The sequence below is a fragment of the Nonomuraea sp. NPDC059194 genome (genome assembly GCF_042754765.1).
Lineage (GTDB): Bacteria > Actinomycetota > Actinomycetes > Streptosporangiales > Streptosporangiaceae > Nonomuraea.
Genome location: NZ_JBHZBH010000035.1, coordinates 1 through 57,492, shown reverse-complemented (window position 1 = coordinate 57,492; position 57,492 = coordinate 1). Strand labels below are relative to the sequence as shown.

49 protein-coding genes, 2 tRNA genes, 1 pseudogene and 1 riboswitch (1 of these 53 only partly in view) are annotated in these 57,492 nt (G+C 70.5%); of the genes and pseudogenes, 17 read left to right on the top strand and 35 right to left on the bottom strand.

Annotation, left to right across the window (positions count from 1 at the left end; translation table 11 throughout):
* Both ACFXJ8_RS33195 and ACFXJ8_RS33190 read left to right on the top strand, forming a co-directional pair.
* Nucleotides 1–57 carry the 3' portion of a hypothetical protein gene (locus ACFXJ8_RS33195; protein WP_379647938.1) on the top strand. It extends 177 nt beyond the left edge of the window, so only the last 57 of its 234 coding nucleotides appear in the window; the start codon falls outside the window, past its left edge; its stop codon occupies nt 55–57.
* Complete coding sequence (locus ACFXJ8_RS33190; protein ID WP_379647937.1) at nt 54–458, top strand: type II toxin-antitoxin system VapC family toxin; 405 nt, start codon at nt 54–56, stop codon at nt 456–458. Before ACFXJ8_RS33195 ends, ACFXJ8_RS33190 begins: the two co-directional genes overlap by 4 nt.
* A 505-nt stretch (nt 459–963) precedes the next feature.
* A riboswitch (TPP riboswitch) is annotated at nt 964–1,105 on the top strand.
* Between the two features lie 152 nt (nt 1,106–1,257).
* On the opposite strand, the pseudogene ACFXJ8_RS33185 reads toward ACFXJ8_RS33190, so the two are convergent.
* The 3 genes and pseudogenes from ACFXJ8_RS33185 to ACFXJ8_RS33175 all read right to left on the bottom strand — a co-directional run.
* Nucleotides 1,258–1,458, bottom strand: a pseudogene (locus ACFXJ8_RS33185) (S24 family peptidase); the annotation flags it as partial.
* Complete coding sequence (locus ACFXJ8_RS33180) at nt 1,455–1,757, bottom strand: hypothetical protein (protein WP_379647936.1); 303 nt, start codon at nt 1,755–1,757, stop codon at nt 1,455–1,457. The gene ACFXJ8_RS33180 and the pseudogene ACFXJ8_RS33185, both read right to left, overlap by 4 nt.
* A 369-nt stretch (nt 1,758–2,126) precedes the next feature.
* Nucleotides 2,127–2,202 (bottom strand) — tRNA-Ala (locus tag ACFXJ8_RS33175).
* A 304-nt stretch (nt 2,203–2,506) separates the two neighbouring features.
* Between ACFXJ8_RS33175 and ACFXJ8_RS33170 the strand changes: the two genes are divergently transcribed.
* Nucleotides 2,507–2,938, top strand: coding sequence for a recombinase family protein (locus tag ACFXJ8_RS33170; RefSeq protein WP_379647935.1), 432 nt, complete (start codon nt 2,507–2,509; stop codon nt 2,936–2,938).
* 451 nt (nt 2,939–3,389) lie between these two features.
* Nucleotides 3,390–4,283, top strand: coding sequence for an RNA polymerase sigma-70 factor (locus ACFXJ8_RS33165; RefSeq protein ID WP_379647972.1), 894 nt, complete (start codon nt 3,390–3,392; stop codon nt 4,281–4,283).
* A gap of 10 nt (nt 4,284–4,293) precedes the next feature.
* Here ACFXJ8_RS33165 and ACFXJ8_RS33160 read toward each other — a convergent pair whose 3' ends face one another.
* The 8 genes from ACFXJ8_RS33160 to ACFXJ8_RS33125 form a co-directional block, all read right to left on the bottom strand.
* Nucleotides 4,294–4,824, bottom strand: a complete 531-nt coding sequence (locus ACFXJ8_RS33160; RefSeq protein WP_379647934.1) for a Clp protease N-terminal domain-containing protein — start codon at nt 4,822–4,824, stop codon at nt 4,294–4,296.
* 2 nt (nt 4,825–4,826) lie between these two features.
* On the bottom strand, nt 4,827–5,042 hold the full coding sequence (locus ACFXJ8_RS33155; RefSeq protein WP_379647933.1) for a helix-turn-helix domain-containing protein: 216 nt from the start codon (nt 5,040–5,042) through the stop codon (nt 4,827–4,829).
* Nucleotides 5,043–5,382: 340 nt separating this feature from the next.
* Nucleotides 5,383–6,558: an amidohydrolase gene (locus ACFXJ8_RS33150; RefSeq protein ID WP_379647932.1), complete on the bottom strand. Its 1,176-nt coding sequence runs from the start codon at nt 6,556–6,558 to the stop codon at nt 5,383–5,385.
* 116 nt (nt 6,559–6,674) lie between these two features.
* The gene (locus ACFXJ8_RS33145; RefSeq protein ID WP_379647931.1) at nt 6,675–7,514 is read right to left on the bottom strand and encodes a metal-dependent hydrolase; all 840 of its coding nucleotides are present in this window, start codon (nt 7,512–7,514) and stop codon (nt 6,675–6,677) included.
* Nucleotides 7,511–8,710: a CynX/NimT family MFS transporter gene (locus tag ACFXJ8_RS33140; RefSeq protein ID WP_379647930.1), complete on the bottom strand. Its 1,200-nt coding sequence runs from the start codon at nt 8,708–8,710 to the stop codon at nt 7,511–7,513. Before ACFXJ8_RS33140 ends, ACFXJ8_RS33145 begins: the two co-directional genes overlap by 4 nt.
* A gap of 508 nt (nt 8,711–9,218) precedes the next feature.
* Nucleotides 9,219–9,845 carry an SRPBCC family protein gene (locus ACFXJ8_RS33135; RefSeq protein WP_379647929.1) on the bottom strand — a complete coding sequence of 209 codons (627 nt, stop codon included), beginning with the start codon at nt 9,843–9,845 and terminating at the stop codon, nt 9,219–9,221.
* Between the two features lie 31 nt (nt 9,846–9,876).
* Complete coding sequence (locus ACFXJ8_RS33130; RefSeq protein WP_379647928.1) at nt 9,877–10,260, bottom strand: hypothetical protein; 384 nt, start codon at nt 10,258–10,260, stop codon at nt 9,877–9,879.
* Nucleotides 10,257–10,619, bottom strand: a complete 363-nt coding sequence (locus ACFXJ8_RS33125; RefSeq protein WP_379647927.1) for a hypothetical protein — start codon at nt 10,617–10,619, stop codon at nt 10,257–10,259. The genes ACFXJ8_RS33130 and ACFXJ8_RS33125 overlap by 4 nt, the downstream gene beginning before the upstream one ends.
* Nucleotides 10,620–10,725: 106 nt before the next feature.
* Here ACFXJ8_RS33125 and ACFXJ8_RS33120 point away from each other — a divergent pair, with 106 nt between their 5' ends.
* The 6 genes from ACFXJ8_RS33120 (at nt 10,726) to ACFXJ8_RS33095 (ending at nt 16,103) form a co-directional block, all read left to right on the top strand.
* Entirely contained in the window at nt 10,726–11,220 is a 495-nt protein-coding gene (locus tag ACFXJ8_RS33120; protein ID WP_379647926.1) for a DUF523 domain-containing protein, read from the top strand.
* A 149-nt stretch (nt 11,221–11,369) separates the two neighbouring features.
* The gene (locus ACFXJ8_RS33115; protein ID WP_379647925.1) at nt 11,370–12,362 is read left to right on the top strand and encodes a serine hydrolase domain-containing protein; all 993 of its coding nucleotides are present in this window, start codon (nt 11,370–11,372) and stop codon (nt 12,360–12,362) included.
* 140 nt (nt 12,363–12,502) lie between these two features.
* Nucleotides 12,503–13,738, top strand: coding sequence for a phosphoribosyltransferase family protein (locus ACFXJ8_RS33110; protein ID WP_379647924.1), 1,236 nt, complete (start codon nt 12,503–12,505; stop codon nt 13,736–13,738).
* An 88-nt stretch (nt 13,739–13,826) separates the two neighbouring features.
* Complete coding sequence (locus ACFXJ8_RS33105; protein ID WP_379647923.1) at nt 13,827–15,200, top strand: Dyp-type peroxidase; 1,374 nt, start codon at nt 13,827–13,829, stop codon at nt 15,198–15,200.
* Between the two features lie 77 nt (nt 15,201–15,277).
* Entirely contained in the window at nt 15,278–15,673 is a 396-nt protein-coding gene (locus ACFXJ8_RS33100; protein ID WP_379647922.1) for a hypothetical protein, read from the top strand.
* Nucleotides 15,674–15,824: 151 nt separating this feature from the next.
* Nucleotides 15,825–16,103 carry a hypothetical protein gene (locus ACFXJ8_RS33095; RefSeq protein ID WP_379647921.1) on the top strand — a complete coding sequence of 93 codons (279 nt, stop codon included), beginning with the start codon at nt 15,825–15,827 and terminating at the stop codon, nt 16,101–16,103.
* On the opposite strand, the gene ACFXJ8_RS33090 is transcribed toward ACFXJ8_RS33095, so the two are convergent.
* Nucleotides 16,098–16,553 carry a MarR family winged helix-turn-helix transcriptional regulator gene (locus tag ACFXJ8_RS33090; RefSeq protein WP_379647920.1) on the bottom strand — a complete coding sequence of 152 codons (456 nt, stop codon included), beginning with the start codon at nt 16,551–16,553 and terminating at the stop codon, nt 16,098–16,100. The genes ACFXJ8_RS33095 and ACFXJ8_RS33090 overlap by 6 nt on opposite strands.
* Before the next feature lie 64 nt (nt 16,554–16,617).
* On the opposite strand from ACFXJ8_RS33090, the gene ACFXJ8_RS33085 reads away from it, so the two are divergent.
* The 3 genes from ACFXJ8_RS33085 (at nt 16,618) to ACFXJ8_RS33075 (ending at nt 27,231) form a co-directional block, all read left to right on the top strand.
* Nucleotides 16,618–16,992 (top strand): cupin domain-containing protein, encoded by a 375-nt coding sequence (locus tag ACFXJ8_RS33085; RefSeq protein ID WP_379647919.1) that lies wholly within the window; start codon nt 16,618–16,620, stop codon nt 16,990–16,992.
* Between the two features lie 259 nt (nt 16,993–17,251).
* The gene (locus ACFXJ8_RS33080) at nt 17,252–21,985 is read left to right on the top strand and encodes an amino acid adenylation domain-containing protein (RefSeq protein WP_379647918.1); all 4,734 of its coding nucleotides are present in this window, start codon (nt 17,252–17,254) and stop codon (nt 21,983–21,985) included.
* Nucleotides 21,982–27,231 (top strand): amino acid adenylation domain-containing protein, encoded by a 5,250-nt coding sequence (locus ACFXJ8_RS33075; RefSeq protein ID WP_379647917.1) that lies wholly within the window; start codon nt 21,982–21,984, stop codon nt 27,229–27,231. The genes ACFXJ8_RS33080 and ACFXJ8_RS33075 overlap by 4 nt, the downstream gene beginning before the upstream one ends.
* A 48-nt stretch (nt 27,232–27,279) precedes the next feature.
* On the opposite strand, the gene ACFXJ8_RS33070 is transcribed toward ACFXJ8_RS33075, so the two are convergent.
* From ACFXJ8_RS33070 to nadD, 4 genes are all read right to left on the bottom strand, one after another.
* Nucleotides 27,280–27,355, bottom strand: a tRNA-Ala gene (locus ACFXJ8_RS33070).
* 127 nt (nt 27,356–27,482) lie between these two features.
* Nucleotides 27,483–28,112, bottom strand: a complete 630-nt coding sequence (locus tag ACFXJ8_RS33065; RefSeq protein WP_379647916.1) for a histidine phosphatase family protein — start codon at nt 28,110–28,112, stop codon at nt 27,483–27,485.
* Nucleotides 28,109–28,504, bottom strand: a complete 396-nt coding sequence (rsfS, locus tag ACFXJ8_RS33060) for a ribosome silencing factor (RefSeq protein ID WP_379647915.1) — start codon at nt 28,502–28,504, stop codon at nt 28,109–28,111. Before rsfS ends, ACFXJ8_RS33065 begins: the two co-directional genes overlap by 4 nt.
* A 113-nt stretch (nt 28,505–28,617) precedes the next feature.
* Entirely contained in the window at nt 28,618–29,232 is a 615-nt protein-coding gene (gene nadD / locus ACFXJ8_RS33055) for a nicotinate-nucleotide adenylyltransferase (protein ID WP_379647914.1), read from the bottom strand.
* A gap of 86 nt (nt 29,233–29,318) precedes the next feature.
* Here nadD and ACFXJ8_RS33050 point away from each other — a divergent pair, with 86 nt between their 5' ends.
* The 3 genes from ACFXJ8_RS33050 to ACFXJ8_RS33040 all read left to right on the top strand — a co-directional run bounded on the left by ACFXJ8_RS33050 (nt 29,319) and on the right by ACFXJ8_RS33040 (nt 32,764).
* Complete coding sequence (locus ACFXJ8_RS33050; RefSeq protein WP_379647913.1) at nt 29,319–30,344, top strand: M48 family metallopeptidase; 1,026 nt, start codon at nt 29,319–29,321, stop codon at nt 30,342–30,344.
* Between the two features lie 460 nt (nt 30,345–30,804).
* Nucleotides 30,805–31,488 carry a hypothetical protein gene (locus tag ACFXJ8_RS33045; protein ID WP_379647912.1) on the top strand — a complete coding sequence of 228 codons (684 nt, stop codon included), beginning with the start codon at nt 30,805–30,807 and terminating at the stop codon, nt 31,486–31,488.
* Nucleotides 31,489–32,062: 574 nt separating this feature from the next.
* Nucleotides 32,063–32,764 carry a hypothetical protein gene (locus ACFXJ8_RS33040; RefSeq protein ID WP_379647911.1) on the top strand — a complete coding sequence of 234 codons (702 nt, stop codon included), beginning with the start codon at nt 32,063–32,065 and terminating at the stop codon, nt 32,762–32,764.
* A gap of 212 nt (nt 32,765–32,976) precedes the next feature.
* Here the strand turns inward: ACFXJ8_RS33040 and ACFXJ8_RS33035 are convergent, their stop codons facing one another.
* The 19 genes from ACFXJ8_RS33035 to ACFXJ8_RS32945 form a co-directional block, all read right to left on the bottom strand.
* Nucleotides 32,977–34,995, bottom strand: coding sequence for a protein kinase (locus tag ACFXJ8_RS33035; protein WP_379647910.1), 2,019 nt, complete (start codon nt 34,993–34,995; stop codon nt 32,977–32,979).
* Nucleotides 34,996–35,073: 78 nt separating this feature from the next.
* Entirely contained in the window at nt 35,074–35,250 is a 177-nt protein-coding gene (locus ACFXJ8_RS33030) for a hypothetical protein (protein WP_379647909.1), read from the bottom strand.
* Nucleotides 35,251–35,301: 51 nt separating this feature from the next.
* Entirely contained in the window at nt 35,302–36,582 is a 1,281-nt protein-coding gene (locus tag ACFXJ8_RS33025; RefSeq protein WP_379647908.1) for a glutamate-5-semialdehyde dehydrogenase, read from the bottom strand.
* An 18-nt stretch (nt 36,583–36,600) separates the two neighbouring features.
* Entirely contained in the window at nt 36,601–37,719 is a 1,119-nt protein-coding gene (proB, locus tag ACFXJ8_RS33020; protein WP_379647907.1) for a glutamate 5-kinase, read from the bottom strand.
* 62 nt (nt 37,720–37,781) lie between these two features.
* Nucleotides 37,782–39,134: a GTPase ObgE gene (obgE, locus tag ACFXJ8_RS33015; protein WP_379647906.1), complete on the bottom strand. Its 1,353-nt coding sequence runs from the start codon at nt 39,132–39,134 to the stop codon at nt 37,782–37,784.
* A gap of 278 nt (nt 39,135–39,412) precedes the next feature.
* Nucleotides 39,413–39,670 carry a 50S ribosomal protein L27 gene (gene rpmA, locus ACFXJ8_RS33010; protein ID WP_012893687.1) on the bottom strand — a complete coding sequence of 86 codons (258 nt, stop codon included), beginning with the start codon at nt 39,668–39,670 and terminating at the stop codon, nt 39,413–39,415.
* A 15-nt stretch (nt 39,671–39,685) separates the two neighbouring features.
* Entirely contained in the window at nt 39,686–39,988 is a 303-nt protein-coding gene (rplU, locus tag ACFXJ8_RS33005) for a 50S ribosomal protein L21 (RefSeq protein ID WP_270159450.1), read from the bottom strand.
* A 274-nt stretch (nt 39,989–40,262) separates the two neighbouring features.
* Nucleotides 40,263–43,064: an Rne/Rng family ribonuclease gene (locus ACFXJ8_RS33000; protein ID WP_379647905.1), complete on the bottom strand. Its 2,802-nt coding sequence runs from the start codon at nt 43,062–43,064 to the stop codon at nt 40,263–40,265.
* A 221-nt stretch (nt 43,065–43,285) separates the two neighbouring features.
* Nucleotides 43,286–44,029, bottom strand: coding sequence for a TIGR03936 family radical SAM-associated protein (locus ACFXJ8_RS32995; RefSeq protein WP_379647904.1), 744 nt, complete (start codon nt 44,027–44,029; stop codon nt 43,286–43,288).
* A gap of 111 nt (nt 44,030–44,140) precedes the next feature.
* A complete protein-coding gene (locus ACFXJ8_RS32990; RefSeq protein ID WP_379647903.1) occupies nt 44,141–46,051 on the bottom strand; it encodes a TIGR03960 family B12-binding radical SAM protein in 1,911 nt (636 codons plus the stop codon).
* A gap of 43 nt (nt 46,052–46,094) precedes the next feature.
* A complete protein-coding gene (gene rodA, locus ACFXJ8_RS32985) occupies nt 46,095–47,258 on the bottom strand; it encodes a rod shape-determining protein RodA (protein ID WP_379647902.1) in 1,164 nt (387 codons plus the stop codon).
* A complete protein-coding gene (gene mrdA / locus ACFXJ8_RS32980) occupies nt 47,255–49,351 on the bottom strand; it encodes a penicillin-binding protein 2 (RefSeq protein WP_379647901.1) in 2,097 nt (698 codons plus the stop codon). The genes rodA and mrdA overlap by 4 nt, the downstream gene beginning before the upstream one ends.
* Entirely contained in the window at nt 49,348–49,812 is a 465-nt protein-coding gene (gene mreD / locus ACFXJ8_RS32975; protein ID WP_379647900.1) for a rod shape-determining protein MreD, read from the bottom strand. Before mreD ends, mrdA begins: the two co-directional genes overlap by 4 nt.
* Entirely contained in the window at nt 49,809–50,687 is an 879-nt protein-coding gene (mreC, locus tag ACFXJ8_RS32970) for a rod shape-determining protein MreC (RefSeq protein ID WP_379647899.1), read from the bottom strand. Before mreC ends, mreD begins: the two co-directional genes overlap by 4 nt.
* Nucleotide 50,688: 1 nt before the next feature.
* A complete protein-coding gene (locus ACFXJ8_RS32965) occupies nt 50,689–51,720 on the bottom strand; it encodes a rod shape-determining protein (RefSeq protein WP_379581637.1) in 1,032 nt (343 codons plus the stop codon).
* A gap of 682 nt (nt 51,721–52,402) precedes the next feature.
* The gene (gene ndk, locus ACFXJ8_RS32960; RefSeq protein WP_379647898.1) at nt 52,403–52,813 is read right to left on the bottom strand and encodes a nucleoside-diphosphate kinase; all 411 of its coding nucleotides are present in this window, start codon (nt 52,811–52,813) and stop codon (nt 52,403–52,405) included.
* Between the two features lie 100 nt (nt 52,814–52,913).
* On the bottom strand, nt 52,914–54,743 hold the full coding sequence (locus ACFXJ8_RS32955; RefSeq protein WP_379647897.1) for a hypothetical protein: 1,830 nt from the start codon (nt 54,741–54,743) through the stop codon (nt 52,914–52,916).
* Between the two features lie 11 nt (nt 54,744–54,754).
* Nucleotides 54,755–55,096 carry a DUF4233 domain-containing protein gene (locus ACFXJ8_RS32950; RefSeq protein ID WP_379647896.1) on the bottom strand — a complete coding sequence of 114 codons (342 nt, stop codon included), beginning with the start codon at nt 55,094–55,096 and terminating at the stop codon, nt 54,755–54,757.
* Nucleotides 55,093–56,382: a bifunctional folylpolyglutamate synthase/dihydrofolate synthase gene (locus tag ACFXJ8_RS32945; protein WP_379647971.1), complete on the bottom strand. Its 1,290-nt coding sequence runs from the start codon at nt 56,380–56,382 to the stop codon at nt 55,093–55,095. Before ACFXJ8_RS32945 ends, ACFXJ8_RS32950 begins: the two co-directional genes overlap by 4 nt.
* A 131-nt stretch (nt 56,383–56,513) precedes the next feature.
* Between ACFXJ8_RS32945 and ACFXJ8_RS32940 the strand changes: the two genes are divergently transcribed.
* Nucleotides 56,514–57,281, top strand: coding sequence for a carbohydrate-binding protein (locus ACFXJ8_RS32940; RefSeq protein ID WP_379647895.1), 768 nt, complete (start codon nt 56,514–56,516; stop codon nt 57,279–57,281).
* The last annotated feature ends 211 nt before the right edge of the window (nt 57,282–57,492 follow it).

The following is a 57,492-nucleotide window of genomic DNA, read 5'->3' as shown; positions in this document are numbered from 1 at the left end:
ATCGAGGTCAGCCTCGACGAGATCCGCTCCTACATTGAGAAGGACCGTAGCTGGTGACCGTCGTCGATACCTCGATCATCGTGCGCCTGCTGCTGGCCGCCAAAGGTGACGACCTGCTCCGCCAGCGCCTCATCGGATCGGGTCGCACCCTCCACGCGCCCGCTCACCTCGACACCGAGGTCTTGTCGGCCATCCGTGGCCTGCTTGCCGGAGGAAAGATTCACGAGGACCGCGCCCGGCGCATGGTCGGACAGCTCAACGCCCTACGGATCACCCGTCATGAGGTCGCCCCGTTCGGCGCACGCGTCCTGGCCATGCGGCACAACTTCACCGCCTACGACGCCGCCTACGTGGCGCTCGCCGAAGCCCTCGGCCAACCGCTTCTCACGTGCGACGCCAAGTTCGCCCGCGCCCCCGAGGGAGCCCATCAAGCCGAGATCCACACCTATCCGGCATAGAACAACTCGACCACGAGCAGGCAGCTTCGAGTGGATTCTGCCTTTCAAGACAAAGAGAGCGCATCCGATTGCCCGCGTTCCGCAGATCAGATGCGCTCTTTTCGGTGGAGGTAATGACCGCTCACTCGCACACCGCACAGCAGGTGGAGGATGTGTGCCGAGAGTTTCAGAGCTCCTGAAACGACCTGTCGAACGCCCTGGCCACGGCGACCGAGGCCTAGGAACTCATCTCCGCCTCCACCTGACCATGGCCGATCTGGCGGCCGGGCCCCAGACCGGGGCGGCACTCAAGGCCGTCGCTCTGCATCAGCTGACCTTCGAACACCGCACAGGCCAGTGGACCTGCAGGGTGACGCTGGACGTGTGACGCCAGGAGCGATCGATCTCTCGACCGACACGGACGAGGAACGAAGCACGTGAGCACGGCTTGGGCTATTTGTCCCGGAATAGAGGGGCGTTATCCCTGGTAGCACGACTCTGGCGGCGGTATATTGGTGCTAGGCCTGTGAGACGACGAGGGAGCCTGATCCGAGAGCCTCCAAGGGGGACAACGGAAAGGCTGAGAGGCCAGAGCCGAAAGGCGGCTGGCGACCCCTAGTCACCTGATCCGGACAATACCGGCGAAGGGAGAGCGCCTCACAGGTCTTATGTTGCCCGCAAACGAGCACATCCAGTGAGCGCGGTTGTCACGGCCCACCCCACCTTTATCCATGGGATGCCCGCTGACCGCGGGAGTGGCCCCGCAGCCGTCACCCGGGCGGTGGTCAGAGCGGCGGCTCGGCTCGTACAGCATGGGAGGATCAGGAATCCGGACAACCACGACCTGGCCGGCGCGGACCCGCCTGGGCCTGCGTACGAGTAGCCTGTCGCCGGAGCGGAATGAGGGCTCCATGCTCGGCCCCTCGACGGTGGCAACCAAATAGCTCCGGCGGATCCACCACAGCGAGGCCCCCAGCGCCAGCGCGCCGCACGCCGGGAGCAGTAGCCTGCCCCGCTTCACCGCGTCTCCTGGTATCCCGCGGCCTGGAGCCGGAACAGGCGGGCGTAGTGACCGTCCGCCTCGAGCAGTGCCTCGTGGGGTCCATGCTCGGCGATCCGCCCGTCGTGCAGCACGGCGATGAGGTCGGCGTCCCGTACGGCACTGAGCCTGTGGGAGATGAGCAGGCTCGTACGGCCAGCGCGATGCTCCCTGATGCGGGTATGGACCTCGTGCGCGGCCTCCGGGTCGAGGCCGGAGTTGGGCTCGTCGAGGATCACCAGGTCCCTGCCGTCGCAGACGAGGGCCCTGGCCAGCCGCAAGACGCTCCCACTGCCCGCCGGACACTACGCCCGTCTCCGCGTCGCCCTTGTCGGCCTCGGAGAAGAACATGCGCCTGAGCAGCGTGTCGTACCCGCGCGGAAGCGCGGAGAGCGTCTCGTGTACGCCGGCTGACGGAGCACGTCCGGCCCCTCGACGCGTCAGAGACCGTGCGGCGGCGCCTCGACAGAGGCGAGGGGCGGACTCTACGCGCCAGGCCGCTCGCTGTTCCCACGGAAACCGTGAGCGGCATCGCCTGCCCGCTGTCGGCGGTTGCGGAACCGGCGCAGGTTCTGCGTGCCCCATGTGGACCCACAAACGCGAAACCGCCTCTTGCCCACGGTGTTCCGCAGGTAAGAGGCGGTCGGAAGTGGTGGAGCTAAGGAGATTCGAACTCCTGACCCCCTCCATGCCATGGAGGTGCGCTACCAGCTGCGCTATAGCCCCTTGCGACGTTGGATAGTGTAGCCGAATCCGCCGCCGATCACGAATCAGCGACCGTGCCAGGCCGAGCAACTTCATTAGTTACTCCTAGTGTTGTGCATGCATCGTTGCGTGCATGGAGTTGCTGCGTGTGTCCAAGGCCGCAAAGCGTCTGGATGTTCCCCGATGACGCTTCGCCAGCGGGCTGTCGACGGCAAAAACCCGTTCTCCTGGGTCGGTCGTGAGCGCCGGTTCTCCTCGGTCGATGTGGAGAACATCAAGCCCGGCGACTCAGCAGCCTCCCGTCCCCGGCGGGAGGCTGCTCCGCGTGCGCGCCTCGGGCTCTTCGGAGCAGGAGTCTTCCCTGGCTGCGCAGAAGGAGGAGTTGCGGTCCACCGCGACCGTCGAGGTCGTGAAGGTCGTCAAGGACCGTGGGTCTGGTCTGAGGGAAAACCGGCCCGGCCTGAACCGGGCGCTCGCGATGGCCTTCGATGGGACAGTAACGGTGGTACGGGTGACGCATGAGGGCCGCCTGGCCCGGTTCGGCGTGGGCCTGCTCAAGCGCTTGTTCGACGTGGACGGCATCACCCTCGAAGTTCTCCACCCGACCAAGTCCGGCGGCCGGGACGAACTCCTCAAAGATTGTGCGTCTGTGGTCACCACTTTCGCAGGAGGCCTGTACGGCAAGTGGTCGGCTGAGGCTCGCAAGCGGCTGCTGGCAGAATCCGGCCAGTGCCCCGGCGAGCGTGATGCCGCGTGAGTCGGAAACTGCCGCTCGCCGAGGGCGAGACGTCTCGTACCGCCTGCGCCCGCGCTGTCTTGCGCACCGGGGTCGATGAGAAGACCGGCGAACTCCTGTCCACTGCTGTGCTGGCGGAGCGCTTGGGCTGGGCCGTCGCCGCGCCCGAGGGAATCCGTGTCAACGACCGCATCGTCCGCAGCACCCTCCCCCGTCAGGCTCCTCGGCCCAGCGGGCAAGCGTCCGGAGGGACACGCGCCAACGGGCCGGAGGACGCTGCCCCGCGCAGCCCATCGGCACCAGAACGTGACAACGATCAGTACACCCACCACCAACCGGCACAAGCCGCGAGGAGCAGCACTGGGCGCGGGCTTCCACCTGCACGCGCACGCTACCCTCCACGGTGGGAGATCCCATCGCCAGACACCCCCTCGGACACGGGATCACCAAGCTGATCAGAGACGATCTGATCATGTCGACGGAGATCTTCCAAGAGCATCGCGGCCTCCTCACCGGGGTGGCCTACCGGATCCTGGGCAGCGTCGCCGACGCCGAGGACGTGGTCCAGGAGGCGTGGCTGCGGTGGGCGGGCGTCGACCACGCGACGGTCGAGGACGCCAAGGCGTACCTCATCCGCGTCACCTCCCGCCTGGCCGTCGACCGGCTCAGGTGGGCGCGGTCGCGACGCGAGTCGTACGTCGGGCCGTGGCTGCCCGAGCCGATCGGCACCACACCTGACGCGGCCGAGCGCGCCGAGCTGACGGACACGGTGGAGCTGGCGCTGCTGGTCGTGATGGAGACGCTGTCGCCGCTCGAACGGGCGGTGTTCGTGTTGCGCGAGGCGTTCGACCTGCCGTTCGCCGAGATCGCCGAGGTGGTCGGCAGGAGCGAGGCGGCCACCAGGCAGCTGGCCAGGCGCGCCCGCGATCACGTGAGCGACAGGCGGCCCAGGTTCGACACCGACAGGGCGCGGCGGCGGGACATCACCGAACGGTTCGTCAGCGCCTCGACCAGCGGCGACCTCGACGGGCTGATCGCGCTGCTGTCGCAGGACGTCACGCTGGTCGGCGACGGCGGCGGTAGGGCCCGCTCGCCGTTCAGGGTGCTGGCGGGACGGGAGAAGGTGTCCCGCTTCCTCACCGCGGTCACCACGGCGGAGGAGATGGGCAAGTTCATGGTGTCGGCCGGGGTGGAGGAGCGGGCGCACCTCGAGATCGCGGTCACCGAGCTGAACGGGGCTCCCGGCGTGATGTTCGTCGCCGCGGGCCGGGTGGTCGCGGCGGTGTCGCTGGTGATCTCGGACGGGAAGGTCGACACCGTCTACGTCATGGTGAACCCCGACAAGCTCGGCCACCTCACCGCCTGACGGGATGTGCTCATGCCGTACGGCGGGGCCGGTGGACGGGGATTCCGGCGGCCCGCACCAGCGCGCGCACGTCGGCGCCGGAGCGGTGCAGGAGGCCCGCCATGCCGTTGGCCCCGTCGGCCAGCAGCCCCCACAGCAGCCGCTCCCCCGTCACCGGGCCGGGCTTCCACATCGCGACCTCGACGACCTTTCGCGTATGCGGCTCCAGGGGAAGGATGCCGAGCGGGCCCGACAGCGTCACCCGCAACGGGTTGACGCGGGAGCGGCCGAGCCGCCAGAGGGCGGGGTCGTCGACGCCGTGGCGGGTGCGCCGCCGTACCTCGTCGACGTCGATGCCGATCGCGGCGAGCAGCTCGCGCGTGCGACCGGTGTCGAGATGAGGACGCAGCGCGTCGGGGACCGGCAGGTGCGGCAGCGGGTGCTCCTCGGCGAGGCCGAGCAGCACCAGGTCGGGAGCGAGCGTGGTACGGCCCGCGTCCATGGACAGCAGCCCCGCGCGCATCATGGCGCGCCGGGTGGGGTCGGTGAATCTGGCGAACACGGCTACCTCCCGATCCTGCGGGCGTGCTTGCGGTGCGCGGACTGCCGCCTGACGCCCAGCGCGTCGGCGATCTGCTCCCACGACCAGCCCTGTGCCCGCGCATTGGTGACGTGGACGGCCTCAAGCTCTTCCAGCAGGCCACGAAGCGCCGCCACCGCGGCGAGCCCCACGCCGGGGTCTCTGTCTCCGGCCGCCTCGGCCAGTTCGGTGACGTTCATGGTGTCAGCATGAGCTGACAAGCGGGTGCTTGTCAACATAAGCTGACACTCGGATGCGGGTTGTGCCGGGTGGGGCGTGTCTACCGGACGGGGCGCGCCTTTCGGACGGGGGGTGTTTACCGGATTGGGCGCGTCTCCGGGACGGGGGCGCGCCTAGCGAACGGGGCATGCGGAGGCCGGGATGTGCGCTGGAGGGGCGCGGGGTTGCGGGGTGCGGTTTTGGGGTGTGGCGCTCGCCTGCACTCGCGCCCCTGTCGCGCGACGGTGAGCGCCACAGGGTGCGGGTGCTGCGATGGAAGGCGTCGGGGCGGGTGGCCGCCCGCCCCGACCTCCGGTGCTCCTAGACGAGGGAACCGTCGCGGGCCACGACGCGGCCCGCCTTCAGCACCAGCGACCTGGCGGGCCGGACGCAGACCGCCTCGGCGGCGTTGCGGGCGTCGACCACCACCAGGTCGGCCACGCTCCCCACGTCGAGACCGTAGTCGGCGAGCCCGGTCACGCGCGCGCCGCCGTACGTCGCCGCGTCGAGCGCCAGCTCGATGTCCTCGTCCAGCGGCCCGGTCTGCTGAGCCTGCAGCAGCGCGCGGTCGAGCATGCACCCGGTGCCGAACGGGCTCCACAGGTCGCGCACGCCGTCGTTGCCCAGCGTCATCGCCACGCCTGCCGCCGTCAGCTCCTTCAGCGGCATCGCGCGCCCGGGCGGCGCGATGGAGGCGATGGTGATGCCCGCCTCGGCCAGCCCGGCGAGCAGTTCGGCTCGTACGGCGGGCGCCGCGCTGCTGAGCGCGAACCCGTGGCTGACGGTGACCTTGCCGTGGAGCCCGAGCGCCTTGGTGCGCTCGATGATGAGGCGGTACTGCCACTCGCCCAGCGAGCCACCGTCGTGCAGGTGGATGTCGACGCCGACGCCGTACTTGTCGGCCAGCCCGAACACGATGTCCAGGTGCTTGATCGCGTCGTCCTCGAGCCCGGCGGGGTCGAGGCCGCCGATCAGGTCGACGCCCTGCTTGAGCGACTCCTCAAGGAGCTGTTCCGTGCCGGGCGCGATGAGCAGGCCCGCCTGGGGGAAGGCGACGAGCTGCCCGGTGATGCGGCCCTCGTGGCGCTTGAACGCCTCGCGGACGGCGTCCACGGCGTCGAGGCCCATGACGGTGTCGACGTCGACATGCGTGCGGACGTGCGTGGTGCCGAGCGCGATCATGTTCTCCAAGAGGGCGGAGATGTAGTCGGCGCTGGGAATGCCGAGCTCGGGACGGCGCTCCTGGCCGCCGCGGATCTTGCCCATGAGACCCGGCGCCGAGTTGTGGGACACCCAGGGGCCGCCCCACAGCGTCTTGTCGATGTGGGCGTGGCCGTCGATGAGGCCGGGAATGACGAGCTTGCCACCCAGGTCCTCGACGGTGCCCGCGCTCTGGAGCCCGGACCCTGTCGCGACGATGCGTCCGTCCCTGATCAGCACGTCGGTGGGGCCCTTGCGCCAGAGGTTGGCGTTGCGCAGCAGCAGCTCAGTCGTCATGAACTTAATGGTATACCGTTATTTGCCGCAACGCGCATCCGAGCCCCGCTGTCACGCCAGACGGTCGGCCCGCCCACGGGCCTCCGGTAGCCGCCGTTGTCCCCTCGGGTGTTACGTCAGGCCCAGCGGGGATCGACCGTCGTGTGCATCGCGAGCGCGCTCCCGTCCTCCGACAGCGTGAGCGCCACGGTCACCGACCCGAGCTGCGACGTCCGTTCCAGGTGCGTGCCGCCGCATGGGATGAAGACCTCCCCTTCGGGCAGCGCGCAGTGCCAGGTGCGCCGGGCGGTGAGCCCCGGGCCGGGAACGTCGATCCAGACCGGCGCGTCGGCGCCCACCCACGTCTTGAGCGTGTCGTTGGCCTGTCCGGCGACCTCGTCGAGGTCGAGCCCCTCGGCGGAGAAGCCCTTCTTGCGCAGCGACTTGCCGAGCCGGTAGTCGTCCAGGCTGCCGTTCGGCGTGATCCTGGAGGAGGTGATCGCGCTCTGGTCGAAGTCGGGGTGACCGAGGGCGTCGAGCCTGGTCTCCTTGCGCCAGTGTCCGGCCAGCGCGGCGTTGAGGGCGAGCGCGGCCAGATGGCAGGCGGTGTGCCCGGCCGACAGCGACCGGCGGTATCCGGCGTCGACCACGAGCTCGACCTCGGTCCCGACCTCGATCGGCTCCTCGGCCACGTGCACGACCAGCCACTCCCAGTCGTCGGTGCCCCGCCGTACGGGGATGTCCTCGCCGAGGAAGACCTCGCCGTCGGCGGACATAGCGCCCGTCACACAGTCGACGACAGAAAGCCCGCCGATCGTGCCCAGATCGGCGGGCTGGTCAGGCCAGGTGTGGTCGAGCGGGTGGAAGGGCGTCACCGCGGTGACGAGGCCGTGCCGTACCCCCACCGGCACGGACCCGACGATCTCCGAGCGCCCGCTGACCTGGCCTTCTGGAAAAGTGACAACAGTGGATCTCACACCGCTATCTTGTCAGTCCTGTCCTGCTCGGCCTGCGCGGGGCGGCGGGCGCCCTCGTCCTCCAGGAAGCGGTTGCCTCCGGCGTACCAGCCCGTCACCAGCTGCACGCCGACGACGACGAGCATCATCAGGTACGGCATCTGCCAGCCGCCGGTCGCCTGATACAGCACACCGACCAGCAGCGGACCGGCGCCGGCGATCAGGTAGCCGACGCTCTGCCCGAAGGCCGACAGCGCGGCGGTGGCGGCGGCGGTCCTGGTGCGCAGCGCGAGCATGGTCAGCGCCAGCGGGAAGGAGCCCATGCCGATCCCGACGAACAGCACCCACACCCACGCGGTCGACGACGGCGCGAACCACAGGCCGAGGAAGCCGACCACGTAGAAGCCCACGAGACCTGCGACGACGGGGCGCTGGTCGCGGAAGCGGGTGGCCAGCGAAGGCAGCACCAGCGAGACGGGGATGCTCAGGGCGGTGAAGACGCCGAGGATCATCCCGGCCTGGCTGGTGGTGTAGCCGCCGTCGGTGAGGATCTTGGCGAGCCAGCCGAACATGATGTAGGCGATCATCGACTGGGTGCCGAAGTACACGGCCACCGCCCACGCCAGCTTGCTGCGCACGAGGCGGGCCGGGCTCGCCTCCGTCCCGCTGCTGTCCCGCTCCGGCTCACTGCGCAACAGCGCAAGCCACGGAATGGCGGCGACAACCGCGAGGGCCGCCCAGACGCCGAGCGCGATGTGCCAGTTGCCATCGGTGGCGCGCTCGATCGGGACGGTGGCGGAGGCTGCGAGCATGGTGCCCACCGCGAGAGCGGTGGTGTAGACGGTGGTCATGACGCCCGCGCGGGCGGGGAAGTGGCGCTTGATCAGGGTCGGGATCAGCACGTTGCCGACCGCGCCGCCGGACAGCGCGACCGCGCTGCTCACCAGGAACACTGGCGCGGAGTCGACCGACGCCCTGACCACGAGGCCGACGCCGAGGGTGATCAGCGCCAGCAGCAGGAGGCGGTGTTCGCCGATCTTCCGGGACAGCGAAGGGGTGATCGCGCCGACCGTCGCGAAGGCGAGCACGGGTAGGGTGGTGAGCAGGCCCGTACCGACGCTCGACATGCCCAGACCTGCGGCGAGCTGGTCGAGCAGGGGGCCGACGCTGGTGACGGCGGTGCGGAGGTTGAGCGCCGCGAGGACGATTCCCAGCACGAGGAGCCAGGCCAATGAGCCGGTTCGGTGGCCTCTGGACTCTTGGGTGAGCACGCTCATGCCGGACCAATTCCTCCAGTCGTTGAATCATGGGATGACTTGATGAGTCATCAGCCTAACAGGAATGAAACAGCTGTTTATTCCTGACGCATGAGAGAAACCCCACCACGGGGCGGCTTCGCACTCACCCACCCCACTACGGGCACGCCCCCGGACCGCCTGCCTTCGATCGATCCCCCGGAATCCCACCCGACAGCCCGCCCACACGTGGGCCCAGCCCACCGACCGGACCGTCTGTCCCGGTTGATCCCCCGGAGTCAAGCCACACAGACAGAGCCCCCATCCCGGGGGTGGGATGGGGGCTGGGTGCCCGCTCTTCTCGCCCGCGTGTCCACGGGTTCGCGTGACGACGCCACGGGGGCCTTGTGCGCGACGTCTCACACGCTCCGACCGACAACGCGATGCCGGCGAAGAGCGATGTCATACGGTCACGCCGTACGACGAGCGGTCAGAGGATCGGACCGGGGGCGGGCGGCGGCTCTTCACCGGGACGACGCCCAGCGGGCGGGACCGGGCCGGGGCCGGGCGGGGGAAGCGGCACCTGCGGCGGATAGTCGTTGCCGATCGTGCCGGGGGGCATCGGCTCGCCGTACCCTGTGCCGGAACCGGAGCCGCGCTGATGCTTGCCCGGCACGTCGCCGCGCCATCCGCTGGTCTCGCCGCCGCGTGACTCGATGTAGTCCTTGAACCGGTCGAGGTCGCCGCGCACCCGGACGCGTACGAGCTGCAGCCAGTCGCCGACGGTCTCGACGAAGCCCTCAGGGTCGTACTCCATCTGGAGCGTGACCCTGGTGGTCGTGTCGTCGAGCCGGTGGAAGGTCACCACACCGGCCTGGTGCGGCGTGTCGACCGAGCGCCACGCTATCCGCTCGTCCGGGTGCTGTTCGGTGATGTCGGCCTCGAACTCCCTGGTGACCCCCGCGATGTCGACCAGCCACTGGGTTCGGGTGTCGGTCAGCTGTTTGACCGACTCCACTCCCTCCATGAACTCGGGGAAGCTCTCGAACTGCGTCCACTGGTTGTAGGCGACGGATACGGGGACCCTGACGTCAACTGAATGCTCGATGGTGCTCATGGAATCATGAGCTGCCCATCCGGACGGGACGTTAACGCCTGCGCAGCAACCAGTACAGGCCGACGACCGGGAGCACCAGGGGAATGAACAGGTAGCCCCTGCCGTACCCGGACCAGACCGTGTCATGCGGGAAGGCGGACGGCGCGAGCAGGCTCGCCGTACCGATGACCAGGACGCCGGCCAGCTCGATGCCGAGCGCCCACAGGGCCAGGCGGCGCGCGCCGCGGGCAAGGGCCACGGTCAGCAGAATGTAGACGGCGGCGGCGAAGGCCGACAGCGAGTACGCCAGCGGGGCCTCGCCGAACTTGGTGAAAATCTGCACAGCCGCCCGCGACCCCGCGGCCAGCGCGAACAGCCCGTAGAGGGCGAGCAGCGCCCGTCCGGGACCGGTTCCGATGCCGACGCGATCGTTCACGCGACGCCCTGCCAGATCTGCAGGAGCCGTCCCGTCATCACCGCGATCGCGAACCCGGTGACGACCAGGATCGCCGATCCCCACCTGCTGCGTTCGGCCAGCGCGAGGAACACACCCGCGGGCGGGATGAGCGCGGTGCCCGCGAGGTAGCCGAAGAGAGTCGCCTTGTCCTGCGGCCCCTGGCCGCCCACGACGGCGGCGATCGCCACTCCCGCCTGCACCAGGACAGCCACTTCCAGTACGGCGAAGCCGACCAGCAGCACCATGCCCATCGCGCGGTTGCGGATCGCGACGATCAGGCTCACCAGGGCCAGCAGCAGGGCGGCGACGATCACACAGGTCGCCAGGGTGGTGTTCATCGCGGGACAGGCTACCGCGCGCCCAGGTCGGTCTCGATACCGTCCAGCCCACGCACGACACCATGAGCCATGCATGACGCCGCGAGCCCGCGCATACGATTGACGGGTGGAGCGAATTCTGGTCAGCGCCTGCCTGATGGGCCGCCGTGTGCGTTACGACGGGGGCGCCAAGACCAGCACCGACGCCCTGCTCGCCGAGTGGCGGGAGCAGGGCAGGCTGGTGCCCTTCTGCCCCGAGGTCGAGGGCGGGCTGCCGACGCCGCGTCCGGCCGCCGAGATCGAGGGCGGTGCGGGCGGCGCCGCGGTCCTGGCGGGAGCGGCCCGCGTGCTGGCCACCGACGGCCAGAACGTCACGGGCGCCTTCCTCGCCGGAGCGCAGGCCGCGCTCGCGGTCGCGGGCTCGTTCGACATCAAGATGGCGATCCTCAAGGAGGGCAGCCCGTCCTGTGGCGCGCTGGCCATCTATGACGGCACCTTCCGCGGCCACAGGCTTCCGGGTCAGGGGGTCACCACGAGCCTGCTGGAACTGCACGGCATCAAGGTCTTCACCGAGGACCACATCGCCGAGGCGGGCGACTATCTGCGCGCCCTCGAGGCGTAGCGGGATCCCGCCAGGCTCAGCACGAGCAGCGTTCGGCGGGGTGGACTCGCCTCCTGCGAACGCGATGGCGACGATCCCGAGCAGCACGCCGCCGAGCGCGACGGCACGGGCTTGACCCTCACGCCGTGTCAGACGGTATCCATATGGACATGGAGCTGAAGCGCATCACACCCCGCGAAGCGGGATTCTGGCCCGACCTGGAGGAGCGGCTGGCGAGCAGGTTCGGCGACCTGCATGGGCTGGTGGTGCTGAAGGACGGCGCGCTGCTGTTCGAGCGGTACGGCAAGGGCGAGGACCACTCGTGGGGCGTCTCCCACGGCGTCGTCACCTTCGGCCCCGCCACGCCGCACGACCTCAGATCGGTGACCAAGAGCGTCGTGGGTCTCCTGTACGGCATCGCCCTGGCCGACGGCCTGGTGCCCCCGCCGGAGGAGCCGCTGCTCGCGCACTTCCCCGAGTATCCCGACCTGGCCGCCGACCCGGCCAGGGCGGCGTTGAAGGTCGAGCACGCGCTGACCATGACGTTGGGCGTGGAGTGGCGTGAGGACCTGCCGTACACCACGCCGGAAAACAGCGAGATCGCGATGGAACTGGCGCCCGACAGGCACCGTTTCATCCTGGAGCGGCCGGTGGTCGAGGAGCCGGGACGCACCTGGCACTACTGCGGCGGCGCTGCGGCGATCGCGGCGAGGCTCATCGTCAAGGGTGCGGGCGAGCCGCTGACCGAGTTCGCGCGTAAGCGGCTGTTCGAGCCGCTCGGCGTCGGCTCGTTCGAGTGGTTGGCCGGTGACGACGGGGTGCACTCCGCGGCGTCGGGCCTGAGGCTGACGCCGCGCGACCTGGCCAGGATCGGTCAGGCGGTGCTCGACGGCGGCGCGGGGGTCGTTCCCTCGTGGTGGCTCGACAGGGCGCTGCGTCCTCGGGTGGAGATCGGCGAGGGGGCCGCCTATGGCTATCAGTGGTGGGTGGGCACGGGACAGCCGCCGTTCGCGGCGGGCTATGGCAACGGCGGGCAGCGCCTGGTCGTCTATCCCGATCTCGCGCTCGTCGTGGCCATCACCGCGGGCCGCTACGACGCACCCGACGCGGGAGAGACCCCGCAGGCCGTCGTGGACGAACTGCTCGCCGCCCGGCTCGCGTGAAAGACCGGCGCGAGGCGCGCGCGTGAAGGACCGGCGCGAGGCGCGGGTGAAGGACCGGCTCGCGCGCAGGATCGGCCCCCCAGCACCCACGTCACCAGGGCGTTCGGTGTCAAAGCCGGGCGGCGGGGAAGCTCCACCCTATGTTCATCGATCGCGCGGACGCCGGGCGGCGGCTGGCCGTACAGCTGCGCCACCTGGCGAAGGAGAATCCCGTCGTGCTCGGACTGCCGCGCGGCGGCGTGGCGGTCGCCTTCGAGGTCGCCAAGGCGCTCGACGCGCCGCTGGACGTCGCGATCGTGCGCAAGCTGGGCGTGCCGGGCCGGCCCGAGGTGGGGTTCGGGGCGCTGGGCGAGGACGGCGTGCGCGTCCTGCACGAGTCGGTGATGCGGTCCGCGGGTGTGTCGCCCGAGGAGGCCGAGCGGGTGGCGGCGCGGGAGCTGCCGGTGATGGAGGCGCAGGCCGCGCGCATCAGGGCGGGACGGGCGAGGGTGCCGCTGGCCGGCCGTACGGTCATCGTGGTCGACGACGGCATCGCGACGGGGGCGACGATGCGGGCGGCGTGCGCGGTGGCCAGGGCGCACCGGGCGGCGAAGGTGGTCGTGGCGGCGGCGGTGCGCGCGCCCGGCACGGTGCTGCCCGAGGCCGACGAGGTGGTCTGCCTGAGCGAGCCGCAGGGGCTGCGGTCGATCTCGGAGTGGTACCAGCGTTTCGACCAGGTCGACGACGACGAGGTCATCGCGCTGCTGGAGCATTCGGCCGTGGCCGTACCGCACGAGACGGTGTCGGGCACCGACGCCTTCGAGGGCGAGGTCGAGCTGACCATGCCGCAGGGCGCGGGCGGGATGGTGGTGTTCGCGCACGGCAGCGGCAGCGGCAGGCACAGCCCGCGCAACCAGCGGGTGGCGGCCACGCTGAACCATGCGCGGCTGGGCACGCTGCTGTTCGACCTGACCCGCCCGGGTGAGGACGTCTTCGACATTCCGCTGCTGGCCGAACGGCTGCGCAGGGGCACCATGTGGGTACATGAGCGGGTGCCGGCGGCGCGGATCGGCTTCTTCGGCGCCAGCACGGGCGCGGCGGCGGCGCTGTGGGCGGCCGCCGAGCTGGGTGACGAGATCGCCGCCGTCGTCTCGCGCGGGGGGCGCCCGGATCTGGCGGGCGGCCGCCTGTCGGGGGTGACCGCGCCGACGCTGCTGATCGTGGGTGAGCGCGATCAGCAGGTGCTCGCCTTGAACAGGGCGGCGCAGCAGCAGTTGCACTGCCCGAACAAGCTGGAGATCGTGCCGCGCGCGACCCACCTGTTCGAGGAGCCCGGCACATTGCAGGTGGTGGCCGAGCTGGCCAGCGCGTGGTTCGTGCGACATCTCAACCGCTGAACCCAAAAAATGAACCTTTCCCCGCATTCCTGTGTCAAATGGTCACAGGGGCCCGGTCACACATCGCAGCGGGGAAGGGAATCGGCACATGCCTGTCGACCTCAACAACGAACGACCCCTGGCCTGGGATTCGGCCACGCTCGACGCGGACACCAAGGAGATGCTCGACAATCTCCAGCCGAACATTCTGCGCGCCCACGTCCGCGAGCATCTTTCTCTCCTTTTCCTCAGATTCAACGACATTTCGGATGGCAAGCGCTTTTTGCGGACGATTGCCACCAGCCACATGAAGTCCGCCCGCAAGCACCTCGAAGAGGTCAAGGGTTTCTCCAGGGAGCAGAGGCCCGGCACGCCGTACGTGGGGCTCGGCATCAGCAAGGCCGGCTACCGCGACCTCGGCCACAGCGTCGAGGACCTGCGCAGGTTCGGCGACCGCACCTTCCGCGACGGGATGAAGCGCAGGGTCGCCGAGGTCAACGACCCCGCCGTCACCGAGTGGGAGGCGACCTACCAGCGCGAGATCCACGCCGTCGTCCTCATCGGCGACGCGAGCCCCGAGCCGGTCGCCAGGGTGCGGGAGGAGATCCTGAACCTGCTGCCCGGCACCGCCCGCGTGCTCGGCGAGGAGACCGGCCAGGGCATGCGCAACCCGGCGGGCGACGGCATCGAGCACTTCGGCTACGTCGACGGCCGCAGCCAGCCGCTGTTCGTCGCCGACGAGGTCGCCAAGGAGCCGCGCGAGCACTGGAACCCGGCCTTCCCGCTGGGCAACGTGCTGGTCGCCGACCCGTTCGCGCCCAGCCAGAACCGGCACTTCGGCAGCTACTTCGTCTTCCGCAAGCTGGAGCAGAACGTCAGGGCGTTCAAGGAGATCGAGCGGGACCTCGCCGACGCCCTCGGGCTGACCGGCGCCGACCGCGACCGCGCGGGCGCGATGCTGGTCGGCCGCTTCAAGGACGGCACGCCGCTCACCTCGAAGGCGAAGGCGGGCGGCGGCCCCGTCGGCAACGACTTCACCTTCGACGCCGACCCCGGCGACAGGTGTCCGTTCAGCGGGCACGTCCGCAAGACCAACCCCCGCTTCGACGGCATCAGAAACGTGCTCATGGCCCGGCGCGGCCAGACGTACGGCGAGCGCGACGACCGGCCGTGGGACGACGCCGCGCCGGACACCAGGCCGAGTGCGGGCGTGGGGCTGCTGTTCATGGCGTTCAACTCGAGCCTGGCCGACCAGTTCGAGTTCACCCAGCGCGACTGGGCGAACAACGCCGACTTCCTCAACCCGGCCACCGGGCACGACCCGGTGATCGGCCAGGGCGTGCGGGACATCAAGGTGACCTTCCCCAAGGCCTGGGGGAAGCCCCAGCTGTCGCCCCCGCAGGCCCAGGTCACGCAGACGGTGACGATGCTCGGCGGGGAGTACTTCTTCATGCCCTCCCTGGCCTACCTGCGCGCCCTGTGAAAACCAGCCGGGGGTACGGCAGGCCGTGCCCCCGGCCCCTGTGCGAGGCTCGCCCGATGCCGTAGCATCCACGGCCTATGAGCATTGAAACCTCGATCGCGGGACTCCTGTTCATCATCCCGACGGTGATCCTCCTGATCGTGGGCGTCGTGCTGACCGCCCGCGCCAGAGCCGAGCACGGACGAGGCGCGACCTTCGGCCTGGTCGGGTGTGTCGTGCTGCTGGTGGGCGCGATCCTGCAGGCCGGGTGGCAGATCATGATGCCCTCGATCATCGAGTCGAGCGGCCTCGCGGTCTTCAGCGTGGTGTACGTCATCTCCGGTTTCGTGTTCGTGGTGGTCAACACGCTCGGCATGGGGTTGCTGATCGGGGGCGTCATCGCCCGCCGTACCCCGCCGCAGGCCCAGCACTACCCCCAGCCGCCGCAGGGCTGGCAGCAGCCGCCCCCTCCCGGTCAGTGGCCCGCCAGATAGTCCCGCCAGCCAATCCACACGCGTGGATCGCGCGATTTATGACACCTGGTTATATTCGGCGTAGAGATCGGCGAGCTTCGCGGGGGTGCGCATGACGTCAGAGGGAGACCCCGACCGCACGGTGCGGATCCGCCGGCCGCAGCCTGGCCAGGTGAGCCAGCCACTGCCGGTGCAGCCCCCACCACCCGCACCGCCGACCGGAGCGCGGCCTGACCCGGCCGAGGGTCCGGGGACGGTGCGCCTGCCGTACACGCCGGACGAGCTCCCGCCCGTCGTCTACGCCCCTCCGCCCAAGCCGCGCTGGCACCGGGTGGTGATCGGGGTCATCCTGTTCCTCGTCCTGGTGGCCGCCCTGGTGTTCGGGGCGATCAGGCTGACCGAGGCCAAGGCGAGCACTGCGCCAACCGCCCAGGAGGCCACGGCGTCATAGCCGGCGCAGCGTGCGGGCCAGGCCGTCGGGTGAGTCGCTGCGCGCCACGATCGCGGTGAGCACCTCGCGCAGCGCCGCCACGCGCGCCTCACCCAGCTCGGCGGCCATCCGCCGTTCGAAGTCGGCGTGGAACTCGTGACCGGCCGCCATCAGGGCCCGCGCGGCGTCGGTGAGGTGCAGCACCTTGACCCGCCCGTCGGCGGGATCGGCGACCCGCTCGACGTATCCGGCGGCCACCATCTCCTCGACCGTCTTGGCGGCGCCCTGCGGAGTGATCTCCAGCTTGGCCGCGAGCCTGCTGGTCGTGGTGGGCTCCACGGCCAGCACCTTGAACGCGTAGCCGAACGTCGGCCGGAGCTCCGTGAAGCCGCGTTCGGCCAGGTAGGCGTGCAGTTCGGTGACGAACTGGTGGTAGGCGAGCCCTAGCAGGACACCGAAGTCCATTGACATCCCTTTCAAGATAGACAACCATGGTTGAACACCTTGGTTGTAGATCTCTGGAAAGGATACACCCATGCCCGTCATCAGCGGAGCGACCGCTCCCGTCTTCACCATCGGCACCACCCGGTTCACCGGCCTGGCCGCGCCGAGCAGGGGCTCGTCGGAGACCTGTGTCTGGCGCACCACCGTCGCACCCGGCGCCGAACCCAACGAGCACTCCCTCGACCGCGAGGAGGTCCTGGTCGTCGTCGCCGGCAGCGGCGTCGCGCGCCTGGCGGGGACCGAGCACCCCGTCACCGCAGGCGACGCGATCGTGGTGCCCGCGCAGACCATGTTCGGCCTGGGCAACCCGCACGACGAGCCACTGGAGCTGATCGCCGCGCTGCCGGTCGGCGCGCGGGCCCGCCTGTCCGACGGCACGACCATCGTCCCGCCCGCGGCGGTGTGACACATGGTCGACAGGGAGGAGATCTTCGTCGTGCTGTCCGGCGGGAGCCATTCGTCCCGCCATGGGCGCAGTGACCCGAACTCACCCCACTGACCACAGGAAGTAATGTTTTTACAGCATCTTGTCAGAGTAAACTTTCTTATATTCTGACAAGATCATCGTTACGGTAACGAATCGTGTCGAAATACCACGAACTCTCCCCGAACAGTGCGAGCGTGTCCCGCGAAAAATCCGACACTCATGCTGGAGAGATCCCTTGGTGGTCGAACGAGTTCACGAGGCATTCGCCGCACAGGTGCGACGCACTCCCGAGCGCACCGCTGTGGTGGCGGGCACCACCCGCCTGACCTACGCCGAACTGGACGAACGAGCCGGACTGATCGCCGCCGAATTACGCCGCCGGGGAACGGGACGCGGCGACTCGGTGGGCGTGTGCCTCGACAGGGACGAAGGGCTGATCGCCGCCGTGCTCGGCGTGTGGAAGGCGGGCGCGGTCTACGTGCCGCTCGATCCCGCCTACCCCGCCGACCGGCTGGAGTTCATCGCCTCCGACGCCCGGATGGCACACCTGATCACCTCGACGCCCGTCGCCCACCGCCAGGACGCGGTCCTGCGCGCCTCGGGCGCCACCCCGCTCCTGCTCGACACCCTCACGCCCGCCGAGGACGTCCCCTTACCCACCGAGACCGGCGACGGCTCCGACGTCGCCTACGTGATCTACACCTCGGGCTCGACCGGCAGGCCCAAGGGCGTCGTCATCGAACACCGCAACGCGATGGCCCTGCTCAGGTGGGAGATCGACCTCTACGCCGAAGAACTGCACGGCATGCTCTTCGCCACCTCCGTCTGCTTCGACCCGAGCATCAGCCAGATGTTCGTGCCGCTGATCGCCGGCGGCACCGTGATCGTCGCCGACACCATCCTCTCGCTGCCGTCGCTGCCGGCCCGCGACGAGGTCACCATCGTGTACGGCGCGCCGTCCGCGCTCACCGCCCTGCTCGCCGAGCCGCTCCCGCCGAACGTCCAGATGGTGATCGCCGGCGGCGAGCCGTTCACCAGGGCGCTGGCCGACCGCGTCTACGCCAACGCCGGCGTGCGGCGCGTCGTCAACGTGTACGGCCCGACGGAGTGCACGGTCACCTGCACCTCCCGCGAGGTCCCCCGCGACAGCGAGGACGAGCCGTCCATCGGCTCGGCCTACGCGGGCTCGATCCTGTCGGTCCGCGACGACGAGGGCGCGCCGCTCGGCGACGGCGAGGCCGGCGAGCTGTGGGTGGCCGGTCCCCTGGTCGGCCGCGGCTACCTGAACCGCCCCGAGCTGACCGCCGAACGCTTCGTCGTCGACGCCGAGGGCGTGCGCCACTACCGGACCGGCGACCTGGTCCGCCGCGAGGGCGAGGAGTACGTCTACCTGGGCCGCAACGACGACCAGGTCAAGGTGGCGGGGTTCAGGGTCGAGCTCGGCGAGGTCCAGGCGGCGCTGGTGCGCCACCGGTCGGTCAACAACGCCATCGTCCTCACCCAGACCGACCGCAACGACGTCCGCCGCCTCGTCGCCTATGCCGAGCGCGCCCCTCATGCCTCGGCGGAGACCGAGGCCGGGCTCAGGGCGTGGTTGCGGGAGCGCCTGCCCGACTACATGGTCCCCTCCCGCATCACGATCATGGACCGCCTCCCGCTCGGCCCCACCGGCAAGATCGACCGCGCCGCCCTGCCCGCCGTCGACCTGGTCACCGCCACCGGCGATTACGTCGCCCCCGCCACCGACACCGAGCGCCACCTGGCCGACCTCGTCGGCGCCGTCCTCGGCGTCGAGCGGGTGGGCCGCCATGACCACTTCACCGACCTCGGCGGCCACTCGCTGGCCGCCGCCCGCGTCTGCGCGATGATCGAGCGCGACCTCGGCGCCAGGGTGGCGCTGACCGCCTTCCTCGGCCGCCCGACGATCGCCGAGCTCGCCCCTCTCGTCGAGTCCGCCGAGCCGGCCGCCCCCTCGGCCGCCCTGGTCCGCCACCACGGCGCGACCAGGTACCCGCTGACCGCCGCCCAGCACGGCATGTGGCTGCTGCGCGAGGTCAGCCACACCCGCAACGCCACCACGCTCGCCTTCCGCCTGCGCCTGAGCGGCCTCACCGACGCCGCCCCCGTCAGGCGGGCCCTCGACGGGCTGGTCCGCGACCACGAGGTGCTGCGCAGCGTGATCGTCATGGGCGAGGACGGCGAGCCCGTCGCCGAGGTACGCCCGCCTGTGCCCGTCCCGTTCGAGGAGGACGGCGAGCCCGACCTCACCCACGGCTTCGACCTGGCCACCGAGGTCCCGCTGCTGCGCGCCTGCCTCCAGTGGCAGGACGAGAGCACGGCCGAGCTCGTCGTCGTCACCGACCACATCGCCTACGACGGCTGGTCGAACGTCACGCTCATGACTGCCCTGACCGGCGTCGCGCAGGAGCCGCCGGTGCAGGTGGGCGATGTCGCCCTCATGGAGAAGGAGGTCGATCCCGCGCCGCTGCGCGCGTTCTGGGCCGAGGAGCTGGCGGGCGCAGCCCCGCCGTACGAGCTGGCCGGTCGCGGCGGTGACGGGCCCAGCAGGTTCCGCGGCGCGCGGCTGACCAGGCCCGTGCCCGCGCCGACCGTGGCGGCCGTGCTCGACCTGGCCGCGGCCACCGGCACCACGCCGTTCGCGGTGTACTTCACCGCGCTCGGCCTGCTCGTCGCCGCCCAGACCGACCGTCCCGACGTGCTGCTCGGCGCGGCCGTGGCCGACCGCGCCCACCCCGACCTGGAGTCGCTGGTCGGCCCGCTCGTGGACGTGCTTCCCGTGCGCGTCAGGCTCGACCCCGACCTCCCCGTACGGCAGGCCGTGGCGCGCACCGCCGCCGCGACCGCCCGCTCGCTCGACCACCTGGGCCTGTCCCCGCAGGAGCGCCTGGCCGTCTCCGGCATCGAACGCCCTCGCGGCACCATGCTCACCCCCGTCGTCCTGTCGCTCCAGCCGCCGAACGTGCCCGTGACCGCCACCGGCGGCGGTCTGACCGTCGAACTGCTCGGCGAGCTGAGCGGCGGCGGGGCGCAGGCGCCGTACACCGTGTTCGTCAACACGACGGTGGACGGCGTGGAGATCCAGCTGGAGTACGACCTCGACCTGTTCGACCGGGCGGACGCCGAGGCGTTCGCCGACCGGCTGCTGCGCCTGCTCGAGGCCGCCCTGGCCGGGCCCGACCTGCCGCTGTCGGCGTTCGAGCTGGTCACCGCGCAGGAGCGGGCCTCGCTCCAGGAGTGGGGCATGGGCGCGCCGCTGCCCAACGGCGGCCCGCCGACGGTGGCGCACGCCGTACTCGATCAGGCGGCGGGCAAGCCCGACGCGCCCGCGGTGGTCGACGACGAGGGCACGCTCACTTTCGGCGAGCTGGCGGAGATGTCCGGCCGGATCGCCGCCGCCCTGGGCGCGGACGCGGCGGGCACGGCCGTGGGCGTGTGCCTGCCGCGCGACCGCTTCCTGCCCGCCGCGCTGCTCGGCGTGGCCCGCGCGGGCGCGGCCTACGTACCGCTCGAACCCGACCAGCCGGTCGAGCGGCTGCGCTACCAGCTGGCCGACGCCGTTGTCACGACCATCGTCTCGGCGGGAGACGCGCTGGCGGTGGCCCGCGAGACGGCGGGTGAGGCAACCGTTCTCGACCTCGCGGACCTGCCGGAAAGCGCGGACCACGCGGGCCTGCCGAGCCCCGGCGACCTGGCCTACGTCCTGTACACCTCCGGCTCGACCGGCAGGCCCAAGGGTGTGGAGGTCACCCACGCCAACCTGGCCGCGTTCGTCGCGGCCATGCGCCTGACCCCCGGCGTCCGGCCCGACGACGTGATGCTCGGCCTGACGCCGTTCTCCTTCGACGTGTTCGGCTTCGACCTGTGGGTCAGCCTGGCCTGCGGCCTGCGGATGGAGCTGCTGGGCAGGGACGAGGCCGTGGACGGTCACGCGATCGCCCGCAGGATCGACGAGCGCGGCGTCACGCTGTTCACCGCCACGCCGACCACGCTGCGCATGCTGGTCGCGGCGGGCTGGAAGGGCGGGCCGCAGGTGCGCGCGATCAGCATCGGCGAAGTCCTCGACCCGGCGCTGGCCGGAGACCTGCTGGCCAGGTGCGGCGAGATCTGGAACTCCTACGGCCCGACCGAGACCACCGTCTACTCGACGATGACGCTGCTGAGCGAGCCGGTCGGCGACAGCGTGTCCATCGGCGGCCCGCTGCCGGGCGAGTACGTCCAGGTCCTCGACCAGGCGGGCCGCCTGGTGCCGCCGGGCGTGCAGGGCGAGCTGTGGATCGGCGGCGCGGGCGTGGCCCGCGGCTACCGCGGCCAGAGCTCCCCCGCCTTCGCCGAGGGCCGCTACCGCACCGGTGACCTGGTCCGATGGAGACCGGACGGCACGCTCGACTTCCTCGGCCGCCGCGACCAGCAGGTGAAGCTCCGCGGCCACCGGATCGAGCTGGGCGAGATCGAGACCGCGCTGCGCGAGATCGTGGCCGACGCGGCCGTGGCGGTCCACGACGACCGGCTCGTCGGCTACCTCGTCGGCGACACCCTCCCCGAGGACGACCTGAGGCGGTCGCTGCGGGAGCGCCTGCCCGACTACATGGTGCCCCGCCAATGGATCCGGCTGGCCGCCCTGCCCACCACCTCCTCCGGCAAGCTCGACAGGGGCGCGCTGCCCAAACCGGATCACGACACCGCCAGGGAGCCGGTCCCGCCCGCCACGCAGGCCGAGCTGCTGGTCGCCGACGTCTGGCAGGCCGTGCTGAACCTCGACACCGTCAGCGCCGACGATGACTTCTTCGCCATCGGCGGTCACTCGCTGGCCGCGACGCTGGTCACCGGCAGGCTCATGGAGGCTCTGGCGTTGCGGGTCCCGGTCCGGTTGCTGTTCGAGCACCCCACGCTCAACGGCTTCGCCGCGGCCGTCGAGGCGCTGCTGCTGGCCGATATGGAGGAGGGCCGGTGACCGAGCTTCAAGACCGCCTCGCCCAGCGGCTGGCCGCCGCCCGCCGTACGGTGGCCAGGGCCGAACCCGGCATCCCCGCCAGGACCGGCGAGGGGCCCGCGCCGCTGTCGCCCGCCCAGGCCCGGCTGTGGTTCCTGTCCCAGCTGGACGAGCACACCGCCTACAACGTCCCCACCGCCGTACGGCTGCGCGGCCCGCTCGACACGACGGCCCTGCTCGACGCGGTCAGGGACCTGGTCGAGCGGCACGAGGTGCTGCGCACCCTGGTCGGCGACGACGGAGCCACCGTCGTGCCAGCCGACCGGGTCCCCATCGGGATCGCCGAAGGGGACGGCGAGCTGGAGGCGGAGGCCTACCGGCCGTTCCGGCTGGAGGCCGAGCCGCCGACCAGGGCCACGCTGTTCCGCACCGGAGTGGACGAGCACGTCCTGCTGCTGACCGTCCACCACGTCGCCTTCGACGCCTGGTCGCGCGACCTGGCGATCAATGAGCTGGCCGCCCTCTACACGGCACGGCTCGGCCTGGGCGAGCCGCCCGAGCCGCCCACGGTCAGGTACGCCGACTACGCGCAGTGGCTGGCCGAGCGGCCCGAACCCGACGCGACCCGGCCCGACGCGACCTGGTGGGCAGACCGCCTCGCGGGCCTCGAACCCGTCCTCGACCTGCCCACGGACCGGCCGCGCCCGTCGGTGGCCGACTGGGCGGCGGGCGAGATCCCGCTGCGTGTCGACGCGGCGGCGATCAGGAGCGCCGCCGCCGCGACCGGGTGCACGCCGTTCATGGTGCTGCTGGCCGCGTGGCAGGAGCTGCTCGGCCGCGTCTCGGCCACCGACGACGTGCCCGTCGGCGTGCTGGAGGCGGGCAGGCTGCACCCCGACACCGAGCGCATGCTGGGCTGCTTCGTCAACACGCTGGTCATGCGGATCGACAGGTCGGGTGACCCGACCACCCGCGAACTGCTCGCCCGCGCCCGCGACGTGGCGCTGGAGGCGTTCGCGCACCGGGAGACGCCGTTCGAGCGAGTGGTCGAGCTGGTCAACCCGGACCGGAACCTGGCCACGACGCCGATCTTCCAGGCCGTGCTCAACGTGCTCGACTCCCCCGCCGCGACGCCGCGCTTCCCTGGCCTGGACGCCGAGGTGTTCGAGCCGACGCCGCGCACCGCCAAGTACGACCTCAACCTGGCGCTGAGCAACGCCGGCGACTCCTACGTGGGCTCGCTGACCTTCCGCCGCGACCTGTTCGACGACGACACCGCCCGCAGGATGGCGGGGTGGTACGTCACCCTCCTGGACGGCATGCTGGCCGACCTCGACGCGCCCGCCGCCGCCGTGCCGCTCGAACCGGTCACCGGCCCGCTGATCAGCGGGCCGACGCGCGACTACGACCTGTCGCGTCCGCTGCACGCGCTGTTCGAGGACTGGGCGGCCAGGACGCCCGACGCGATCGCCGTGGGCGAGCTGACCTACGCCGAGGTCGACCGGCAGGCCAACAGGATCGCCCACCGGCTGATCTCCGAGGGCGTCGGGCGCGACGACGTGGTGGGCCTGCTCCTCGAACGGCGGGCCCCGCTCATGCCCGCCATCCTCGGCGTGCTGAAGGCCGGGGCGGCCTACCTGCCGCTCGAACCCGCCTACCCCGACGACCGGCTGACCTACATGGTCTCCAGCGGCGACGCCCGGCTGGTGCTCGCCGAACGGGACCTGGCACCCAGGGTCGAGGGCGCGCTGGTGCTGGAGGACGTCCTCGCGCAGGACCTGCCCGGCACCGCGCCCGGCGGGGCCGTCTCCCCCGACGACCTGGCCTACGTACTGTTCACCTCGGGCTCCACCGGACGGCCCAAGGGCGCGGGCGTCGAGCACCGGGCGATCGTCCACTACCTGCGCGCCGTGGCCGAGCGGCTGACCGGCGAGTACGCCTCCTACGGCGTGGTCTCCACGTTCGCCTCCGACCTGGTCCTGACGTGCCTGCTCGGCGGGCTCGTCGCCGGGGCCACCGTGCACCTCGTCGACCAGGACACCGCCACCGACCCCGAGGCGTACAGCGCCTATCTGGCGGCCCACCCGATCGACGTGGTCAAGATGGTGCCCAGCCATCTGGAGCTCCTGGCCGCGCACGGCGACCTGGCCCGCGTGCTGCCCGACAAGCTCCTCATCCTGGCGGGCGAGGCGACCTCGTGGGAGCTGGCCGAGCGCGTCAGGGCCGCCAAGCCGGGCCTGGAGCTGCAGATCCACTGCGGCCCCACGGAGACGACGGTGTCCGTGCTCGCGTGCGTCGCGCCATCCGAGCCCACCGGCTCGGCCGCGGTCCCCCTGGGCACGCCGCTGGCCGACGTCACCTGTTACGTGATGGACCCGGCGGGACGGCCGCTGCCCGCGGGCGTGCCGGGCGACCTGTGGATAGGCGGCCCCAGCCTGGCCCGCGGCTACCTGGACCGCCCCGACCTGACGGCCGACCGGTTCGTCCAGCACGCGGGCGAGCGCGTCTACCGCACCGGCGACAGGGTCAGGCTCAACGCCGACGGACTGGTCGAGTTCCTCGGCCGCGTCGACGACCAGGTCAAGATCCGCGGCTTCCGGGTCGAGCTGGGCGAGGTCAAGGCCGCGCTCCAGGACCAGCCGGGCGTCGCCGAGGCCGCCGTGCTTCCGATCGGCGAGGCGCACAACCGGCGGCTGGCCGCCTGGGTGGCCCCCGCCACCGTCGACCTGGCCGCGATCAGGGCGGGCCTGCGCGAGCGGCTGCCCGAGTACATGGTGCCGCCCGCCATCGTGGTCCTCGACAGCCTCCCGCTCACCCCGCTCGGCAAGGTCAACAGGGCCGCGCTGCCCATGCCCGAGGTCGCCGCGGCGGGCGAGAAGATCGCCCCCAGCACCCCCACAGAGCTGAGGGTGGCCGCGGCCTGGGCGAAGGTCCTCGACACCGACGACCTCGGCGTCGACGACGACTTCTTCGCCCTCGGCGGCGACTCCTTCAGGGCGGTCCGCGCGGTCAGGGACATCGACCCCGCGCTGCGCGTCATCGACCTGTTCACCAGGCCGACCATCAGGGAGCTGGCCGCCTATCTGTCCGCCGACGCGGGCGAGGCGGGAATCCTGCACCGGCTCGCCGGGCCTGCCACGGCCCGCCGTACCGTGCTGTGCGTGCCCTACGGCGGCGGCTCGGCCGCCGCCTACGGGCCGCTGGCCACCGCGCTGGCCGAGCGGGACGCCGACACCGCCGTCCTGGCGGTCGAGCTGCCCGGACACGACCCGGCCCGGCCTGACGAGCCCATGCTGTCGCTGCCCGAGCTGGTCGACGCCATCCTCGCCGAGCTGCCCGCCAGTGACCAGGTCGTCCTGTACGGCCACTGCGTGGGCTCGGCGCCCGCCACCGAGCTGGCGTTCCGGCTGGAGCAGGCGGGCGTGCCCGTGGCCGGGCTGTTCGTCGGCGGCAGCTTCCCCGACGCCCAGCTGCCCGGCAGGCTGTCGGCCTGGTGGAACCGGCGCTTCCCCTCCTCGCGGTGGAGCTCCAACCGCTCGCAGCGCGACTTCCTGCGCACCCTCGGCCTGGAGGAGGACGCCGGAGACGTCTCCCTCATGATCCGCGCCCTGCGGCACGACGTGGAGGAGGCCACCACCTGGTTCACCGAGGAGCTGACCGCCCCGCGCAGGCTCTCCGCGCCCGTGCTGTGCGTGATCGGCGAGCGCGACCGGGCCACCGACCTCTACCAGGAGCGCTACCGGGAGTGGGGAGCCTTCGCCGACCGGGTCTCGCTCGCGGTGATCCCCAAGGCCGGCCACTACTTCCTCAAGCACCAGGCCGACCAGGTCGCCGCGCTCATCGACGGGAGCCTGGCGGCGTGGTCGTCCGGCGACCTGCCCGAGCCGGTCGGCGACGTCGAGGTCACCGGCGACAGCGCTCGCCGCGACCTGCGCCGCTTCTACACCGTCGCCGCGGGGCAGACCGCCTCGCTGCTCGGCAGCGCGCTCACCTCGTTCGCGCTGGGCGTGTGGGCCTACCAGAGCAGCGGACGCGTGTCGGACTACGCGCTGGTGACGATGCTCGCCGTCCTGCCCTCCCTGCTCGCCTCGCCCCTGGGCGGCGCGGTCGCCGACCGTGTCGACCGCAGGCTGGTCATGCTGGCCTGCGACGCGGTCTCCGCCGTGGCCACCGCCGCGCTGGTCCTGCTGCTGTGGCTGGGCGATCTGGCGATCTGGCACGTCGGGGTCATCGCGGGAACGCTGTCCCTGGTCACCGCCTTCCACCGGCCCGCCTACCTGGCGGCGGTCGCCCAGCTGGTGCCCAAGCCGTACCTGATGCAGGCCAACGCCGTCGCCAACCTCGGCACCGGGCTCGGCATGCTGCTGGCGCCCATGGCGGGCGCCGCGCTGGTGACGATGTTCGGCCTGCACGGGGTGGTGGCGATCGACATCGTCACGTTCCTGATCGGCCTGGGCACGCTGCTGGCCGTCCGGTTCCCCGACCGGCTCTTCCACCGGCTCGAGGAGACCTTCACGCAGGCGATCGTGGGCGGCTGGCGGTTCCTGGTACGGCGCCGCCCACTCATGATCATGATCGGCTTCTTCGTCGTCGAGAACTACCTCGGCATGCTCGCCCTGGCGGTGACCGTACCCACGCTGCTGTCGTTCGGCGACGTGGCCGCCGTCGGCACGGTCACCGCCGCGCAGGGCCTCGGGGCGGTGCTCGGCAGCCTGGTCATGGTGTTCTGGGGCGGCACGGACCGCCGGGCGATCGGCATGGTCGGCTTCGTCAGCGGCTTCGGCCTCGGCGTGCTGCTGATCGGGCTGCGGCCCTCCGTGCTGCTGGCCGCGGTCGGCGGCCTGGTGTCGTGGCTGTTCCTGAGCGTCCTGAACGCGCACTGGCTGTCGCTCATCCAGATGAAGGTGGGCCTGGAGCTGCAGGGACGCGTCCTGGCCACCAACCAGATGCTGGCGGTGTCGATGACGCCGCTGGCGTTCCTGTCGGCGCCCCCGCTGACCGCGTTCTTCTCTCCCCTGCTGGAACCCGGAGGGGCGCTGTCCGGCACCGTCATCGGCACGATCGTCGGCGTCGGGCCCGGCAGGGGCGTCGGGCTGCTGCTGGCGGTGACGGGCGCGCTGCTGGTGGTGTGGGGTGCGCTCGGGCTGTGGTACCGGCCGCTGCGCCGGATGGAGGACGACCTGCCGGACGCCGTGGCGGGCGCCGAGATCGCCGACTCGCTCGACGCCGTCCAGGCCGAGGCCGACCGTTCCCTCCGCGGGACCTGACATGCGAAACGCCCCTTACCTGAGTTCTCCAGGTAAGGGGCGTTTCGGTGGTGGAGCTAAGGAGATTCGAACTCCTGACCCCCTCCATGCCATGGAGGTGCGCTACCAGCTGCGCTATAGCCCCTGGTCACCGCTCCGAGTAGTCCCGTTGCGGCGCTCGCAGAGTTTATAACCATCTCTCTGCATTCGCATAATCGACAGTTCCGGCCGCGTTCACCCACCGTCAGGGGACGCGAGCGCGCCCCCGACGGTCAGGCCGCGGCCTCGGGAGTATCGTCGCTGTTGATCGGCTCGGGCAGCGTGCCGGCGTTGTGCTCCAGCAGGCGCCAGCCCTTGCGCCCCTCCTCCAGCACCGACCACGAGCAGTTGCCGAGCCCGCCGAGCGCCGACCACAGCTCCTGCGGCAGGCCGAGCAGATGGGCGATGCCGAGCCGCAGCGCCGCCCCGTGGGAGGCGACGACCAGCAGCCCTTCGTCGTCGAGCTTGCCCGCCCACCTGCGCAGCGCCGCGCCGACGCGCTCGGCCACCTCGGGCACGGGCTCGCCGTCGGGCGCTTCCCACGCGACGTATTCGGCGGGCCAGCGCTCGGCGATCTCCCCGCGGGTCAGGCCCTCCCACGCGCCGCCGCCGCGCTCGCGGAAGTCCTTGTCGACCGAGACGTCGAGGCCGACCAGCCGGCCCAGCGCGAGAGCGGTGTCGTTGGCCCGGCTCAGGTCGGAGGAGACGATCATGGTGGGCCGCAGCGACGCCAGCAGCGAGGCCGCCCTCGCCGCCTGGGCGACACCCGTCTCGTCGAGCGGGATGTCGGTGTGGCCCTGAAAGCGATGCTCCACGTTCCACAGAGTCTGGCCGTGCCGCAGGCAGACGATCCGCCTGCTCACGTACGGGCCCGCTGGGCGACGCTCTGGGTGACGCTCTCCGGCAGCGTGATGGCGGGGCAGTCCTTCCACAGGCGCTCGAGCGCGTAGAAGGTGCGGTCCTCTTCGTGCTGCACGTGGACGACGATGTCGATGAAGTCGAGGAGCACCCAGCGCCCCTCCCTCTCGCCCTCGCGGCGGACCGGCTTGACATCGCACTCGATGCGCAGCCTGTCCTCGATCTCGTCGACGATGGCCCGCACCTGGCGGTCGTTGGTGGCGGAGCAGAGCAGGAACGCGTCGGTGATGACGAGCTGGTCGCTCACGTCGTAGGCGAGAATGTCGTCGGCCAGCTTGTCGGCGGCGGCCTCGGCCGCGACCCTGACGAGCTGAACGGATTTTTCGGATGCTGTCACGATGCGGGTCTGTCCTCCTGTGTGACGACGTGTATAGCCCACGCTTACCCAGATAGTATGCCCGGCTGCCGCCAGATATAGCTCCGTGCATCTCCCAGCAAAGGTGACGAAGGCTAGCCCCCGTGGTACAGCCGCCGCTTGCCGATGTACTGCACGATGCCGTCCGGCACCAGATACCAGATCGGCTCGCCCTTCGACACCCTGTGCCTGCACTCGGAGGAGGAGATGGCCAGCGCGGGAATCTCCACCAGGCTCACCTTGCCCTCGGGCAGCCCTGGGTCGCGCAACGGGTGCCCCGGCCTGGTGCAGCCCACGAAATGGGCCAGCTCGAACAGCTCGGAGGCGTCCTGCCAGTCCAGTATCGCCGCCAGCGCGTCGGCGCCGGTGATGAAGTACAGGTCGGCCTCGGGACCGTAGATCTGCTTGACGTCGCGCAGGGTGTCGATGGTGAACGTCGGCCCTGGCCGATCCACATCCACCCTGCTCACCGAGAACCGCGGGTTCGACGCGGTCGCGATAACCGTCATCAGATACCTGTCCTCGGGCGCCGACACCTCTCTTTCCGCCTTCTGGTACGGCCGGCCCGTCGGAACGAAGACGACCTCGTCGAGGTCGAAGTGATGGGCCACTTCGCTCGCGGCGACCAGGTGACCGTGGTGGATCGGGTCAAAGGTTCCACCCATCACCCCCACGCGTCGCTTTCCCTGGAAACTGGGCGCGTTCATCATGAAACGGACCTTACGCGGAAGCCCCGTGAGAGCGTTCAGCACCCCCCGTACAGAGAAACGCGCATCACACCCGCAGCCGACGTAGCATGCCGGACATGACGACCACCCCGGATCGCAACCGCGTGCAACTGCCCGGCATCTCGTCCCGTGCCTACGAACACCCCGCAGACAGGTCCGCTCTGGTCGCTCTGCGCAAGCTCAGTGGGTTCGACACGGTTCTCAAGCAGATGTCCGGGCTGATCAGCGAGCGCCGGCTGCGCCTGATGTACCTCGCCTCCGCCGTACGGGTGAGCGAGACACAGTTCCGCGCCCTGTACGACATGGGCCGCGACGCCGCCTACACCCTCGACCTGCACCGGGTTCCTGAGATCTACGTCCAGCAGGACCCGCACGTCCAGGCCAAGGCGATCGGCTTCGACGACCCGTTCATCGTGGTGACGACGGGTCTGCTGAACCTCATGAACGAGGAGGAGCAGCGCTTCGTCATCGGCCACGAAACCGCCCACATCCTGTCGGGCCACGCCGTTTACCGCACGATGCTCGACATCCTCACCCGCCTGGCCACCCGCGTGGCCTGGATCCCGCTCGGCTACATCGGCCTGCGCGCGATCGTGGCGGGCCTGGAAGAGTGGTACCGCAAGTCGGAGCTGTCGGCCGACCGCGGCGGCCTGCTCAGCGGGCAGGACCCCGAGGCGGCCAAGCGGGCGCTGATGAAGCTCGCGGGCGGCGCCTACACCCACGAGATGAACATCGAGGCCTTCCTGGCCCAGTACCAGGAGTACGACACCGCGGGCGACCTGCGCGACGGCTTCCTGAAGGTGCTCAACCTGCTCGGCACCACCCACCCCTTCGCGGTGGTCCGCGTCGCCGAGCTCGACAAGTGGCAGCGCAGCGGCGAGTACGAGCGGATCATCGCCGGCGACTACCCTCGCCGTGAAGACGACTCCAACGCCCGCGTCACCGACGAGGTCAAGGCGGCCGCCGAGTCCTACCGCCGCTCATGGTCGGAGTCCCAGGACCCGTTCATCGGCGTCCTGCGCGACGTCGCCGAGGGCGCGGTCAACGCGGGCGAGCGCATCTTCAACCGCTTCTCCCGCCGTGATGGCAACTGACCAACCCGCCAAAAAGGTCTGGAAGGGATACCTTCCAGACCTTTTTCATGTAGGCCCTTAAATACGCACAGGACCACAGCCGCGAGATGTGCCTTTTATCCGGCAAATGGGAATTTCGACAGGGGACGTCCGCCACCTCGCGAAGGCCCCCGCGGCACGCCACGCATGTGCATTTATCAAATAGATGACCTGAGGTTGACACTTTTTCACCGGCTCTTTCCCGGTACGGGTAATTCGACTCCGGCGTGGCGTTGTGGAGGGGCTCACGGCAGCTGTAAGCATTGTACCGGTCCCATCGGCTCGCTCCGTGGGCCATATTCGGCCTGCGGGCCAGTCGCGACCATGGGTCGCATTCCGAAAGGAACGGTACATGTTCACGCCCATTCCTCGAACAAAGTCAACCACCAGTCCAGTCCGGCCGAAGGCGCGTTACTCGATGAAGAGAACGACGATGTTCGCCATGGCCGGTTCCCTTTCGATGGCACTGGTCACCACCCTGGCCCCGGTGGCCAACGCCGCCATCAGGGCCGGCGACGACGACGGCAACCGCCACAGGTTCAAGTGCAAGCCGACCCTCTTCTTCAAGATTCATCGACTCTCGCCGATGAACTTCAAGGTCCCCCGCACCCGCTTCACCGACGGCCCCGGCGGCTCGATGACGGTGTCGGTCACGCGAGAGCACGAAGTGCTCGCCTTCGTCGAGACCGAGAGCGAAAGGACGAGAGAGCTCACCACGGGGGACCTGGTCCGCAGCCTGCGGAGGCTGGGACTTCCCCACCTCGAAGAGCGGCACATGGTCTTCACCGGGCACGAGTACACCCGGGAGATCAGCAAGGGCATGTACGGCAACATGTGGTACCGCGTCTTCGGTTACCGCATCGGCTGGTCGTCCTGGGAGGTGCTCGGCACCTGCCGCCACCGCCTCGTCCACACGGGTATCGCCAACGTGCCCGCCAGGGTCGAAGGCTGGCACTACTGGGAGACCAAGTTCCCAGAATTCCGGGGTCACCGGCTGTTCTCCAGGTTCGGCCCCAAGCACGGACCAGGGGGTAAGAACAGCCACGCGGGGAACGGCGGCAACGGCCGCAACGGCGACCTGGTGCGCAAGGCCGTCAGGGCTGGGGCAGAAGAGGACGACAACTAGCCGACGTGCCCGTCAGGGGTGGAAAGCCGTCGCCGGCCGTACCCCAGGTAATAAGGCGAAACACCACGTCGGCTGGATGAGCGAACAGGCACGCCTTTCACGATCGTGAGGTTCTTCACACCGGATGATCGGGAAAGACCGTGCCTGTCCAGACCTTTTTCATGTAGGCCCTTAGATCCAAACAGAACCGCGCGATTCCCTGACAGGCAATTGTCCCTTTTATCCGACAAATGGGAATTCATCAGGGGACGTCCGACGTCAGCCGCGCAGCCCCGGGATCGCCCCGGCGAAGGCCCCGTACAGCGGCACGCCACGCATGTGCATTTATCAAATAGATGACCTGAGGTTGACACTTTTTCACCGGCTCTTTCCCGGTACGGGTAATTCGACTCCGGCGTGGCGCTGTGGAGGGGCTCACGGCAGCTGTAAGCCTTGTACCGGTCCCATCGGCTCGCTCCGTGGGCCATATTCGGCCTGCGGGCCAGTCGCATTCCGAAAGGAACGGTACATGTTCACGCCCATTCCTCGAACAAAGTCAACCACCAGTCCAGTCCGGCCGAAGGCGCGTTACTCGATGAAGAGAACGACGATGTTCGCCGTGGCCGGTTCCCTTTCGATGGCACTGGTCACCACCCTGGCCCCGGTGGCCAACGCCGCCGCCAGGGGCGACGACGACGGCAACCGCCACAGGTTCAAGTGCAAGCCGACCCTCTTCTTCAAGATTCATCGACTCTCGCCGATGAACTTCAAGGTTCCCCGCACCCGCTTCACCGACGGTCCCGGCGGCGAGATGACGGTGTCGGTCACGCGAGAGCACGAAGTGCTCGCCTTCGTCGAGACCGAGAGCGAAAGGACGAGGTCGGTCACCACGGGGGACCTGGTCCGCAGCCTGCGGAGGATGGGACTTCCCCACCTCGAAGAGCGGCACATGGTTTTCACCGGGCACGAGTACACCCGGGAGATCAGCAAGGGCATGTACGGCAACATGTGGTACCGCGTCTTCGGTTACCGCATCGGCTGGTCGTCCTGGGAGGTGCTCGGCACGTGCCGCCACCGCCTCGTCCACACGGGTATCGCCAACGTGCCCGCCAGGGTCGAAGGCTGGCACTACTGGGAGACCAAGTTCCCAGAGTTCCGGGGTCACCGGCTGTTCTCCAGGTTCGGTCCCAGGCACGGACCAGGGGGTAAGAACCACGCGGGGAACGGCGGCAAGGGCGGCAACGGCGACCTGGTGCGCAAGGCCGTCAGGGCTGCGGCAGAAGACGACGACAACTAGCCGACGTGCCCGTCAGGGGACGAAACACCACGTCGGCTGGATGAGCGAACAGGCACGCCTTTCACGATCGTGAGGTGCTCCACACCGAACGATCGGGAAAGACCGTGCCTGTTCCTCATTACAGGCGACCTTCGACACACCCGTCCGGCACAGCTCACGCTCCAGTTCGAGTATCTCCTGGGCGTCGCTGGTGAAAGTGCCGGATCCCCGCCCTAGAGCAGGAGGGCGATCGCGCGGACGGCGGCGGCGCAGACGGCGACGAAGCCGCCCAGGACCGCCAGCGCCCGCAGGCCCTCCTTACGCAGGTCGGGCAGGTTGGCGCCGGCACGCTCGACCTCTCTGCCGGTGATCGCCCCGCACAGAACGCCGAACACGACTCCCGCCGCGGTCACCGGCGCGGGCTGCTGCCACCAGTCGGGCCCGAGTTCGCCGCCCGCCACCATCCACAGCACTCCGCCTGCCGCGGCGGCGACCGGCACCCCGGGCCAGCCCGCGCAGGTGAGCGCCGAGCCCGCCAGCGCGAACGGGAACAGCAGCACCCGCAGCGACACCCGCACCCGTTTCGAGGTGCGGTTCCTTACCATCCAGTGGCCGATCCACACCGTGCGCACCAGCACCACGAACACCCCGGTGATCGCGATGCCCGCGATCGGCCAGATCACGGTCGCCACCACGCACGGCACTGCCAGCACGGCCAGCAGCAGCAGGGCGGCGTTGCCCGCGGGCAGCGTGGTAGGGGCGGCCTCCGTCTGGGCGGCCGGGGTCTGGGCGGCCCGGGTCCGTCTGACGCGCGCGACCCTGGCCTGCGCCCGAGCCGCCGCCTTGCCCTCCTCGGTGGTACGGCTCCGCGACGTCCCCGGCATACGGCTCCGGACGAGCTTGGGCTCCTCGGTGACCCGGCCGCGCGCCGCCTTCTGCTCCTCCACGACGCGTCCGCGGCCCGGCTTGGCCTCGTCGGCCACCCGCGACCGGCCGGCCTTGCCGTCCTCTGGAGTTCTGATCCTGCCGGGCTTGCTGTCCTCGGACGGTCTGCCCCTACCGACCTTGCCGTCCTCAGGGGTTCTGGTCCTGCCGACCTTGCCGTCCTCAGGAGTCCTGGACCTGCCGGGTTTGCCGTCCTCAGGGGTTCTGGTCCTGCCGACCTTGCCGTCGTCAGCGGCCCGGGGCCTGGCCGGCTTGCCGTCGTCGGCGGCCGACCGCTGCTCCGCGGCCCTCGGCTTGACGACCTTGGCATCCTCGCCCTTGCCCCTGCCCGGCTTGGCCTCATCGTCGGCGCGAACGCGCGCCGCCCGCGCCTCGTCGGCGCGAGCCCGAGCCGACCTGGCCTCGTCAGCGCGAACCCGCGCCACCCGCGACTCGTCGGCGCGCAGCCGCGCCGCCCTGGCCGCGTCGGCCGCACGCCCCCTGAGCGCCGTGACGTCCTCGTCGGCCGTCGCGACGCTCGCCCTGGCGAGCCTGGCCAGCCGGTCGGCCAGCAGCGCGGCGGTCGGCCGCTTGCCCGGCTCCCTGTTCAGCGCCGCCCGCACCAGCGGCAGCAGCCCCGCGGGCACACCCTTGAGGTCGGCCTGCCCGTTGAGCACCGCGTACATCTGCGCCTCGACCGTGCCCCGCCCGAACGTCGGCCGCCCGGTCGCGGCGAAGGCCACGGTCGCCGCCCACGCGTGCACGTCGGCGGGCTCGGCCACGTGCTCGTCGGCGAACAGCTCGGGCGCGGCGTAGCCGGGCGTGCCGAGGAACGTGCCGGTCATGGTCAGCCTGGTGGCGTCGATGACCTGCGCGATGCCGAAGTCGATCAGCACCGGCCCCTCGACGCCCATGAGGATGTTGGCGGGCTTGAGGTCGCGGTGGATGACGCCCGCGGCGTGGACGATCGCCAGCGCCGCCGCCACCCCCTGCGCGACCTCCACCAGACCGGCGCCGCGCAGCGGGCCGCTGCGCCGTACATGGTCGAGCAGGGTGTCGCCCTCGATGTGCTCCATCACCAGGTACGGCCTGACACAGTCGAGATCGGCGTCGAGCACCCTGGCCACGTACGGGCTCTCCACCCTGCGCAACGCTCGGACCTCGCGCTCCAGACGGATACGCGAGGCGGAATCCTCGATCAGGTCGTGAAGCACCTTGAGAGCGACGCGCTCACCCCTGCGGGTACTGGCGAGGTAAACCTCGCCCATGCCGCCACGGCCGAGCCGTTCGAGCAAGGTGTAAGGCCCGACCTTGCCGAGCTTGCTCACGCTCCCTCCCCGCTCGGCGCGCCCATAAGGGACACAACCTTAGCGGTGTGACGCCCGTTTGCTATCGCGGCGCGCCGGTCACCGGTGAGAAGTGTCGGACAGCATGGCGTCGAGGCCCGTCGTGGGCTCCTCGGCGAGCTTCTTACGGCCTTTCCTGCGCCAGTTGATGTGTCCGCGGCTCTCCATCCACAGCAGCAACCGGTCGGCGGCGAACAGCACCACACCCGCGAAAACGATCGCTATCACCAAAGCCATGGAGGCCAGTCAAACCATGAACGGGGCCGAGTGCCAACTCAGACACGCGCCTCAGCCATCACAGGCCGGGATGACCGTCCCCTTTGACGTGCGGAGATGCCCTTCGCCGGTGTAGACCCATTTGGTGGAGGTGAGCTCGGGAAGACCCATGGGTCCGCGCGCGTGGAGTTTCTGGGTGGAGATGCCGATCTCGGCGCCGAAGCCGAACTCGCCGCCGTCGGTGAAACGCGTCGAGGCGTTGACCGCGACGGCCGCCGAGTCGACCCGCTGCACGAACTTCCTGGCCGCCGCCTGCGAGCGGGTGACGATCGCGTCGGTGTGGCCCGAGCCGTACTGCCTGATGTGGGCGACGGCCGCCTCCAGCGAGTCGACGACGGCGGCGGCGATGTCGAGCGACAGGTACTCGGTGCGGTAGTCGTCCTCCGTCGCCGGCACCACCTCGCCGAAGGCGGCCACCCGGGCGTCGCCGTGCACGGTGACGCCGGCCTCCGACAGCGCGGCCAGCGCCATCGGCAGGAAGCGCTCGGCCACGTCGGCGTGGACGAGGAACGTCTCGGCCGCGTTGCACACCGAGGGCCGCTGCGCCTTGGCGTTGACCAGGATCTGCACGGCCAGGTCGAGATCGGCGTCGGCGTCGACGTAGACGTGGCAGTTGCCCACGCCCGTCTCGATCACCGGGACCGTGGACTCCTCGACCACGGAGTTGATCAGCGAGGCGCCGCCGCGCGGGATGAGCACGTCGACCAGGCCGCGCGCCCGCATGAGCTCCTTGACCGAGTCGCGGGTCAGGCCGGGCACCAGCTGGACGGCCCCCGAGGGCACCTCGGTCGCCTCCAGCGCCGCCTGCATGATCTTCACGAGCGCGGTGTTGGAGGAGTAGGCGCTGGAGGAGCCGCGCAGCAGGACCGCGTTGCCGCTCTTGAGGCACAGCGCCGCGCCGTCGACGGTGACGTTGGGACGGCCCTCGTAGATGATGCCGATCACCCCGAGCGGCACCCTGAGCTGGCGTAGCTCGAGACCGTTGGGCAGGGTGCTGCCGCGCACGACCTCGCCGACCGGGTCGGGCAGCTCGGCGATGTCGCGGACCGCCTGCGCGATGGCCTCGATCCTGGCCTCGTCGAGCCGCAGCCGGTCGATCATCGCCTCGGAGGTGCCGCCCTCGCGCGCCTTGTCCACATCGGCGGCGTTGGCCGCGATGATCTCCTGGCCGTGCTCGACCAGGGCGTCGGCGATGGCGCGCAGGGCCCTGTCCTTGGCCGCCCGCGGCAGCGGGGCCAGCTCGGCGGCGGCCTCTCGCGCCGCGCGGGCAACCTTCAGGAACTCCTCGGACATCGCGCCCTGCCTCTCGAGCTAGCTGTGGGCTTCCAGTATGACGATGTCGTCACGGTGGATGAGCTCGCGTTCATATTCCGGACCGAGCTCGCTGGCCAGCTCCTTCGTCGAGCGGCCGAGCAGCCCGGGGATCTCGCCGGCGTCGAAGTTGACCAGCCCGCGCGCGACCACCCGCCCGCGCGGCCCGCACAGGTCGACGGGGTCGCCGGCGGCGAAGTCACCCTCCACCGACACGACACCGGCGGGCAGCAGCGACTTGCGCCGCGAGACGACCGCCTCGACCGCGCCCTCGTCGAGGGTCAGCCGCCCGCGCCCGGTGGTCGCGTGGGCCAGCCACAGCAGCCTGGTGCCGGGATGCCTGCCCCCGGGGTGGAAGAACGTGCCGACGTCGGCTCCGGCCAGGGCCTGCGCGGCGTGCGCGGCGGCGGTGAGCACCACGGGCACACCCGCTCCGGTGGCGATGCGGGCGGCCTGCACCTTGGTCACCATGCCGCCGGTGCCGACGGCCGCGCCGTTCTTGCCGAGCTCGACGCCGACCAGGTCGTCGGGGCCGCGCACCTCGGCCAGCCTGGTGGAGCCAGGGCGCGAGGGCGGCCCGTCGTAGAGGGCGTCGACGTCGGACAGCAGCACCAGCGCGTCGGCGTGGATGAGGTGCGCCACCAGTGCCGCCAGCCGGTCGTTGTCACCGAAGCGGATCTCGTCCGTGGCCACCGTGTCGTTCTCGTTGACGACCGGCATGATGCCGAGCTCCAGCAGCCGGTTGAGCGTGCGCTGGGCGTTGGCGTGGTGCGAGCGGCGCATCATGTCATCGGCTGTCAGCAGCACCTGGCCGACGCGCAGGCCGTACCTGGCGAAGGAGGAGGTGTAGCGGGCGACGAGCACGCCCTGACCGACGGAGGCGGCGGCCTGCTGGGTGGCCAGGTCGCGCGGTCGTGAGGACAGCCCCAGCGGGCCCAGGCCCGCCGCGATCGCGCCGGAGGAGACCAGCACGATCTGCGTGCCGGTACGGCGGCGCGCCGACAGCACGTCGACCAGCGCGTCGACCCGGTCGACGTCGATCACGCCCTGGGGGGTGGTGAGCGAGGAGGAGCCGACCTTGACGACGACCCTCGACGCTGAGCTGAGCTGTTCCCGCACGTCCTGCACCCTATCCGAGGCCCGCCGCCGGGCTCGGCGCGGGCACTCTACCGATCATGAAATCAGCCGAGCCTGTTGTCGGTGCCCCTCGGCCCCGTGTGGATGGACTCGGCGTTCAGGGTCGGCTGCCAGTCGAAGATGTAGCCGTCGTCCATGGACCCGATGACGACCTCGGCGCCCGCGACCGCGCCCGCCTTGACCAGCTGCTCCTCGACCCCCAGCCGCTCCAGGCGGTCGGCCAGGTAGCCCACGGCCTCGTCGTTGGTGAAGTCGGTCTGCCTGATCCACCGCTCCGGCTTCTCGCCGGTGACCTGGAAGAGGTTGTCGTTGACCTTGCGGACGCTGAAGCCAGCCGCGCCGAGCTGCTTGGGCCGCAGCACCAGCCGCGTCGGCTCCTCGACCGGCTTGTTGGCGCGCGCCGCGGCCACCCACTCGCCCATCGCGAACGTGAACTCGCGCAGCCCCTCGTGCGTCGCCGCCGAGACCGTGAAGACCTTCAGCCCGCGCGACTCGAGGTCGGCGCGCACGATGTCGGCCAGGTCGCGGGCGTCGGGCACGTCCGCCTTGTTCAGCACGACCATCCTGGGCCGGTCTTCGAGCTGGCCGTAGGCGTGCAGCTCGGCCTCGATCACCTCGTAGTCGGTGATCGGGTCGCGACCCGGCTCCATGGTCGCGCAGTCGATGACGTGCACGAGCATGTCGCACCGCTCGACATGGCGCAGGAACTCGTGGCCGAGCCCCTTGCCCTGCGACGCCCCGGGGATGAGCCCCGGCACGTCGGCCACGGTGAACACGGTCTCGCCCGCGGTGACCACGCCGAGATTGGGGATCAGCGTCGTGAACGGGTAGTCGGCGATCTTCGGCCGGGCCGCGCTGAGCGCCGCGATCAGCGACGACTTGCCCGCGCTGGGGAAGCCCACCAGCGCCACGTCGGCAACGCTCTTGAGCTCCAGCATCACGTCGAGCGCGCCACCAGGCTCGCCGAGCAGCGCGAACCCGGGCGCCTTGCGCCTGGCGCTCGCCAGCGCGGCGTTGCCGAGACCGCCGTGGCCGCCCTCGGCGATCACGTAGCGGGTGCCGACGCCGACCAGGTCGACCAGCACCTCGCCGGTCTTCGCGTCCTTGACCACGGTCCCGTTAGGCACCGGCAGGATCACGTCGCCGCCGTTGGCGCCCTCACGGTTGCTGCCCTGCCCCTGCTTGCCGTTGTCGGCCTTGCGGTGCGGGCGGCGGTGGTAGTCGAGCAGCGTGGCGGTGTTGGGGTCGACCTCGAGGATGACGTCGCCGCCCCTGCCGCCGTTGCCCCCGTCGGGGCCGCCCAGCGGCTTGAACTTCTCCCGGTGCACGGAGGCGCACCCGTTGCCGCCGTCACCGGCCTTGATGTGCAGGACCACCTGGTCCACGAAGTCGGCCACGCCAATTTCTCCATCCTGTACGGCAGGCCAGCGATAGCCCACCCTTTCCACGTGGCCGGCGCCCCTCCAGGGAGACGCTCCTCCAGCGCACGTGGCTGACCACCGTTACGCGGCCCCGTTGACCGCTCACCGTGGTTCCCCAGTGACCGCCGTCCGCGCCTTTGCCGTCCGGCGGGCCTGCTGTGCCAGCCGTACCCGTGCCCCCAGGGGCCCGGAACGCGAACAAGGGGTGGACCATGACGATCCACCCCTTGCTACAACGCCTGTCGGCGGCGGATTTACTCCGCGACCGGGACGATGCTCACGGCGCGACGGCCGCGCTTGACGCCGAACTGCACGTGGCCCGCGGCCAGCGCGAACAGCGTGTCGTCGCCACCACGGCCGACGTTGTCGCCGGGGTGGAAGTGGGTGCCGCGCTGACGGACGATGATCTCGCCCGCGTTGACCAGCTGGCCACCGAAGCGCTTGACGCCCAGGCGCTGGGCATTGGAGTCACGGCCGTTCCGGGTGGACGACGCGCCCTTCTTGTGTGCCATCTCTCAAACTCCCGATCAGGCCTGGTCGATACCGGTGATCTTCACCTGGGTGTACCGCTGACGGTGACCCTGGCGCTTCTTGTAACCGGTCTTGTTCTTGTACTTGAGGATGCGGATCTTGGGGCCCTTGGTCTCACCGAGAATCTCGGCGCTGACCGTGAACCTGCCCGCCTCCGTGGTCACGTCGCCGTCGTTGACGACGAGCACCGTCGGCAGCGAAACCGAAGAACCGACCTCGCCGGCGACCTTGTCCACCTCGAGGACGTCACCGACGGAGACCTTCTGCTGCCTGCCGCCGCAACGAACGATCGCGTACACCGCGGAACCCTTCTGCTGACTCTCTGAATGCTGCGCCCGGCATTCGATCACTGTCTGGAACCGACGAACCGAGTGGGCGCGCGAACAGGGCGCGCCACTGGACGCACCGATTGACTAGGTTACCGGATGAGCGGCCCCCGGTCGAACCGGCTGGATCGTCGGACATAGTCGGCCATGCCCGCTGGCGTTCCCCCCGATGAAGGGAGGTGACGCGGCCGCGGGAGGGCCGACTCGGTTGGCGCCCCGCAGAAGCGGGGCGCCGCCGAAATCGGCGCTACTCTGCCGACTTGGCTCGGCGGGAGCGTCGCCGCCCCCTGCCGGAAGTCTGGTTCGCCTGGTCGTCCTCCGTGCCCGGAACGTCATCAAGCGCACCGGTCACGGTATCACGGCTGAGGGAGTCGTTGGCCGCGGACACCTTCTCCGCGACCGCCTTCTCGATGGCCATCTTGCCCTGCGTGCCGCGCGGCTCGGGCTTGCCCTCGACCGGCTCGGTCGAGACGATCAGGCCCCGCCCGTTGCAGCAGTCGCAGGTCGTCGAGAAGGCCTCCAGCAGGCCCTGACCGACCCGCTTACGGGTCATCTGGACCAGGCCGAGCGAGGTGACCTCGGCGACCTGGTGCTTGGTCCTGTCGCGGGCCAGGCACTCCAGCAGCCGCCGCAGCACCAGGTCACGGTTGGACTCCAGGACCATGTCGATGAAGTCGATGACGATGATGCCGCCGATGTCGCGCAGCCTGAGCTGGCGGACGATCTCCTCGGCCGCCTCCAGGTTGTTGCGGGTGACGGTCTCCTCGAGGTTGCCGCCCTGTCCGGTGAACTTGCCGGTGTTGACGTCGACGACGGTCATCGCCTCGGTGCGGTCGATCACCAGCGAGCCGCCGGACGGCAGCCACACCTTGCGGTCCAGCGCCTTGCCGAGCTGCTCGTCGATCCGGTACGACTCGAAGACGTCGCCGTCCTCGTCCCATCGGGCCAGCCGGTCGGCCAGGTGCGGCGCGACGTACTTGACGTACTCGTCGACCGTCTCCCAGGCCTCCTCGCCCTGCACGACCAGCGAGGAGAAGTCCTCGTTGAACACGTCGCGGACCACGCGGATGGTCAGGTCGGGCTCGGACGACAGCAGCTCGGGCGGGCTGGCGGACTTGGCCTTCTTCTGGATGGCCTCCCACTGCGCCGACAGCCTGGCCACGTCGCGGGCGAGCTCGTCCTCGGAGGCGCCCTCGGCGGCCGTGCGCACGATGACGCCGGCGTTCTCCGGCATGACCTTCTTCAGGATGGCCTTGAGCCGCGTGCGCTCCTTGTCGGGCAGCTTGCGGCTGATGCCGGTCATCGACCCGTCGGGCACGTACACCAGGTAGCGGCCGGGCAGCGAGATCTGGCTGGTGAGCCTGGCGCCCTTGTGGCCGAGCGGGTCCTTGGTGACCTGCACCAGCACCGACTGGCCCGACTTGAGCGCCGCCTCGATGCGCTTGGGCTGCCCCTCCAGGCCGGCGGTGTCGAAGTTGACCTCGCCCGCGTACAGGACCGCGTTGCGGCCCTTGCCGATGTCGACGAACGCCGCCTCCATCGAGGGCAGCACGTTCTGCACCTTGCCGAGGTAGACGTTGCCCACGTAGGACTGGCTGGCCTCGCGGTTGACGTAGTGCTCGACGAGCACGCCGTCCTCCAGGACCGCGATCTGGGTGCGGTCGCCCTGGCGGCGCACCACCATCATCCTGTCGACGGACTCGCGCCTGGCCAGGAACTCCGACTCGGTGATGATCGGCGGCCTGCGGCGGCCCAGCTCGCGCCCCTCGCGACGGCGCTGCTTCTTGGCCTCCAGCCGGGTGGAGCCGCGCACGCTCTGCACACCGTCGGCCGAGGTGTCGAGCGAGCTGGCCCGGCCGGCGCGCGGCGCGCGGATGCGCACCACCGTGTTCGGCGGGTCGTCGCCGGCGGGCTCGGCGCTCTCGTCGCCGCCCCTGCGCCGCCTGCGCCTGCGGCGGCGCGAGCCGGTCGACTCCTCCTCGTCGGCCTGCGACTCCTCGACGTCCTCGGCGCCGTCGGCGGCCTCCTCGTCCTCGTCGGACTCGTCGGAGTCACCCGCGTCCTCGTCGCGCTCGCGCGACTTGCCGCGGCCCCTGCCGCCCCTGCGGCGGCGACGGCGACGGCTGCCGCTCTCGTCCTCGGTCTCGTCGGTGTCGGCCTCGTCCTCCGCCTCGTCGCTCTCCTCGGCGATCTCCTCGCCGAACGGCGCCTCGGCCTCCTCGGCCTGCGGCCTGACCGGCTGCGGCGGCTCGACCCTGACGGGCTGGGCCTGGCTCGGGTCGGGGGCCTGGAACAGCGGCGTGAAGACCGCGGCGGGCCGCTGGAAGGTCGCGCCGGACTCCTGCGCGGCCTGCGCGGACAGGCCGAACGGGTCGGCGAACAGCGCCGGCCTGCCGACCGGCTCCTCGTCGAGGTCTTCACCGGCGGGCTCGTCGTCGAGCGGCTCGCTCTCCGGCAGCGCCTCCACCAGCTCGGCGGCCACCGCCGCCGCAACGGCCGCCTCGACCGGCGACTCGGGCTCGGGCTCAGGTTCGGCCTTCTTGCGGGTACGGCGCCGCTTCGGGGCCTCCTCCACGGCGGCCTCGGCAGCCGCGTCCCCACCTTCGGACACGCCCGCGGCGGGCTCCTCAGGGGGAGCCTCCTGCGCTTGTTCGGCGGCCTTCTTCGTCGTACGGCGGCGCGTCACCGTCGTGGCGGTCGACCTGGACCTGCTGGCGCGCTTGGGCGCGGGCGCCTCGACGGCCGTATCGTCAGCGGCCTCCGCCTCCTCGACCACGCTGGCCGTATCGTCGGCGGCCTCCGATGAGACAGCGGCGGCCGTGCCGTTGGCCTGGGCAGCGGGCGCGGCGGCGGAAGCGGAAAAATCGGTTGACGCCGACCCCGCCTGGCCGGAAGCCTGCGTGGTGACGACTACCGTGGGAACGTCGTCGATCTCCGGCGGCGGCCCCGCGGGCCTGCTCGCCGAGCGCCGGCGCTTCGGCGCGGCGGTCTGTTCTGTTGTCTCCCCGTCAGGGCCGTGGGCCCCGGTACCGGGCTCGTTGTCGAGCATGCGGGCGCTCTCCCGTCAGCTCCCGGGCGCGTCGCCGCGCCGCGCAGGAGCTCTCGTGTCTCGTTGTCCGCCCACGCCTGCGAAAGGCACGGACGCCAAGTCCTGTCAGCGGTCGAGCCCTCCGAACCCCGCCACCGTGCGGAGCTCGCAAAGCTCTCCCTTGTCGTGTGAGACGCAAGACCGCCATGTCACGTTCGTGCCAGTGCGGCAGGTCACGTCTCTCACTTGCCGTCGATGTGCGCGCCTGCCGGTCCCGCGTCGCCGCCGCGCGTCATGTCGCGGTCAAGGCCGAACGGGTCGGCGGGTTCACCGGATACGGCGTCGAGCGGCCCCTGCGCCAGCCTGGTCACCTCGGGGGGGACCGGCGGCGCGAAGTCGGCCACAAGACGCAGGCCCGTGAGCACGTCGTCGGGTCGAACGGCAGGAGTCATGTGCCGAACAACCATGCGCAGTATGACACACGACTGTCCTGGCACCTGAGCTGCGGTTCCTTCTGAAGCCAGGGTCAGCACCGCCTCGCGGGCGTCGAAGCGCCGCATCCCCTTCTTGGTGAGGCGTTCGACCTCGACGGCGCCGGCCGCGAGGAACTTCTCCACCGCCACGCGCGCCAGCTCGCTGTCCGCGCCGGGCAGCCTCAGCTCCCACGCCGAACCCTCCAGGCGGTCGGCGAGCGCTCCAGAACGCGCCTCGACGACGTCGAGGACGTCAAGGCCTGGAGGCAGCGAGGCGTCGAGGTCCGCGCGGATCCTGCCGGGATCGCACGGCTCGGTCAGGCCGAGCTCGAGGTATTCGGCCTCGCTGGCGACACCTGTCGGCGCCGCACCCGCGTAGGAGATCTTCGGATGGGGAGAGAAACCCGCGCTGAAGGCCACCGGAATACCGGCACGGCGAACCGCCCTCTCGACGGCCCGTGAGATGTCGCGGTGGCTGGTGAAGCGCAGGCGTCCGCGCTTGGCGTAGCGCACGCGTAGGCGCTGCACCGTGGGCGCGGGCGGAGGCCCCTCGGGAACAGGCTTCAGAACGTCGTCTTCCTTCCCGTGTCAGAGTTACTTTCTACATTCAGGATAAAGCCGTCTCTATACCACAGTGAGCGGCAGCAGCTTCTTACCCGTCGGGCCGATCTGGATCTCGGTGCCCATGGTGGGGCAGACCCCGCAGTCGTAGCACGGCGTCCACCGGCAGTCTTCGACCTCGCCGCCGTTGACGGCTTCCTGCCAGTCCTGCCAGAGCCACTCGCGGTCGAGCCCGGCGTCGAGGTGGTCCCATGGCAGGACCTCGTTCTCCTCGCGCTCGCGCGTGGTGTACCAGTCGACCGCGACGCCCGCCTTCTGCGCGGCGGCCATCCAGCGGTCGTAGGAGAAGTGCTCGCTCCAGCCGTCGAAGCGGCCACCGTCCTCCCAGACGGCCCTGATGACCGCGCCGACCCTGCGGTCGCCGCGCGAGAGCAGGCCCTCCACGATCGAGGGCTTGCCGTCGTGGTAACGGTAGCCGATGGCCCTGCCGTACTCCTTGTCGCCACGCAGCGACTCGCGCAGCTGCTTGAGCCGCCTGTCGACGGTCTCGTGGTCGGCCTGCGCGGCCCACTGGAACGGGGTGTGCGGCTTGGGCACGAACCCGCCGATGGAGACCGTGCAGCGGATGTCGCGCGAACCGGTGGCCTCGCGGCCCGCCTTGATGACCTTCTTGGCCAGGTCGGCGATGCCGAGCACGTCCTCGTCGCGCTCGGTGGGCAGACCACACATGAAGTAGAGCTTCACCTGCCGCCAGCCCTGGCTGTAGGCCGTGCTGACGGTGCGGATCAGGTCTTCCTCGGTGACCATCTTGTTGATCACCTTGCGCATGCGCTCGGAGCCGCCTTCGGGCGCGAAGGTCAGGCCCGAGCGGCGGCCGTTGCGCGAGAACTCGTTCGCCAGGTCGATGTTGAAGGCGTCGACCCTGGTCGAGGGCAGCGACAGCGAGGTGTTGGTGCCCTCGTAGCGGTCGGCCAGGCCCTTGGCCACCTCACCGATCTCGGAGTGGTCGGCCGACGACAGCGACAGCAGGCCGACCTCGTTGAAGCCCGACTCGCGGATGCCGTTCTCGACCATGGCGCCGATCGTGGTGATCGACCGCTCGCGGACCGGGCGCGTGATCATGCCGGCCTGGCAGAACCTGCATCCCCTGGTGCAGCCGCGGAAGATCTCGACGCTGAACCGCTCGTGAACGGTCTCGGCCAGCGGGACGAGCGGTTTCTTCGGGTACGGCCACTCGTCGAGGTCCATGACGGTGTGCTTGTGCACGCGCCAGGGCACGTTGCTCCGGTTGGGAGCCACGCGCTTGATGCGCCCGTCGGGGTGGTACTCGACGTCGTAGAACTTCGGGACGTACACGCCGCCCGACTCGGCCAGCCGCATCAGCAGCTCGTCACGGCCGCCCGGCCGGCCCTCGGCCTTCCACTCGCGCACGACCTCGCTGATGGCGATGGCGATCTGCTCGCCGTCGCCCAGCACGGCCGCGTCGAGGAAGTCGGCGATCGGCTCGGGGTTGAAGGCGGCGTGGCCGCCGGCCAGCACGATCGGGTCGTCGTCGCCGCGATCGACCGACAGCAGCGGGATGCCGGCCAGGTCGAGCGCGGTGAGCATGTTGGTGTAGCCCAACTCCGTGGAGAACGACAAGCCGAGCACATCGAAGGCGCGCACGGGGCGGTGGCCGTCCACGGTGAACTGAGGGACGCCCTCCGCGCGCATGAGCGCCTCGAGGTCTGGCCACACCGAGTAGGTGCGTTCGGCCAGCGTGTCGGGCAGCTCGTTGAGGATCTCGTAGAGGATGGCCACACCCTGGTTGGGCAGGCCGACCTCGTAGGCGTCGGGATACATCAGCGCCCAGCGCACCGATGCGTCGTCCCAGTCCTTCACCGTCGAGTTGAGCTCACCCCCGACGTACTGGATCGGCTTCTGCACCTTGGGCAGCAGCGCTTCCAGGCGTGGGAACAATGACTCGACAGACATGACACCAAGGGTAGTCGGTGTCCTCCTCCACTCCCGCCCGCCGCTAGAACGATCTCTCCCTGATCCTGATCGCCTGCAGCGTGCCCACCGCGATCAGGTTGGCGAAGGTCGAGGTGCCGCCGTAGGAGACGAACGGCAGCGGCAGCCCGGTGATCGGCATGATCCCGATGGTCATCCCGATGTTGACGAACGCCTGGAAGGCCAGCCAGCACACGATCGTGCCGGCCACCAGCGCGCCGAAGCGGTCCTCGCACTGCCTGGCGATGTGCAGCCCGCGCAGCAGCACCACGCCCAGCAGCAGCACCACCGTCACCGAGCCGAGAAAGCCGAACTCCTCGCCCGCGACGGTGAAGATGAAGTCGGTGTGCTGCTCGGGCACGAACCTGCCGGTCGTCTGCCCGCCCATGAACAGCCCCTTGCCGAACAGCTCGCCCGAGCCGATCGCGATCAGCGACTGGGTGCTGTTGTAGCCGACCCCGCGCGGGTCGACGCTCGGATCGAGGAAGGCGGTGAACCGCGCCACCTGGTACGGCTCCAGCAGCTCGAAGACCCACACGCACACGCCGCCCGCCACGACCGACAGCGCCAGCAGGATGATCCACCGCTTCTGGACGCCCGCGATGACCAGCGCCGCCGCCGCGATGACGGCCAGCACGAGCGTGGTGCCGAGGTCGGGCTGCAACATGACCAGCCCCATCGTCCCCGCCGACAGCAGCAGCGCGAACACCACGTCGAGCCCGCGCGGCCGATCGGTGCCCTCGGCCGGCTGGGCGAGCAGCATCGCCAGCATCAGGATCAGCCCGACCTTGGCGAACTCCGACGGCTGGATCGCGAACCCGCCGCCGAGCATGATCCACGAGTGGGAGCCGTTGACCGTCGTGCCCACGGGCGTGGCCACCAGCACCAGCCCGACCAGCGTCGCCAGATACGCCATCGGCGCGTAGGCCCGCAGCAGCCGGTGGTCGACCATCGCCATCGCGCCGCACATCACCGCCCCGATGACCAGGTTGAGCACGTGTTTCTTGACCAGTCCCGTGGAGCCCAGCACCCAGGTGCGCGTCGACGACCACACCAGCAGCGTGCCGATCACGCCCAGCGCCGCCACCGACACCAGCATGACCCAGTCGAGCCGCCACAGCGTCGACTGCGCGTCCACGGCCTTCAACGCGAAGGACCTGCGAGGTCTCAGATGGGTGCGGGCCGTCATCGCGCCACCGTGCCGTCACTCTTGATCTTCGGCAGGACGCCGGTCGGCAGCTCGGGCCTGCGCTGCGCCTTCTCCTGCGCCTTGTCGTCCTTCGCCTTGTCGTCCGTGGTCTCGCCGTCCGCCGCGCGCTCGAACCCGTAGATCCCCTCGTAGATCTCCCGTACGGCGGGCGCCGCGGTCGAGCCGCCCATGCCGCCCTGCGACACCATCGCCACGACCACGAACCTCGGCTTGCTGGTCGGCGCGAACGAGGCGAACCATGAGGTGTCGGCCTTGCCCCACACCTCGGCCGTGCCCGTCTTGCCGCCGACCTTCACCTTGTCCATCGGGAAGCCGCTGAAGGCGCCCGCCGCGGTGCCGTCGGAGGCGACCTGGCTGAGCGCGTTCTTGATGTAGGCCCGCTCCTTGGGGCTCAGCGGCAGCTCGCCCTTGACCGGCACCTCGATCTTCTTCACCAGCGTGCCGTCGGGCCGTACCAGCGCCCACCCGATCCTCGGGCTGCGCAGCTTGCCGTCGCTGACCAGCGCCGCGTAGGCGGCGGCCAGTTGCAGCGGCGTGACCAGCACGTCGCCCTGCCCGATGGAGAAGTTGGCGGCGTCACCTGGCCGCAGCAGGTAGCCCTCCAGGCAGTTCTCGTAGGCCAGGCGTTTGAGGAAGGCGGCCCTGGACCTGTCGGTCACCTCGGGGTAGCCGGTGCGCGAGCGGCGGCAGTTGGTGGCGCTGGTGGCCGCCCACAGCTCCTTCTTCCACGCCCGGTCGGGGATCCGGCCCGACGACTCGCCCGGCAGGTCGATGCCCGTGGGACTGCCGAAGCCGAAGGCCCTGGCCATGCTGGCGAAGCGCTCCTTCGGCGGCTTCTTCGGCCGCAGCCCGCCGTCCTTGATCCACTCCTCGTAGGACGACTTGTAGAAGATCGTGTCGCATGACCGCACCAGCGCCGTGTGCAGCGTGAGCGTGCCGAGGCCGATCCCGCGGAAGTTGTTGAACGCCCTGCTGCCGACCATGTAGGAGCCGGGGCAGGCGTAGTGGCCGTGCAGCGGATACCCGGCGCGCAACATCGCCGACACCGACGACACCTTGAACGTCGAGCCGGGCGCGAACTGCCCGTTGATGGCCCGCGAGACCAGCGGCTTGCCCTCCTTGTCCGACAGCAGCCGTTGGTACTCCTTCTCGGAGATCCCGCCCGTCCAGATGGCCGGGTCGTAGCCAGGCGCGCTGGCCAGCGCCACCACCCTGCCCGAGCGCGCGTCGAGCACCACTCCCGCCGCCCCGTCGGCCCTGGGCGCCCCCTTCATCGCCTTGTCGATGGCCTTCTCCACGATGCCCTGGATCCGCGCGTCGATGCTGGTGATCAACGTGTCGCCGGGGATGGGCGCCACCCGCTGCCGCACCCCGAGCGACTTGCCCATCCGGTCGACCTGGACCTTGCGCAGCCCCGACTTGCCGCGCAGCGCCTCGTCGTAGACGTACTCCAGCCCGTCACGCCCCACCACGTCGACGCCGGAGAACTCGGCCTTCAGCCCCTCGCGCTTTTCCAGCTCCTCCTCCGTGGCCGGCTGCAGGTAGCCGAGCATCTGCGCGCCCGCTCTCCCGCCCGGATACTCCCTGACCGCCTGCACCTGGGCCGTCACGCCGGGGAACTCCTCCTGCCGCTCCAGGATCTGCAGCGCCTCGCGGGTGGTGGCCTTCTGGTCGATGGGGATCGGCTGGTACGGCGAGCCCGTCCAGCACGGCCTCGTCACGCCGGGCCCGCACGGCTGGATGCGCTTCTCCAGCTGCTTGGCGGGGGTCCCGAGCACGGCCGAGAGCCGTTGGAGCACCCCGGCGCCGCCGTCTTTCATCCTGATCAGCGCGGTCCTGTCGACCGAGATGACCAGCGCCGTCCTGTTGCGGACCAGCGGCCGACCCCACGCGTCGAGGATCTGCCCTCGGACGGCGGGCACGACGACGTTCCTGTTCCTGGTCTCGTCGGCGGCGCTGACGAACTCGGCGCCCCGCATCATCTGCACCTGCCACAGCCGTACGGTCAGCAACGCCAGCAACGTGACGGCCAGCACGTGGAGCACGAAGAGCCTGGTGCGCATCCTGGTCATGCCGCGTACTCCTCCGATCTGCTGGTGGTGACCAGCCAGATGACCGCGGGAGCGGCGAGCAGCGAGTAGAGCACGGTGACGGGGACACCCGACACGATCGAGGCCGCCGTGACGCGCGGGTCGCCGATCAGCCAGCCCACCGCCGCGGCCAGCAGCGGCGCCGCGAGCACGCACAGCATGACGGTCGGGACCGTGCCGCCCAGCCCGCGCCCGGCGACATAGCCGACCAGCGCGTAGACGAAGGCGTACTGCCCGAGCACGTGCGCGGTCGGCGGCATCAGGTCCACCAGCATCCCCGCGCTGAACCCCAACACCGCCCCCGCCACAGGGCCCCTGGCCAGCGCCATCCCGATCACGACCAGCAGCACCAGATCGGGCCCGCCGCCGGGTGGGAGCGGGAACCTGTTGACGACCGTGACCTGCACCAGCAGCGCGACCAGCACGGCCAGGACAGCGATCATCGCTCTCCCGCCGACCTGGGCAGGACCGCGTCGCGCGGATCACGCTTGGGCGCGGCGACCACCACCCCCACGGCGTCGAGGGCGCTGAGGTTCGCGAAAGGCCTGGCGTAGGCGATGCGGGTCAGCTCGCCCGGCGTCGCCTCCACCCGCTCGATCACCCCGATCGGCACCCCTGGCACGTACGGCACGCCGCGCTGGGAGCCGAAGCTGACGATCCTGGTGCCCGGCGTCAACCGGGCCGTCGAGTCGAGCAGCCGGAACTGCACCAGCCTGCCGTACTCGCCGACGCCGTGGATGACGCCGATCTCGTTGGCGCCCTCCAGCCTGGCGCCCGCCGACGAGGCGGGATCGCTCAGCAGCATGACGGTCGCGTTGCTCGCCGTGGCCCGCACCACCCTGCCGACCAGGCCGTCACCGTTGATCACCGTCATCTCGGCCCTGATCCCGTCACTGGTGCCCGCGTCGATCTCGATGGCGTCCTCGAAGCCCGGGTGGCCCCTGCGGGCGACCACGTTGGCGGGCACGACGGTGTAGCCGCCGCGCTGGGAGGTGCCGAGCAGCTTGCGCAGCTCCGCCGAGCGGGCCCGGTCCAGGCCGCTGGTCGCCAGGTCGGCGCGGAGCTTGGCGTTCTGCGCCTCCAGCTGCTTGATCCGGTCGCGAGCCCCTGGGGCGCCGGCGATCGCGCCGACGAACTCGCTGACCGGCGTCACCACCCCGGCGACGAACCGCTCCGCCGCCCCGAACAGGGAGGAACCGACGCCGCGCAGGATCCCGAACGGTGAGCTCCCACTCGCGCGGTGGTCGATGGTCAGCACGACCAGCGCCACGGTCAGCAGCAGCCCGAGGATCAGCCGGGCCCGGCGCGTGTCCCTCATCTCAGTGACGCGGTTCGGGAACGAGCACGGCGTGGAGCGCCTCGAACTCCTCGACACACTTGCCGGAGCCGAGCGCCACGGAGTCGAGAGGGTTCTCCACCATGTGCACGGGCATGCCGGTCTCGTCGCGCAGGCGCTCGTCGAGGCCCTTGAGCAGGGCTCCGCCGCCGGTGAGCGCGATGCCTCTGTCCATCAGGTCGCCCGACAGCTCGGGCGGGCACTTGTCGAGCGTGGTCTTGACCGCGTCGATGATGGTGTTGACCTGCTCCCTGATCGCCTTCCTGATCTCCTCGGCGGAGACCACGATCGTCTTGGGCAGCCCGCTGACCAGGTCGCGACCACGGATCTCGGCATGGAACTCGTCTTCGGACGCGCAGGCCGAGCCGATGGCCATCTTGATCTCCTCGGCGGTGCGCTCGCCGAGCATCAGGGAGTGTTCCTTCTTCGCGAAGGTGATCACGGCCTGGTCGAGCTCGTCGCCGCCGACCCTGATCGACTGGCTGGTCACCACGCCGCCCATCGAGATGATGGCGACCTCGGTGGTGCCGCCGCCGATGTCGACCACCATGTTGCCGGTCGGCTCATGGACCGGCAGACCCGCGCCGATCGCCGCCGCCATGGGCTCCTCGACGATGTAGACCTTGCGCGCGCCCGCCTGGTAGCCGGCCTCCTTCACCGCCCGCTGCTCCACGCCGGTGATGCCGCTGGGCACGGCGATGATGATGCGCGGCTTGGCGAAATGGCGGCGCTTGTGGACGCGCTGGATGAAGTAGCGCAGCATCCGCTCGGTCACGTCGAAGTCGGCGATCACCCCGTCCTTCAGGGGACGCACGGCCACGATGTTGCCCGGTGTGCGGCCGATCATCCGTTTGGCCTCGATGCCCACTGCGACGATCTTGCCGGTGGTCGTGTTGATCGCGACGACGGACGGCTCGTTGAGCACGATGCCGCGGCCACGCACGTAGACCAACGTGTTGGCGGTACCGAGGTCGACGGCCATGTCACGGCCGAGAAAGGCGAGCCTGCTGCTCATGGGGAGCCCCGTAACGTCGTCGCGAATAATTACGGATCGCATTTGAATCGTAACGTGACGTACCCGCCTGGGAGCGCAATGAGCACCGGTGCCCCACAAAAATCTTGTCGCCTCCGCCTCACCACCCGTTTGCCCGCAAACCACCATCAGCCCCGACACGCCGTGCGCGCACCGCCCAAGAGCGGCCTCCAGCGATCCTCGACCGGGGAGCCTGACGTGCGGTTTCGCCGGATTCGTCGGGCTTTTGGAGGCGGCTTTTCGCCCCTTTCGCCGGAATGATGAACGGTAAGGACACGGCAAAACCGGTTGGTACACCGTCCATCACCGCTATCCCGCACCCCCGCACGCGGACCCGCTCTCATGCCGACCGCCACGGCCCCACCCAACGAACGCCGCCGCCCAACGGACCCGCACCGCCCGAGACCCGCACCGCCCGAGACCCGGGCCGACCCCCGACCCAACGCCGACCCCCACGGCTCCGGGGCCTTCACCACGCTGGCCACCGCCCGGCAGGACCGCACCACGCCACGGCTCCAGGCTGCCGAGGCTTTTCACCACGCTGGCCTGCAGCGGGCAGGACGGCGCCACGCCACGACCGGTCTTGACGCATTCCAGACCAGGCCGTGAGACGCCGAACGCCGGCCCCGCGGTCAGTGCGGGGCCGGCGTCCGGGGGTCAGACCTTAGAAGCGGTCCGGGAAGAAGATCTTGATCTCGCGCGCGGCCGACTCGGGCGAGTCGGAGCCGTGGACGACGTTCTCGCCGATCTCCAGCGCGTGGTCGCCGCGGATGGTGCCGGGGGCGGACTTCACCGGGTCGGTCAGACCGGCCAGCGAACGGAACGCCTCGACCGCGCGGGGGCCTTCGACCACCAGCGCGACCAGCGGCGCGGAGGTGATGAACTCCACCAGCTCGCCGAAGAACGGGCGCTCGGAGTGCTCGGCGTAGTGGGCCTTGGCGGTCTCGGCGTCGAGCTGGCGCAGCTCCATGGCCACGATCTTGAGGCCCTTGCGCTCGATGCGAGCGATCACGTCACCGATGAGGCCGCGCTTCACCCCGTCGGGCTTGATCAGGACAAGAGTGCGCTCGGACACTGGTGGTTCTCCTTTGAACTGGATGTCTTGGTCGCGAAATGCGGCGAACGCGCGAAGCTTACCGCCCTCTCGCCGATTCCCCGTGCTCGACGGCGCTCACCTAGTCGGCGGCGGAGTCTTCGGGGGACTGCGTGGGCGGCGGCACGACGGGCGACTGCCCCGCCCCTTCACCGGCCCGCTCCGCCGCCGAGCCCTTCACCGCGGGCTCCTCGGGCGTGCCGCTCCCCTCACGTGACCCCGTCTGCCGCACCGGCTCGTCGGGCACCCGAGGAACCTCTCCCGTGGGCGCGTCCTCGCTCTGCCACGTGGGGGTCGGCTCGGTCGGGGCCCCGTCGTGCTCCTCCGGCGCGATCCCGTCACCGGCCACCGGAAACTCATCCATGGTGGTGCGGCGAACCCCGGGGGCGGCGGTGTCGTGCGGGATGGAGGCGTGCTCTGCCCGCTCGGGCGAGCTCTCTGACAGGACGTCGGAGGCGAAAGCCGTACCCTCCGCGGTTCCTGGAGCGCCGCAGGCGATCTCGTCGCCTCTTTCGGCGGCGCGGGCGGCCGAGCGCCGTCCCAGCAGCGCCGCCAGCACGATGACCGCCACCACCAGGAACCCGCCGATCAGCGCCCACAGGTGCAGCGCCTGCACGAACCTGTCGACGAGCTGCTGCGCCGACTGCGGCCTGCCGAGCAGCACCATCTGCACGCCCGTGCCGAGCAGGTATCCGGCCAGCACGCCGGGGAAGCACAGCGTCAGCCCGTACAGCGCCGCCCCCGGCCCGCACATCCGCAGCGCCGCCGTCAGCGCCACCGCCGCACCCACGGCCAGCAGCGCGAACGGCACGACGAGCAGGAAGCCGTCGGAGGCGGGCACCATGAGCCGCACCGCGCACAGCCCCACCACGATCGTGACCAGGCCAGCCCTCGACAGCCGCTGCATCGAGGCGCGGTCGAGCAGGCCGACGGCCAGCGCCGCGCCCGCGCCCATGAGCGCACAGATGAGGAAGGGCAGCCACAGGCCGTTGAGCCCCGGCCCGCCGACCCCGCCGAGCTCCATGTAGGTGACCTGGGCGGCCGTCGGCAGCACCACAACCCCGACGGCGAGCATCGCGTAGGCGAGGCCGCGTCCGGCGGGGCCCTCGAACGTGCCGATCGAGGCCAGCGTCAGCAGCGCGGCGAGCGAGAACAGCGCGGCCAGGATGACGAGCGCGGGCGGCCAGCCGAAGGTGGTGCCGACCGCGAGCACCGCCAGCCCCGCCGCGGGGACGGCGGTCAGCGTCAGCCTGGTGCGCTCGATCGCGCGCGGCCCCGGCGTGCTCGTGGCGCCCGTCACGACGCCGAGCGCGAGGTAGATCGCCGCCAGCCCGAGCGCGACGCCGGTCAGCAGCGGGTACGGCTGCAGCGTGATCCGCCAGTCGCGCACGTCGTCGAGCGGCCACAGCGCCAGCGCCTGGGCGGCGAGCAGGCTCACGGCGAGCATGCCCGTCCAGAGCGCGCGCAGCAGCGGCGCCCGCTCCCACGCGGCCATGAGCAGCGCCGGGATCAGCAGGCCCGCGCCGATGCCGTGGATCACCCGCAGCACGCCGACCAGCAGGGCCGAGCCCGCGAAGCCGCCCGCCGCGTCGGCCAGCGCCAGCACGGCCAGCCCGGCGAGCAGGATCGGCGCGGCCTTCATCCGCTGCACGAGCACCGACGCCAGCGGCACCGTCAGCATCATCGCCGGCAGCGTCAGCCCGTGCGCCCTGATCAGGTCGAGCCGGTCGAACTCCAGCGGCAGCAGCCCGGAGACGAGCGACACGGTGTTGGGGATCGCGAGGATCGCCAGGGGCAGCGCGGCGACGATCAGCAGCCCGAGTATCACGTCGAGCAGCCAGGAGAACCTGGCGGCTGTGGCGGGCCCGGCGAGGCTGACGGCCTGGGACCGCTCGATGGGGGGTACGGCCATGTTGGCCGACTTTAGCGGGAAGTCACGCCCTCGACACGGCGAGCGACGAATATCGCTGTGATCCACAGTGCCGCGAAGATCGCTCCGAGGAAGAACATCATGGGCACGAGGAACCCGGTGGCGATCGCCAGCAGCTGGACCAGGCTGCCGATGACGTAGCCGACAGGCCGCTTGAGCAGGCCCGCGGCGACCACGCAGAGCACCGCGAGACCGATGCCGACCGCCACCGCCACCGCCACCGCGACGCCCTGGATCTGGATGGCCACCGGAGTGATGAGCGCGACCACGATCGCCTCCATCCCGAGCACGCTCGCGCCCAGCCGGCGCATGCCAGGAGTCACCTCGAAGTTCATGGCCCTTCCACCTTCAGCAGCAGGCGCGCGTCGCCCGCGGTCACGACCGAGCCGGTGATGAGGACGCCGGTGCCGCTGAACTCGCCCGCGGCGTCGGCGATCCCGATGGCCCTGTCGATGGCGTCGTCGAGCCGCTCCACGACGTGGACGCGGTCCTCGCCGAACACGCCCTCCGCCAGCTCGCCCAGCTCCTGCGCCGGCATCGCACGCGGCGAGGAGTTGCGGCTGACGACGATCTCGTCCAGGACCGGCTCCAGCAGCTCCAGCAGCCCGCTGACGTCCTTGTCCGCCATGACCGACACGACGCCGATCACCTTGGCGAAGTCGAACGCCTCGTGCAGGCCGTCGAGCGTGGCCTCCATGCCGCCGGTGTTGTGCGCGGCGTCGATGACGACCGTGGGGCTCCTGCGCACCACCTCAAGGCGTCCCGGTGAGGAGGCCTGGGCGAACGCCTGCCGTACGAGCTCGATGTCGAGCGGGTCGTCGCCCGCGGTCAGCGCCTCCACGGCCGCCAGCGCGCATACGGCGTTGCCGGCCTGGTGCGCGCCGTACAGGGGCAGGTAGACGTCCTCGTAGACGCCCTTGAGGCCGCGCAGGGTGAGCAACTGGCCGCCCATGGCCACCTCACGGCTCAGCACGCCGAACTCGAGCCCCTCACGCGCCACCACCGCGCCCACCTCGGCGGCTCTGCGCATGAGCACCTCGGCCGCCTCCAGCTCCTGCTGGGCGAGAATCACGGTGGCGCCCGGCTTGATGATCCCGGCCTTCTCGCCCGCGATCGACGGGATGTCGGGCCCGAGCCTGTCCATGTGATCCAGCGAGATCGGCGTGATGATGCACACGTCGGAGTCGACCACGTTCGTGGCGTCCCACGTGCCGCCCATCCCCGTCTCGATCACCGCCACGTCGACCGGCGTGTCGGCGAACGCCGCGTAGGCCATCGCCGTCAGCAGCTCGAAGAACTGGATGCGCCTTCCCTTGGTGTCGTTCAGCTCGACATAGGGCGCGATCTCGTCGAAGACCTCCGCGAACCGCTCCTCGCTCAGCGGCTCGCCGTCCACGACGATCCGCTCGCGCATGGAGACCAGGTGAGGGCTCGTGAAGCGCCCCACCCGCAGGTTGCGCTCCCTCAGCAGGGCCTCGGTCAGCCGCGCCGTGCTCGTCTTGCCGTTCGTGCCGGCGATGTGCACGACGGGGTAGGCCCGCTGCGGGGAGCCGAGCAGATCCAGCAGGGCCACGATTCTGTCGAGCGTCGGCTCGAAGTCCCATTCGACGCCGCGTTCCATGATGGCCCGCTCGACCGCACGATAATCCACCCCACAACCCTATCCGCTCGTACGGCAGGCCCTTCCATAACGTCGGTCGTATGCACGTTTGGAGGGTAGGCCGCCCGACCGGCCGTTGCGATTCTTGGGCCATGGAAAGCGAAGGAATCACCCGGAAAACCGTGCTGAAGGCGGCTCTGCTGGCCGCCCCGCTCCCCTTGGTCGCCGGCCAGGCGCACGCCCTGGTCGGATCCCCGCCCGCGCTCACCCCTTCGTGCGACGACGGCGACGACCCCACCCCTCCGCAGACCGAGGGCCCCTATTTCAAGCCGAACTCTCCGCGCCGCTCGGTCCTGCCCGGTTCCGGCACCGCCCTGACGGTCAGCGGCTACGTCTTCGGCCTCGCCTGCCAGCCGCTGGCGAACGTGCTCCTTGACTTCTGGCAGGCCGACACGCAGGGCGCCTACGACAATGTCGGGTACGGCCTGCGCGGCCACCAGTTCACCGACGCTCAGGGCGCGTTCCGGCTGACGACCATCGTCCCGGGCCTCTATCCGGGTCGCACCAGGCACCTGCATGTCAAGCTCCAGGCGCCCAACCGTCCCGTCCTCACGACGCAGCTCTACTTCCCTGGCGAGCCCCGCAACAACACCGACACAATCTTCGACCCGGCTCTCCTCATGAACGTGCCGCAGCAGGGCACGGCCACGTTCGACTTCGTGCTGAACGTCCCTGGCACCCCGCCGACCTCACCGCCCCCGTCGACACCGCCGCCCGGAGGCACGTGGCAGGCCGGCACGACGTACTCCACCGGCGCCCAGGTCGTGTACGGCGGGCAGACGTATCGCTGCCGCCAGTCGCACACGGCGCAGGCGGGCTGGGAACCGCCCAACACACCGGCGCTGTGGCAACGCGTCTGACGTTTCGCCGGAAACACAAAAGGGCTCCACCGCCGACCGGTGAAGCCCTTGGAAACGCCCGAATCCCTTCGGGAAAGCGCATACCCAGAAATACAGAAAGGCCCTGTCCAGGTTTCCCCGGACAGGGCCTAACGTTAAAGAATTGCGCGGCGGCGACCTACTCTCCCACACCCTCCCGAGTGCAGTACCATCGGCGCTGTAGAGCTTAACT

Coding starts and splice junctions, on each gene's coding strand:
- ACFXJ8_RS33165 (WP_379647972.1), top strand. CDS start 3,390: ATGTCGACGGAGATCTTCCAAGAGCATCGCGGCCTCCTCACCGGGGTG.
- ACFXJ8_RS33155 (WP_379647933.1), bottom strand. CDS start 5,042: ATGAACGTCACCGAACTGGCCGAGGCGGCCGGAGACAGAGACCCCGGC.
- ACFXJ8_RS33150 (WP_379647932.1), bottom strand. CDS start 6,558: ATGACGACTGAGCTGCTGCTGCGCAACGCCAACCTCTGGCGCAAGGGC.
- ACFXJ8_RS33135 (WP_379647929.1), bottom strand. CDS start 9,845: ATGAGCACCATCGAGCATTCAGTTGACGTCAGGGTCCCCGTATCCGTC.
- ACFXJ8_RS33125 (WP_379647927.1), bottom strand. CDS start 10,619: ATGAACACCACCCTGGCGACCTGTGTGATCGTCGCCGCCCTGCTGCTG.
- ACFXJ8_RS33115 (WP_379647925.1), top strand. CDS start 11,370: ATGGAGCTGAAGCGCATCACACCCCGCGAAGCGGGATTCTGGCCCGAC.
- ACFXJ8_RS33110 (WP_379647924.1), top strand. CDS start 12,503: ATGTTCATCGATCGCGCGGACGCCGGGCGGCGGCTGGCCGTACAGCTG.
- ACFXJ8_RS33105 (WP_379647923.1), top strand. CDS start 13,827: ATGCCTGTCGACCTCAACAACGAACGACCCCTGGCCTGGGATTCGGCC.
- ACFXJ8_RS33100 (WP_379647922.1), top strand. CDS start 15,278: ATGAGCATTGAAACCTCGATCGCGGGACTCCTGTTCATCATCCCGACG.
- ACFXJ8_RS33090 (WP_379647920.1), bottom strand. CDS start 16,553: ATGTCAATGGACTTCGGTGTCCTGCTAGGGCTCGCCTACCACCAGTTC.
- ACFXJ8_RS33085 (WP_379647919.1), top strand. CDS start 16,618: ATGCCCGTCATCAGCGGAGCGACCGCTCCCGTCTTCACCATCGGCACC.
- nadD (WP_379647914.1), bottom strand. CDS start 29,232: ATGATGAACGCGCCCAGTTTCCAGGGAAAGCGACGCGTGGGGGTGATG.
- ACFXJ8_RS33050 (WP_379647913.1), top strand. CDS start 29,319: ATGCCGGACATGACGACCACCCCGGATCGCAACCGCGTGCAACTGCCC.
- ACFXJ8_RS33045 (WP_379647912.1), top strand. CDS start 30,805: ATGGCCGGTTCCCTTTCGATGGCACTGGTCACCACCCTGGCCCCGGTG.
- ACFXJ8_RS33040 (WP_379647911.1), top strand. CDS start 32,063: ATGAAGAGAACGACGATGTTCGCCGTGGCCGGTTCCCTTTCGATGGCA.
- ACFXJ8_RS33030 (WP_379647909.1), bottom strand. CDS start 35,250: ATGGCTTTGGTGATAGCGATCGTTTTCGCGGGTGTGGTGCTGTTCGCC.
- ACFXJ8_RS33025 (WP_379647908.1), bottom strand. CDS start 36,582: ATGTCCGAGGAGTTCCTGAAGGTTGCCCGCGCGGCGCGAGAGGCCGCC.
- rpmA (WP_012893687.1), bottom strand. CDS start 39,670: ATGGCACACAAGAAGGGCGCGTCGTCCACCCGGAACGGCCGTGACTCC.
- ACFXJ8_RS33000 (WP_379647905.1), bottom strand. CDS start 43,064: ATGCTCGACAACGAGCCCGGTACCGGGGCCCACGGCCCTGACGGGGAG.
- ACFXJ8_RS32990 (WP_379647903.1), bottom strand. CDS start 46,051: ATGTCTGTCGAGTCATTGTTCCCACGCCTGGAAGCGCTGCTGCCCAAG.
- rodA (WP_379647902.1), bottom strand. CDS start 47,258: ATGACGGCCCGCACCCATCTGAGACCTCGCAGGTCCTTCGCGTTGAAG.
- mrdA (WP_379647901.1), bottom strand. CDS start 49,351: ATGACCAGGATGCGCACCAGGCTCTTCGTGCTCCACGTGCTGGCCGTC.
- mreD (WP_379647900.1), bottom strand. CDS start 49,812: ATGATCGCTGTCCTGGCCGTGCTGGTCGCGCTGCTGGTGCAGGTCACG.
- mreC (WP_379647899.1), bottom strand. CDS start 50,687: ATGAGGGACACGCGCCGGGCCCGGCTGATCCTCGGGCTGCTGCTGACC.
- ACFXJ8_RS32965 (WP_379581637.1), bottom strand. CDS start 51,720: ATGAGCAGCAGGCTCGCCTTTCTCGGCCGTGACATGGCCGTCGACCTC.
- ACFXJ8_RS32955 (WP_379647897.1), bottom strand. CDS start 54,743: ATGGCCGTACCCCCCATCGAGCGGTCCCAGGCCGTCAGCCTCGCCGGG.
- ACFXJ8_RS32950 (WP_379647896.1), bottom strand. CDS start 55,096: ATGAACTTCGAGGTGACTCCTGGCATGCGCCGGCTGGGCGCGAGCGTG.
- ACFXJ8_RS32945 (WP_379647971.1), bottom strand. CDS start 56,382: ATGGAACGCGGCGTCGAATGGGACTTCGAGCCGACGCTCGACAGAATC.
- ACFXJ8_RS32940 (WP_379647895.1), top strand. CDS start 56,514: ATGGAAAGCGAAGGAATCACCCGGAAAACCGTGCTGAAGGCGGCTCTG.